The sequence below is a fragment of the Reyranella sp. genome, from assembly GCF_017305915.1.
Taxonomy (GTDB): Bacteria; Pseudomonadota; Alphaproteobacteria; order Reyranellales; family Reyranellaceae; genus Reyranella.
Genome location: NZ_JAFKJN010000035.1, coordinates 1 through 54176, shown reverse-complemented (window position 1 = coordinate 54176; position 54176 = coordinate 1). Strand labels below are relative to the sequence as shown.

Genomic DNA, 54176 nt, shown 5'->3' with positions numbered 1-54176 from the left:
GACGCTCGGCCTGCACGGCCGCAGCGTGGGCTTAAGCGAGCTCGAGGTCGGCGCCATATTCGCCTCCTCGGGCGTGCTGTTCTTCCTGACGTCGTCTCACTGGGGCCGGCTGTCCGACCGGATCGGCCGCGGCCCGGTGATGGCGGCGGGCCTCGCCGCGACGGCGCTGTCGCTGTTTCTGTTCGCGGGCCTCTACGCGGCCGGCGGGACGTTCCTCGCCCTGCTGCTGGCGCGCGCGATCTATGGGCTGCTGGCCGGCAGCCTCCAGCCCGCCGCGACCGCCTGCATGGCCGATACCGCCGTCGAGCGGCGGGCGTCCGCCGTGGCGCTGATTGGCGCATCGGTCGGCATCGCCAGCATCGCCGGGCCGCTGTTCGCCGCGTCGGTCGCAGGCTTGGGGCTCGCCGTGCCCGTGGCCGCGGGCGGCATCCTCACGGCCCTGGCGGCGGCTGCGACGCTCGCCGGCGTGCGGGAGGGGCCGCGGCAGCCGGTATGGGCGCGCACCGCGACGCCGCCGGTCGAGGGCCTCGCCCCGTACCTGGCGGTGGGCTTCACGATGATCTTGGGTTTCGGCGCGCTGCAGCCGACGACGGCCTTCTATGTCCAGGACCGTTTCGCCCTCGAAACGGCCGCCGCCGTGCGGCAGGCGAGCCTTGCCTCGGCGGGCTTCGCTGCCGGCTCGTTCGTGGTGCAGGGGTTCGTCATCCGGTTGCTGCCGCTGCGGCCGCAGCAGCTTCTGTCGTTCGGGCTCGCGGTCTGCCTGCTCGGCGCGGGCGGCGGCCTTGTGGCGCCCGAACCCGAAGCGCTGATCGCGGCGTTCGGCGTGATGGGTGCCGGCTACGGGCTGGCGCAATCCGGCCTGACCGCTTCGGTATCGATCCTGGGCGGCGAGCATCGACAGGGGCAGGTGGCCGGTCGACTGCAGGCCGTCCTGTCGGCCGCCTGGATCGTGGGCGCGCTGGGCGGCAGCGCCCTCTACCCGTTCGCGATCGCGGCGCCGCTGCTGATCGCGGCCGGCGCGATGACGATCGCCGTCATGCTGTCCTATGCCGGCGCGTCGCCGGCGACCGCCCAGATCCGCCGGTGAATCCGGTCCTGGTCCTCGGCGAGATAGACCACCTCCACCGCGCCCTCGCTGAGGATGGCGGCGGAAGTGCGGAACGATTCGCCCCACACGGGATCGTCGAATTCCGGCCGGGGCGTCGCCACGGTCCTCACGCCGCTCAGCACGAGAGCGCGGGCGCAGTCGGTGCAGGGAAAGTAGGTCGAGACCAGCAGGCCGCCGTCGGTCGGGAGCCCACGCTTCGCCGCCTCGAACAGCGCCGTGCGCTCGGCGTGCTCCAGCCAGATGAAGCGGTTCTCGCCGGCTGCGCGCTCCGGCAGCGCGCGGATGCCGGGTGGGAAGGTGTTGCAGGCAGCGATTTCCGAGCCGGCCGTGACCAGCACCGCGCCGACCCGACGGATGCGGTTCGGGCTCGCGGCCGCAGCGGCGACTGCGCGCTCGAGCAGGGCGTCGAGCCCGGTCACGTCGATCTCTCCCAGGCGATCGGATAGCGGTTGAAGCCGCGGAAGCGGGCGCGGCCGCCGCGCTCGCAGGCGCCGTCGCAGGCGAGGCCGTCGAGCCGGCTCACCAGCCGGCCGATGGCGATGGTGCCCTCCAGCCGTGCCAGCACCGCGCCCAGGCACATATGCACCCCCGAGCCGAAAGCGAAGTGCCGGTTGGGCTCACGGCTCACGTCGAAGCGGTCGGGCCCGGGGAACTGCGCCGGATCGCGGTTGGCCGCGCCGATGCCGATATGGATATAGGTGCCGGCCGCCAGCGTCTCGCCGCCGATCTCGGTATCGGCCGAGAGCCGCCGGTTGCCGAGCTGGTTGGAGCTCTCGAAGCGCAGGCCCTCCTCGACACCGCTCTTGAGCAGGCCGGGCTGGCCCTTGAGCCGCACCAGCTCGTCGGGGAAGCGCAGCAGCGCATCGACAGTGTTGCCGATCAGGTTGGTCGTGGTCTCGTGGCCGGCGTTCAGCAGGAAGATGCAGTTCTGCACCAGCTCGTCGTGGGTCAGCCGCTCGCCGTCGACCGCGCCGTGGATCAGCGTGCCCAGGATGTCCTTGTCGTCGGCCGGCCGCTTGGCGCGCTCGGCGATCAGCTCGTCGAGATAGGCCGAGAACTCGGCGACCGCTTGGTTGCCCGCCGCCTGCCGCTCGGCGCTGGCGACCGGCTCCAGCGCGCCCAGGATCGCCAGCGAATAGCGGCGGAAGGGGCTGCGGTCGCCCGCCGGCACGCCCAGCATGTCGCAGATCACCTCGACCGGCAGCCGGAAGGCGAAGTCCTCGACCAGGTCCATGCGGCGCGCCCCGGCATGGCGCTCGATCAACTCGTCGACCACGGCCTCGATGCGCGCCTGCATCGCCGCCAGGGCGCGCGGCGTGAAGGCGGCGGCCAGCAGCTTGCGCACCCGCGTGTGCAGCGGCGGATCGTTGAACACCAGGCTGGTCGTGTGGTGCTTGTAGAGCGGCGTGCCGGTCCCGAACTTCGGGCCGAACTCGGCCTTCTTGTCCGAGCGCATGCTGGGGTCGCGGTAGCAAACCGCGACGTCGGCGTAGCGCGACAGGAACACGCTGCCGTCCGGCAGCCGCTTCACCGGCGCGAAGCGGCGCAGCGCGTGATAGTAGGGGAAGGGATCGGCGAGGAAGGCCGGCTCGAGCGCGGCAAGGTCGAAGCGGTCGGCGAAGGCCCGGGCTTCGTCCGATGCCAGCTCGATCAGTCCGTTGCCCGTCACGATTTCTCCTCGAAGGCATCCAGCGACAGCAAGCGGGCGTAGTGCCGGACGCCGACCGGCCAGCCCGCAATCAGCGCATCGTAGCGCGCGCTGTCGCCGGCGAAGAGAGCCCTTGTCGCCTCCTCATAGCCCGGCTCGTTGCCCGCCAGCGCGGTCATGAAGCGGTAGGTCGCCTCGCGGGCGCGGCGAACCCGTTCGGCGACCGGATCGGCGTGGCGGGCCTGGTCGACCAGTCGCCGCAGGGCGACAGAGGCGCCGCCGGGCTGGTTGTTGAGCCAGTCCCAGTGGCGGGGCAGCAGCGTGACCTCGCGCGGCACGACGCCGAGCTTCGGCCTCCCCGGGGCGCGGGCCGGCGGTTTGAGGCCCTGGTCGGGGTCATCGTCGAGGCGCTGCACGATGGCGTCGTCGGTGCCGCGCAGATCGAGGTCGATCGGCCGGGCGGTTGCGTCCTCGAACACCAGCGGTGTGACAGTGGCGTCGCGGCGAAGCCGTTCCTTGAGGGCAAGGGCCACTTTTTCCAAAGGACCCGAGGAGACCATCTCGGTTCCGACGAAGGCGGTGCAGCGAAGGTTTCGTTTCGGCATGCCTCTTTTTATCCGGGTAAAATATTTCAGTCAATATTATCCGGATAAAATATGGTGAAGGGGTGGAGCGGATTCCCGGACGAATCGCCTAAAAGCCTTGTGCCATCGACATCGGAGCCGTCCGGGGGAATCCGGACGCCGAGCCGGACGTGCCCCTCAAATCTGCTCCTCGGTCAGGGCAAACACCGTGCGGCCGGCCGCCTTCAGCGGTCCGAGCTGGGCCAGCGCGGGGGGCAGGATGACCTCGGCATAGAAGCGGGCGGTGATCAGCTTGGCCTCCAGGAAGGCCGGATCGCCGTCGCGAGAGGCGAGCTTGCCCTGGGCCACCACGGCACTGCGGGCCAGCAGCCAGCCGCCCAGCGCCGTCCCGGCCAGCCGCAGGAACGGCACAGAGCCCGCCAGCGCGCTCACCAGCTCGCCTTTGACCGACTGGGCCACCCACCTGGTGGCGTCTTCCAGCGAGTCCGCCGCGGCCACGACGCCGGCGCGGATGGCCGCCAGGTCATCGCCGGGCGCCGATTTCAATTCCTCGGCGGTGGCCCGCATCTCGGCGATCAGGCCCAGCATGGTCTCGCCGCCGTCCTTGGCGATCTTTCGGCCGACCAGATCGCGTGCCTGGATGCCGTTGGTGCCTTCGTAGATCGGCAAGATGCGGGCATCGCGCAGGTGCTGCGCGGCGCCGGTCTCCTCGATGAAGCCCATGCCGCCGTGGATCTGCACGCCCGTGGAGGCGATCTCGTTGCCTAAATCGGTGAACCATGCTTTCACGATCGGAATGAGCAGGTCGACGCGGTCCTGGATCTTGCGCGCCGCCTCCTTGTCGGGATGGCGCAGCGCGCCGTCGATGCCGGCGGCGGTGTAGTAGCCCAGCGCCCGCATCGCCTCGACCTGGGCGCGCATGCTCATCAGCATGCGGCGGACGTCGGCGTGGTGGACGATCGACACCGGCTGCGGCTGGGCACTGCCGTCGTCCTTGGACTGCACGCGGGTCTTGGCGAAGGCGGCGGCCTGCTGGTAGGCGCGCTCGGCGATCGCCAGGCCCTGGATGCCGACCGACAGGCGGGCATTGTTCATCATGGTGAACATGTAGGAGAGGCCGCGGCCCTCCTCGCCGACCAGCCAGCCGACCGCGCCGCCGTCGTCGCCGAAGCTCATGACGCAGGTCGGGCTGGCATGGATGCCGAGCTTGTGCTCGAGCGACACGCAGCGCAGGTCGTTGCGCGCAGCAAGCTTGCCGTCGGCGGCGGGCAGGAACTTCGGCACGATGAACAGCGAGATGCCGCGCACGCCCGCCGGCGCATCGGGCGTGCGCGCCAGGACGAGATGCACGATGTTCTCGGTGAGGTCGTGCTCGCCGTAGGTGATGAAGATCTTCTGGCCGCTGATCAGGTAGTGGTCGTCCTTCTTCACCGCGCGGCTCTTGAGCTGGGCGAGGTCGGAGCCCGCCTGCGGCTCGGTCAGGTTCATCGTCCCGGTCCATTCGCCCGAGATCATCTTGGGCAGATAGGTCGCCTTCTGCTCGGCCGAGCCGTGGTGGTGGATGGCGTCGATCGCGCCCTGGTTCAGCAGCAGGACGAGGCCGAAGCCCATGTTGGCCGCCTGCCACATCTCCTGCACGGTGGTCGCAAGAAGCCACGGCATGCCCTGGCCGCCGAACTCCGGATCGAACGGCAGCGAGTTCCAGCCGCCGTCGACGAATTCCTTGTAGATGCCGGTGAAGCCCGGCGCGGTGCGGACCACGCCGTTCTCCAGCTTGGCGCCGACCTTGTCGCCGTCGCGGTTGAGCGGCGCCAGCCCGTTGCCGGCGAGCTTGGCGGCCTCTTCCAGCACCGCGTCGACCGTGTCGTCGGTCGCATGCTCGTAGCCCGGCAGCGCCGCGACCTTGCCGAGGCCGGCGATTTCGCGCAGCGCGAAACGCATGTCGGCGAGCGGGGCGGTATAAGTCATTTCATCCTCCGGACCGCACTATGCCGCGCCCGGTCGCGTTCGGCCACTCGCTGGAGTAATGTCCCGGCACCATGACCGACACCGTTCTGCTCGCCATCGACGGCCCGCGCGCCACCATCACCCTCAACGATCCGGCCAAGCATAACCGGCTGAACACCGAGGGGCTCGGCAAGCTGCGCGCCGCGATCGAGAAGGCCGATGCCGATCCCAATGTGCGCGTCACCGTGCTGACCGGCTCGGGCGAAAAGACCTTCTGCTCGGGCTATGACCTGGGCTCGATCCCGTCGGGCAAGGAGGCGAAGCCCTCATCCGAGGTTCATAAGGACAGCTTCGAGCCGGTGATGGACCGGCTGGAGGCAATGCGCATGCCGACCCTGTGCGCGTTGAACGGCGGCGTCTATGGCGGCGCGACCGACATGGCGCTGGCCTGCGATTTCCGGCTCGGCGTGAAGGGCATGAGGTTCTTCATGCCGGCCGCCCGCTTCGGGCTGCACTACTATCCGAGCGGGCTGCGCCGCTACACCCAGAAGGTCAGCCCGAGCTTCGCCAAGCGCGCCTTCCTGCTGTCGGAGGATTTCACCGACGAGGACCTGCTGCGGGTCGGCTATCTCGACTGGCTGGTCGACCGCGGCGAATTCAAGGCCAAGGTCGATGCGACCGCGGCCAAGCTCGCGGGCCTGGCGCCGCTCTCGATGTCCAACATGAAGCGCGCCATCGAGCAGTTCGCCCAGGCCGAGCCCGACATCCCGAAGATCCGCGACGGCATCCGCGAGTGCCAGACCTCGGACGATCTGCGCGAGGGCTTGTCCGCCCTGCGCGAGAAGCGGGCGCCGGCCTTCAAGGGCCGCTGACGGTTGCAGCGCCGACTCGCCGCCATCGTCCATGCCGATCTTGCGGGCTTCACCCGCATGATGGAGGGCGCGGAGACGCGCACCTTCCGTCACCTCAAGGCAGCGCAGAGCGACGTCTGGCGGCCGGCGATCGAGGCCGGCGGCGGCCGGCTGGTCGGCACCGCGGGCGATGCCATGCTGGCGGAGTTCGGCTCGGCGGTGTCGGCGGTCAATGCCTCGATCGACATCCAGGAGCGGATGGGCCGCTTCAATGCAGCGCTCGTCGAGACGCAGCGCATGCTGTTCCGCATCGGCGTGCATCTCGGCGAGGTGATCGTCGACCAGGAGGACCAGAACATCTTCGGCGACGGCGTGAACCTGGCCGCCCGCATCCAGGGCATCGCCGAGCCGGGCGGCATCGCCGTGTCGCGGGCGGTGCGCGATGTCACCGAGCTGCGCATCGACTATGCCTTCGTCGATGGCGGCGAGCTCAGCTTCAAGAATGTCAGCCGGCCGGTGCACGTCTTCCATGTCCGCCCGGCTGCGGTGCCGCGCGGCACGCTGCGCTTCGAGGGTGCGGATTCGCACGGCCAGCCGCATGGCTTCGAGATCGCCGTCGGCAAGCTCGGGTCGGGCGCGATCGTCGGCCGCGCGGCGGACCAGTGCACGCTGGTCGTTGCTCATCCGACGGTGTCGCGCCGGCACGCCCGGCTCAGCCTCGCGGGCGAGGCGCTGCAGATCGAGGACCTGGGCTCGACCAACGGCACCGCGGTCGACGGCCGGGCGGTGCGCGCCGGCCAGCCGACGGCCTTCCAACCCGGCTCGACGATCCGCCTGGGAGACGTCAAGCTGTCCGTTCAGCAGGTGTGAGGAGAGTGCGATGACGGTCAATGCGAAGGCGCGGGTGCTGCGCGACAAGCTCGCGAAGGGCGAGTTCATCCTGGCGCCCGGCATCTACGACGGCATTTCCGCCCGCGTGGCCGACAGGATGGGTTTCCCGGCGCTCTACATGACGGGCTACGGCGCAACCGCGTCGATGCTCGGCCTGCCGGATGCGGGGCTCGCGACCTACTCCGACATGGTCGGGCGCGCGGAGATGATCTGTTCGGTGATCGACACGCCGCTGATTGCCGACGCCGACACCGGCTATGGCGGGCTGCTGAACGTGCAGCGCACGGTGCGCGGCTACGAGGCCGCGGGCGTGGCCGCGATCCAGATCGAGGACCAGGAGATGCCCAAGAAGTGCGGCCACACGCCCGGCCGCCGCGTCGTCCCGATCGAGGACATGGTGCTGAAGATCAAGGTCGCGGCCGAGGCGCGGCGCGATCCGGCGACGCTGATCGTCGCCCGCACCGATGCGCGCACCGCGCATGGTCTCGACGAGGCGCTGCGCCGCGCCAAGGCCTACGAGGCCGCAGGGGCCGACATCCTCTTCGTCGAATCGCCGGAGAGCGAGGCCGAGCTCGAGCGGATCGGCAAGGAAGTCGAGAAGCCCCTGCTGGCCAACATGGTCGAGTTCGGCAAGACGCCGCGGGTCGAGGTCGACAGGCTGAAGAAATGGGGCTTCGACGTCGCGATCTATCCCGGCCTGGGCTTCAGCGTCGCCGCCGAGGCGATGCGGCAGTCCTGGGAGTTCCTGAAAGAGAAGGGCACCAGCAACGGGGTCGCCGTGCCGCAGTACCGCAACATGCACGAGCTGATGGGCTTCTCCGAGGTCTGGGACTTCGAGAAGAAGTGGGCGACATGAACGGCCGGCGCCCGGGCTTTTTCGAGTTCGTCTCGCGCTTGCCGCCGCGCATCTGGCTGCAGGCGGCGCTCGGCCTGATCGGCTTCGCGATCCTGGCCGTGCTTGGCTTTGCGGTGATCGCGGGCGGCGTGGCGATCGCCGTGGTGATCCTGCTGATCTACCGGCTGCGAGCATGGCTCGCCGCCCTGTTCACCGGCCGGTCGGTGTCGCAGCCTCCGGCCCGCACCGACGACCGCAACGTCACCGACGTCCCCTACGAGATCGTCGACCGCCGCGACGACAAGAGCTGATCAGCACGACCACTGGAAGCCGTCGATCACGAAGTGCTGGCCGGTGATGAAGCAGGGCTCGGAGGTGGCGAGGAAGGCCACGAGCTGCGCCACGTCGGCGGGTGTGCCGAGGCGGTTCAGCATGATGCCTTTCTTCATCTCCTCGCCGCGGCTTCTGGTCAGGCTGTTGCCGAGCTCGGTCTCGATCACGCCGGGGCAGATGGCGTTGATCATGATCCTGGGCCCGAGCTCCTTGGCCAGCGCGCGGGTGAGGCCGAGGATGCCGGCCTTGGCCGTCGCGTAGGAGTGCTTGCTGACGGCCGACGTTACGCCGCCTGACAGAGCGTTGAGCGACGACATGCTGGCGATGCGGCCGCCTCCCTCCTGCTTCAGCATGATCGGCGCGATCGCGTGGATGTAGTTGAAGCAGCTCTTGAGGTTGACAGCGATGGTGCGGTCGAACTCCTCCTCCTTGATCTCCAGGATGCCCTTGGCGTTGGAGGCGCCGGCATCGTTCAGCAGGAAATCGATGCGGCCCCATTGCTTGGCCACATCGTCGGCGATCTCGTGGGCGCGCGCGAACACGGCGACGTCGGCCTTGTAGACGAGGGCCTTGCGGCCCTTGGCCTCGATCTCGCCTTTGGTGCGCTGCATCTCCGGCTCGAGCTGGTCGACCAGCGCGATGTCGTAGCCCCGCGCGGCCAGCTCGAGCGCGCAGCCGCGGCCGATGCCGCGCGCTCCGCCCGTCACGACGGCAATCCGTCGAGCATTGGTGCTCACGCCGCGTTCGCCCTGGCGTAGGCGGCGACTTCGGCGTGGGTCGCGAACCACACGCCACCTTTCCCTTGGCCCTTGGACTTGGCGTGGCGGATCAGCTCGTCGACGATCCAGATGCGCGAGCGGTAGCCGATGATGTGCGGATGCATGGTGAGCTGGAAGATGCCGCCGTCCTCGTAAGCCGCATCGAGCTCGCGCCGGAAGATCTCGAGCACGTCGGTGGGCGGCGTGTAAGGCCTGAGCGACGAGAAGCGGTGCATGGAGAAATAGACCGCATCGTCGCGCACCCATTCGACCGGCAGCTCGATCACGCCGGTCTCCTCGCCGTGCATCAGCAGCTCGTAGCAATCCTCGTCTGCCATCAGCGAGCTGTCGTACATCAGGCCCAGCTCCTTCTCGAGCGCGAGCGTGTTGGGGCTGAAATCCCACGACGGCGTGCGCATGCCGACGCAGCGCTTGCCGGTGATCTTCTCCAGCGTGTCGGCTGACCGGTGCATCAGGTCGCGCTCGGCCTCGCGCGGCAGCACCGAGTTAAGCTCATGGATCCAGCCGTGGATGCCGATCTCGTGGCCCTCGGCGACCAGCGCCCGCTGCTCCTCGGGGTAGAGCATCGCGGTCACCGCAGGGACGTAGAACGTCGCCTTCACGCCGTGCCTGTCGAGCAGCTTGCGGATGCGCGGGATGCCGACCCGGTTGCCGGACGGGCCCCAGGCCATGCGGCCGATCGACTTGCCGCCGTCGCGCAGCTCGTTGGTCTCGTGGTCGGAATCGAAGGACAGGGCGACGGCGCAGCGCGCGCCGTCCTTCCACGCCTTCGGCCGGTAGCTGCGGCCGGCGCGGACCTGGTGGACCAGCTTCTGCCAGTGCGAATCGGCCCACTGCCAGGGCTCGAGCTGCGGGCTATGGGTGTCGGGCATGATGACCTCCTTGGGCGTCAGGCGAGAGGGGAGCCGGTCACCGGCAGCGTCTGGCCGGTGATCCACGAGGCTCGGTCGGAAGCGAGGAAGAGGACCGCATCGGCGATGTCCTCGGGCTTGCCCATGCGGCGCATGGCGATGCGATCGGCGAAGGAGTTGCGGAACTCCACGCTGTAGGAGTTCCACTGCCGCTCGTAGTCGGGGCTGGTCGCCATGAAGCCCGGCGCCACCGAGTTCACGGTGATGCCGAACGGCCCCAGCTCCTGCGCGAGCTGCTTCACCAGCCCGACCTGGCCGTGCTTGGCCGAGGCGTAGGCCTGGATGCCGGTCAGGCTGGTCGCCAGCCCGGCGCGGCTCGAGATGGTGACGATGCGGCCGCCGCCCGCCTGCTTCATGCCGGGCGCGACGGCCTTGGCGAACAGGAAGCAGCCCTTGAGGTTCACGTCGACGATGCCGGCGAACTCCTCGGGGCTGACCTGCTCCAGCGGCTTCGGCGACTGGCCGAGCACGCCGCCCGCGACATAGGCCAGCACGTCGACCCGGCCGCCGGCCGAGGCCACGACCTTGTCGATGCTGTTGGGATCGGTGACGTCGACGGGCAGCGCCTTGATGCGCTCGCCGGCTTCGATCTGATCGACCAGTCGATCGCAGGCGATGACGTCCGCTCCGTCTGCCGCGAAGGCGTGCGCGATCGCCCGGCCGATGCCGCGAGCGGCGCCAGCCACGATCACCGTCTTGCCGTCGAAGCGGATCTGCATCAGGCGAGCTCGTCGTGGGCGGTTTCCTTCAGGCTCCAGATCACGCCGAAGGAGATCACTGCGGCGGCGATCAGGTACCAGACCGGCGCGATCGGCGTGCCGAGCTTCGCGATCATCCAGATCGAGAGATACGGCGCCGAGCCGCCGAAGATCGCGACCGACAGCGCATAGCCGGTGGTCATCCAGGTCGAGCGGCTGCGGGTCGGGAAGATCTCGGCGATCGCCGCCGGCCCGGCGCCGGAATAGAGCGAGATCAAAATCGCAATCGCGATCTGGACCAGCACCAGCCCGATGTACGGCACCTTGCCCGAGGCGAGGAAGGTGAACAGCGGCCAGGGCAAAACGATGAAGGCCGCGCAGCAGATCAGCAGCAGCGGCCGCCGGCCGTGGCGGTCGGACAGGTGGCCCATGATCGGGATCGAGATCACCAGCACGACCAGGCCGATGCTGTTCGACCACAATGCGGCCGCCGGTGTGAGGTTCATGTACTTGGCCGTCCAGCTCGGCATGTAGGTCAGCAGGACATAGAAGCAGACCGTCCACACGATGGTGAAGCCGAAGGCGCGCGCGGCCAACGCAAAGCCGCTCTCGCTGCGGGCCGGCGGCGGGGCCGCCTTCGCCTTCTCGAAGTGCGGCGTCTCCTCGATGGTGCGGCGCATGTACAGGCCGATCGGGCCCAGCAGGCCGCCGACCAGGAAGGGAATGCGCCAGCCCCACTCCGCCATCTGCGCCGGGGTCAGCAGCGTGTTGAGCAGGGCGGCGAACGAGGAGCCGAGCAGCAGACCGGCGACGACACTCATCTGCTGGAAGCTGCCGAACAGCCCGCGCTTGTCGCGCGGCGCCCATTCGACGATGAAGGCGGTCGAGCCGCCCCATTCGCCGCCGGTCGAGAAGCCCTGCATCAGCCGGGCCAGCAGCAGCAGCGCCGGGGCGGCGACGCCGATCGTGGCGTAGGTCGGCAGGATGCCGATCAACACGGTGCCGGCCGCCATCAGGAAGATGGTGAGCATCAGCGCCGACTTGCGGCCGTGGGTGTCGCCCATGCGGCCGATCACGATGCCGCCGATCGGCCGGGCGACGAAACCGAGGCCGAAGGTCAGGAAGGCCTTCAAGAGCTCGGTGGTCTCGTCGGTGCCGGGAAAGAAGTTCTTGCCGATGATCGCCGCGACATAGCCGTAGACGGCGAAGTCGTACCATTCGAGCACGTTGCCGATCACCGCGGCGGTGACGGCGCGGCGACTCTGGGATGACGCGGGTACTCCAACCGAAGCTGCAGTCATTTGAGGCTCCCCCTCTATTGAATTTGGATCACCTTCCCTGGATTCATCAGATTCTGCGGATCGAGCGCGCGCTTCAGCGAACGCATGACGTCGAGCTCGATCTTGGTGCGGTAGTGCTCGAGCTCGTGGACCTTGATGCGGCCGATGCCGTGCTCGGCCGAGATCGAGCCGCCATAGGCGGTGACGAGGTCGTAGATCGCGCCGCTGATCGCGTCGCCGTGTTGCATGAACTGCGGCTTGGACCAGCCGGCCGGTGCCTGGCAGTTGAAATGGAGATTGCCGTCGCCGACATGGCCGAACACCAGCGGCCGGCAGCCGGGCAGGGCCTTGGTCATCGCCGCCAGCCCCTCGGGCACGAAGGGCGGGATCTTGCTCACCGCCACCGAGATGTCGTGCTTGATCGAGGGGCCTTCCTTCTTCGAGGCCTCAGTATGGTTCTCGCGCAGCGCCCACAGCGCCTTGGACTGCGCCTCGGTCTGGGCGATCACGGCGTCGAGCACCAGGCCCTTCTCCATCGCCTCGCCGAGATAGGCTTCCATCTTGTCGCGCAGACCAGCCGCGTTGTCGCCCACGCTCGCCGGCCGGGCCGACGACCATTCCATCAGCACGTACCAGTCGTGCTTGTCTGCCAGCGGATCGGACGTGCCGGCGATGTGCTGCAGCACCAGGTCGATGCCCTGCCGGCCCATCAGCTCGCAGGAGGTGACGTTGTCCTCGGAGGCGGCGTACGCGCTGCTCAGCAGCTCGACGGCGGCCTGCGGCGAGGGTACGGCCGACCACGAGGTCGCGTGGTCCTTGGGCTTGGGCCAGAGCTTGAGGATCGCCTTGGTGATGATGCCCAGCGTGCCCTCGGCGCCGAGATAGAGATCGCGCAGGTCGTAGCCGGTGTTGTCTTTCTTGAGCGCCCGCAGGCCGTTCCAGATCTCGCCGTCGGGCAGCACGACCTCGAGCCCGAGCACCAGATTGCGGGCGTTGCCGTAATGCAGCACCTGCACGCCGCCGGCGTTGGTCGAGAGGTTGCCGCCGATGGTGCAGCTTCCCTCGGCGCCGAGGCTGAGCGGGAACAGCCGGTCGGCATCGGCAGCCGCTTCCTGGATGGTCTTCAGCACCACGCCCGCCTCGACGGTCATGGTGTAGCCGACCTTGTCGATCTCCAGGATGCGGTTCATTCGCGTGAGCGACAGCACGATCTCGCGGCCTTCCTCGTGCGGCGTGCCGCCGCCCGACATGCCGGTGTTGCCGCCCTGGGGCACGATTGCGACCTTCTCGGCGGCACAGAGCTTCACCACCGCGGCGACTTCCTCGGTGGTTGCCGGCCGCACGATCGCCAGCGCCGTGCCGAGATAGTTCTCGCGCCAGTCGGTGAGGAAAGGGTGCTTGCCCTGATCGTCGGTGATCAAGCCCTTGTCGCCGACGATGGCATGCAATCGGGCGACGAAGTCCGTCATGAAAGCCTCAGCACCTTGCCCGGGTTCATGATGTTCTTCGGGTCCAGCGCGCGCTTGATGGTGCGCATGGTGTCGAGCTCGATCTTGCTGCGGTAGTGCTGGAGCTCGTCGAGCTTCTCGATGCCGATGCCGTGCTCGGCCGAGATCGAGCCCGCCATCGAGGTGATCAGGTCGTTGACCGCGCGCGTCACCGCCGGTGCGTATTGCTGCAGGGTCGGCCGGTCCATGCCCTTGGGCGCGCCGAAGCCGAAATGGACGTTGCCGTCGCCGATATGGCCCAGCGGATGCGGCCGCAGCGTCGGCAGGATCTCGAGCGCCGCCTTGATTCCCTTGTCGATGAACTCGGGGATCTTGGAGATCGAGACCGAGATGTCGTAGCTGAGGCCCGGGCCCTCGGCGCGGCCGGCTTCGGCGACGCCCTCGCGGATCTTCCACATGTTGCGCGACTGGCTCTCGTTCTGGGCGATCACCGCATCGAGCACGCGGCCGGCTTCCATCTGCTCGCCGAGGAACTGCTCCATCTTCTCCGCCATGCCCTCGGCGCCCTCGCTCCTGGGCCGCGAGGAGTTCCACTGCATCAGCAGGTACCAGGGCGTGTCGGCCTTCAGCGGATCCTGGACGCCCGGGATGTGGCGCAGCACCATGTCGGTCGCTTCGCGGCTCATCAGCTCGCAGGACTCGACGTTGTCCTCCGAAGCCGAATGCGCCTCGGACAGGATCTCGATAGCCGCCTGCGGATCGCGGATCGCGAGCCAGGCGGTCGCGCCGTCCTTGGCCGCGGGCCACAGCTTCAGCACCGCCTTGGTGATGACGCCCAGCGTGCCCTCGGCGCCCATGAACAGGTGCTTGAGGTCGTAGCCGGTATTGTCCTTCTTGAGCGCGCGCAGGCCGTTCCAGATGTCGCCGTTGGGCAGCACCACCTCGAGCCCGAGCGCCAGGTTGCGCGCATTGCCGTAGCGCAGCACTTGCACGCCGCCGGCATTGGTCGAGAGATTGCCGCCGATCTGGCAGGAGCCTTGCGCGCCCAGGCTGAGCGGGAAGAAGCGGTCGTGCGCCGCCGCGGTCTCCTGCAGCGTCTGCAGGATGCAGCCCGCTTCGACGGTCATCGAATAGCCGACCGGATCGACGCTCAGCACCTTGTTCATGCGGCCGACCGACAGGACGATGCCGCGATGGGTCGGCCACGGCGTGGCGCCGCCCATCAGGCCGGTGTTGCCGGCCTGCGGCACGATCGCGATGCCGTGCTCGTGGCAGAGCTTCACGACCTGCGAGGTCTCCTCGACCGATGCCGGCCGCACCACCACCGACGCGCTGCCCGAACGCGAGCCGCGCCAGTCGGTGACGAACGGCTTCTTGTCCTGCTCGTCGATCACCAGGCCCTTGTCGCCGACGATGGCGTGCAGCTTCTTCAGGATCTCGTCGGTGACCGGCGTGGTCGGAATCTGGGGCTGGATGACGGTATCGGGCATGTTTCCTCGCTTTGAATGGAGCTTAGCCCCGGCCAACCGACCCGTCATCCGCGGCCGCCCGGCGCAGCCGGTCGGCGATCGCCAGCCCCAATCCAGTGTGCGGAACAGGCATCACCGCGATGCGGGCGACATCGGGTCGATCCAGCGCGCGCAAATGGGCGAACAGGTTGGCCGCCGCCTCGCCGAGATCGCCGGCGACGCTGAGATTGAGCGTGTGCCTGGCGCCCTTCAGCGGATTGGGGCCGAAAGCGAGCAGCGCCTCGTCGGCGGCGACGGCCGACGCGTCGAGCCGCACCGGCCGCGACGGCGCGTAGTGGCTCTGCAACTGGCCCGGCGACTTGCGCGCGACATCGCCGGTCGGCAGCGCGTCGCTGAGCGCGATCGATCCGATCAAGGCCTCGATCGCCTCGCGCGTGGCGCCGCCGGGACGCAACAAGGTCGGCCGATCCGAGGTGAGATCGAGCACCGTCGATTCGACGCCGACCGTGCAGGGGCCGCCATCGAGGATCATCGCGACCTTGGTCCCGAGCGATTCGGCGACGTGCTCCGCGCGGGTCGGGCTGATGGCGCCGCTGCGATTGGCCGACGGTGCGGCGACCGGCACACCGGCGGCGCGGATCAGCTCCTGCGCCATCGGATGCGCCGGCGCACGGATGGCGACGGTGTCGAGGCCGGCGGTCGCGAGCAGCGCGACGGTCGAACCGGGCGCGCGCGGCAGCACCAGCGTGAGAGGACCGGGCCAGAACTTCGCAGCGAGCGTCTCTGCCGCATTGTTCCACTGCACGAAGCGCTTCGCCTCGCTCGAGTCGGGCACGTGGCTGATCAGCGGATTGAACTGCGGCCGGCCCTTGGCTTCGAAGATCTTGGCGACCGCGCGCTCGTTGGTGGCATCGCCGCCCAGCCCGTAGACGGTCTCGGTCGGGAAGGCGACCAACTCGCCCGCCCGGATCAGGCGTGCGGCCTCGGCGATCGCCGCGCAGTCTTCCGGCGCGGTCATCGCGCCGCCTTGCTGCGGGCGATGAAGTGCGGGTTGCCGAAACCCGGCTTGCCGTAGGCGAGGGGACGGTCGTCGGTGGTCACCACTTCGCCGCCGGCGGCCTCGAGCACACCCTGGCCGGCGGCGGTGTCCCATTCGTTGGTCGGGCCGAAGCGCGGATAGATGTCGGCGCGACCCTCGGCGATCAGGCAGAACTTCAGTGACGAGCCGGCCTGGATGCGTTCGGCCACGGTGAGGTCGTTGTTGCGGAACCAGACGTCGAGATCGCTGTAGATCGCGTGGCTGCGGCTGGCGCATGCCACCAGTCCGCTCGCCGGTGGCGTGCGCACGGCGATCGCGTGGAAGGCGCCGCCTTTCTCGCTCTTGTCGGCGCCGAGCTCGGCATCGCCGCGCCACAGCGTGTCGGGCACCGGCGCCAGCACGATGCCGAGCGTCGGCTTGCCCGCCTCGACCAGCGCGATGTTCACCGTGAACTCGCCGTTCTTCTTGATGAACTCCTTGGTGCCGTCGAGCGGGTCGACCAGCCAGAACGGCCGGCCGTCGAGCTTGGGCACATGGCCCGCCGCCATCTCCTCCTCGGCGACCACGACCAGGCCGGGCGTGAGCTGGCGCAGGCCCGCCACGATCACCGCCTCGGCGGCGTGGTCGGCGTCGGTCACCGGGCTGCGGTCGGCCTTGACGCGCTCGCCGAGATCGCCGGCATAGATGCGCAGGATCTCGCGCGCGGCGTCGCGGGCAAAGGCGGTGCAGGCGTCGCGCAGGGCGCGCCGGTCGGGGAGGATGGTGGACATGGAGGCGACGACCTTATAGCCCATTCGGGCATGGCAAGCAGGCTTCTGGGCGTCATATCGGCCTTGCCGGAGGAGTTCGCCCATCTCTCGGACCAGTCCGCTGCAGCGGACCAGTCCGCTGCCGCGGACCAGTCGGGCCCGGCGCACACGATCGGCGGCCACAGCTTCTGGCGCGGCCGGATCGCCGGCCGCGAGGCGGTATTCGTCGAGTCCGGCGCCGGCAAGGTGAATGCCGGCGTCGCCACCTCGCTGCTGCTCGACCGTTTCGAGTGCCGCGCGCTGATGCTGTGCGGCGTCGCGGGCGGGCTCGATCCGGCGCTGGGCGTCGGCGACGTCGTGATCGGCACCAGTCACGTCCAGCACGACTACGGCACCCATCGTGAGGGCTACTTCCTCACCATCCAGCCCGGCAGCCGGCCCTCGCGTGGGACGACCGACTGGAAGCCGGGCTATCCCGAGTCCGAACCGCTGGTCGCGCGGCTGCGCGAAGCCATCGACGGCTTCGCGCTGGAGCCGTTGCCGGCCGAGGTCGGCGTCGGGCCGCGCGTGCCCGGGGTCCATTTCGGCCCGATCCTGACGGGCGACAGCTTCATCAATGCCGAGGACCACCGGCGGCGCCTGCACGGCGAGTTCGCCGCCAAGGCGGTCGATATGGAAGGCGGCGCGGTCGCCCAGGTGGCGCGCCGCTGGGGCGGCGACATCCCGTTCGTCAATGTGCGCTGCCTGAGCGACCTCGCGGGCCGCCGCAGCCATCTCGACTTCCGGGCCTTCCTGCCGATCGCGGCAAAGTACGCTTCGCAGGTCGCCCACCGGCTCGCGCCGGCGATCTGAACGCGCCGTTTTCACGATTTTTCGCGCCTTCGCCAAAAACGGCGAAAACGGTCGAAAACCGTTGCGGTTGATCGTCCATCCGAGGTCTTGCAGCGTCATCATGCGGGTCATTAAGCACGATCGCCGCATCAACACCTATTATGGGCAATGGAACCGAGAATCAGAGGCTTTTTATGCGGGTTCGCACGCGTTCCATTGCCCATAATGAGGCGATCGCCGCGGAGTTTTGCACAGGCTTTCCGAGCCGTGCCTACGAAGCCTTGAGCATGCGTCCCGCGACCGCCTCGAGCTTCTTGATCATCGCGGGCGAGCGCGCTGCCGGCCCGGTGATCAGCGCGTGCTCGAGCGCGCGGTCGCAGCCGGCCGGGCAGGGGGTGGGCCGCGTCCTGGCGAGCCGCGGCGCCATCATCGAGACCAGCGTCTTGGCGCGCTCGGCATTGTCGAGCAGCACGCGGACGATGTCGGCGACCTGGACATGGTCATGGTCGGGGTGCCAGCAGTCGAAGTCGGTGACCATGGCGACGGTGACGTAACAAATCTCCGCCTCGCGGGCGAGCTTGGCCTCCGGCATGTTGGTCATGCCGATCACGTCGCAGCCCCAGCTGCGATAGAGCTTCGATTCGGCGAGGCTGGAGAATTGCGGCCCCTCCATCGCGATGTAGGTGCCGCCGAAGGTGATCGGGAAGCCGGCTTCCCGGGCGCACTCGTGCACCGCCTGTGCAAGCCGGTTGCAGGTCGGCTGGGCCATCGAGACGTGCGCCACCAGCCCCTTGCCGAAGAAGCTCTTCTCGCGCGCGAAGGTGCGGTCGATGAACTGGTCGACCACCACGAAATGACCCGGCGGCAGGTCCTCGCGCAACGAGCCGCAAGCCGACAGCGAGAGGATGTCGGTCACGCCGACCCGCTTCAGGGCGTCGATATTGGCGCGATAATTGATCGAGGTCGGCGAATGGAAATGGCCGCGGCCGTGGCGCGGCACGAACACCACCGGCTGGCCGCCCAGCACGCCGAACAGGAATTCGTCGGAGGTCTCGCCGAACGGCGATTGTATCCGCCGCCATTCGGCCTGCCCGAGGCCTGCGATATCGTATACGCCGCTGCCGCCCAGGATGCCCAGTACAGTCATCACGCCTCCCCGATCGTCGGTTGGTGTATCATCCCGGCGGCAGGAGCGGGGGAGAAAACATGGGCAAGCTCGACGGCAAGGTCACGATCGTCACCGGTGCGACCAGCGGCATCGGCCGACGCACGGTCGAGATCTTCGTGCAGGAAGGCGCCAAGGTGGTCGCGACCGGCCGCCGCGACGAGCTCGGGCGCAGCCTCGAAGCCAGCTTGGGCAAGGACAATTGCCTCTTCGTGAAGGCCGACGCCACGAAAGAGTCCGACGTCATCGCTATGTTCGAGGCGTGCCTGGCGAAGTGGGGCCGGCTCGACGCGCTGTTCAACAATGCCGGCGGGCCGGCGCCGGTGGGCGGCATCGAGACCATCCCGGTCGCGGGCTTCGACGCGGCGATGGCGACCCTGGTGCGCTCGGTGATGCTCGGTATGAAACATGCTGCGCCGATCATGATGAAGCAGGGCTCGGGCAGCATCATCAACAACGGTTCGATCGCCGGCCGTCGCGCCGGCTACTCGACCTCGATGATCTACGGTGCGGCCAAGGCGGCGGTGAACCATCTCACGGTGTGCGCGGCCATGCAGCTCGGCGAGAAGAACGTGCGCTGCAACGCGATCTCTCCCGGCGGCATCGCCACCGGCATCTTCGCCAAGGCGCTGGGCGTCGATCACGACAAGGCCGACGGCTTCGCCGAGGCGGCGGCCAGGAACATGGCGGCGATGCAGCCGATCCCGCGCGCCGGCCGCACCGACGACATCGCCAGGGCGGCGGTGTTCCTGGCCTCCGACGACTCGAGCTTCATCAACGGCCACGATCTGGTGGTCGATGGCGGCGTGACCGGCGGTCGGCTGTGGACGCCGCATCAGCAGGGCGTCCAGGCGATGCGGCAGGCGTTCGGTGTCGCGCAGGACTGACATCGCGGCGGTGCTCGGCGGCCTGCTGCTGTCAGGCTGCCTGCAGGCGCAGGGCGACCCGGCCTATCTGCCGGTGTCGCTGCAGCCGCCCTACGACACGCTGCCGGAGATGCCGCCGGACACGCCGATCGAGCCCGGCATGCCGGTCAAGCTCGATCCACGCCAGCAGGAGGCGGTGGTGGCGGGCGTTGCCAAGTGGATGAAGACGCCGGGCTCGGCGTCGTTCGGCGCGATGTCGGGCGTAAAGCTGCGCCAGGGCCAGATCGCCGTGTGCGGCGAGGTCGACGGCCGCAACTCGACCGGCGTCTATGCCGGCATGGCGCGCTATGTCGGCGTGATGATGGGGTCGCCCAAGGCTCCGGACTTCGTGGTGGTGGGCATCGCCCAGAACGGCAAGCCGCGCGCCGAGATCGAGGCGATCTGCCAGAAGAGCGGGATCTTTTAGGAGAGAGAGGGAGAAAGAAACCCTCCCCACATGAATGGAGAGGGGTTTCTCGTCTAGTCCTTCGAGTCGTCGTTGAGCAGCCAGGCGCGCGCATCGTCGAGCGAGGTGAACAGGCGCATCTGCCGGCGGGCGCCCGCGAAGTTCATGTAACGGCGCAGGCTGTTGCGCGCGTCCTCGGCCGTGGCGACGGCGGCCACGGCGCCGCGCGGATCGAAGGCGGCATAGGCGCTGACCCGCGCGCCCAGCACCATGACGTCGTCGTCGCTGAGTTGCGGCCCACCCTCGCGCGCATCGAACAGCTTGGAATAGGACGCCGCGTTTTGCACGACGACGGCGTCGAAATAGTCGAGGATTTCCTGGAGGACGACGCCGCCGTGAGTCCTGGCGTAGACAAAACGCTTCTGATGATCGATCTCGAACTCGACCGGCACGCTGCTCTCCCCCGCGCTCGCGGCGAGTGGCGGCGGCGTTATTCCGCCGCCTGCTTGCCCAGCCCCTTCGGCACCTGCGCGGCCGCCGCGGCGACGCGCGGGTTGCTGGTGACCTTGAGCGCTTCGGCGGCGTCCTTGTTCTCCATGATCTTGGCCATGATCGCCTGGCCCGCGCGGTCGAACACGGCGCGGTTCTCCTGCAGGTGCCGCTCGGACTCGCGCAGCTTGGCGACGTAGCCGTTGATCTCGGGGATGACGTAGCGGGCGACCATGTCCCACGAGCGGAAGGTGTTCTCCGGGTTGGCCCAGTCGTGCACGAAGCCGACCGCATGGCCGAAGCCGCCGCTGCTCTGGTAGACGCTCTTGATCATCTTCACGAGGTCGTCCGGCGTGCCGATGACGGCGGCCGAGCCCGGCCCGGTCATCTGCTCGATCGCATCGTCGGGCGACCTGAAGGCGACGGATCCCGGGCGCTGCAGGGTGGCGTGGATGTACTCGTTGTGCCAGCGCATCAGGCCGTGGCGCGCCTCCTCGATTGCCTTCTCCTTGGTCTCGGCGATGTGCCAGTTGAGCAGCACGCGCCAGTTCTTGCGGTCGACGGTGGTGCCGGCCTTCTTGGCGGCGCTTTCGGCGAAGCCCCACTGCGTCGGCAGCGCGGTCAGGCCCTCGGGCGCCATCGAGCCCAGCGAGATGATGCCGATGCCGTACTTGCCGGCGAGCGTCATGCCCGACGGCGAGATCTGCGAGGCGACGGCGAACGGCATGTCCTCTTGCAGCGGCAGGAGCTGCAGGGCGGCGTCGTTCAGGGTGAACCACTCGCTCTTGTGGGTGACGCGCTCGCCCTTCATCAGGCGGCGGATGACGCCGATCGCCTCGTCCTGGCGGTCGCGCTGGGTCATCGGGTCGATGTTGAGCGTGTAGGCGTCGGACGGCAGGGCGCCCGGGCCCGAGCCGAAGATCGCGCGGCCGCCGCACATCCAGTCGAGCTGGACCATGCGCTGCGCCACGTTGAACGGGTTGTGGTAGGGCAGCGAGATCACGCCGGTGGCGAGCTTGATACGCTTGGTGTGCTCGGCCGCGGCGGCGAGGAACATCTCGGGCGAGGCGATCATCTCCCAGCCCGAGGAATGGTGCTCGCCGCACCAGAACTCGTCGTAGCCGAGCTCGTCGAGGTGCTGCACGAACTTGATGTCGCGCCGGAACTGCAGCATCGGGTTTTCGCCGATGGGATGATGGGGAGCGAGAAACGCGCCGAAGCCGAGCCGGGCCATACGGGCCTCCTGTTGGATCCTGTGTGTTCGGAAGGCATGGTAAACGGTTGTTCAGGATTTAGGGAGCGGGGAATGACCGATTTGACCGGACGCGTTGCATTGGTGACCGGCGGTTCGCGCGGGATCGGTGAGGCGATCGCCGTTTCGCTGGCCGAAGCGGGCGCGGCCGTGGCCGTGAATTATCGTGAGAAACAGGCCGACGCCGAGGCGGTGGCCGAGAGCATCCGGGCCACCGGCAGCAAGGCGCACGCCGTGCGCGCCGATGTGTCCCAGGCGAGCGAGGTCGCGCGGATGATCGGCTGTATCGAGCGCGCGCTGGGGCCGGTCGACGTGCTGGTGAACAACGCGGGCATCGGCCTGGTGCGCACCGTCGACGATCTCACCGAGGCCGACTTCGACGTCACCATCGCGGTCAACCTGAAGTCGGTCTTCCTGTGCACCCAGGCGGTGATCCCCGGCATGCGCCGGCGCCAGTGGGGCCGCATCGTCAACATCTCGTCCGGCGCGGCGCGCGGGGCGGGCGGCGTCGGGCCGCACTACAACGCCTCGAAGGCCGGCATGGAAGGCATGACCCGCGGCTATGCCGCGCGGCTGGTGAAGGACGGCATCACCGTCAACGCCGTGGCGCCGTCGCTGATCGAGACCGACATGGTGAAGCAGGGGTTGGCCTCGGCGGCGTCGCGCATCCCGCTCGGCCGCTTCGGCACGCCGGACGAGTGCGCGCAGATCGTGCTGATGCTGGCCGGCAACGCCTACATGACCGGCCAGACCGTGGCGCTGTCCGGCGGCATGTCGTTCCTCTAGGCTTTCATGCGGACCGCGGCACCAGCTCGACCGGACCGGAATATTCCCGGTCGGGCAGGTAACGGGCGCGGCGGTTGCCGGCACGGAACCACCAGGCGAAGCCCGGGCAGAGGACGATCACCGGCACGACCACCGCCAGCGTCACCACCGTGGCGTCGATCAGGATCAGCCGCTGGGCCGCGCCGATCGGACCCTGCGGATCGAGCACGCCGCCCGTCAGGCGGGCCGCGGCCGCTTCGGCCGGCCCGCCTCCTTGGCCGGCGGTGCGGCGAGGCTCTCGCGCAGCATGTCCTTCAGGGTGACCGGCCGCTTGTGCTTCTTCAGCAGGTCGGCGATCGCCTGGTCGATCAGGTCCTGGAAAGTCTGGCCGGTCTCGCGCGCCAGCGTCAGCAGCGCGTCGTGGCTGGCGGTCGCGACGTGGATCATCTTGCGCATCGTTCCAGCACCTCCACTCGGCCAGGTTCCGCCACGATGACACACGACGCGATGCCGAGAAACAACCCTATCTCGATGACAGCCCCGTCATGCGTCCAGGATGTATTTGCGGATGGCTTCGGCGAACCCTTCGCGATCGTTCGATTCCGTAACGACCGCGGCATGGGCCTGCACGTCCGGCACGGCATTGCCCATGGCGATGCTGAGCCCGCCCTGGGCGAACATGCCGACGTCGTTGTGATTGTCGCCGATCACCGCGACCTCGGCCAGCGGCACGCCCATCAGCGCCGCGAGCCGCGCCACCGCCGTACCCTTGTTGGCCAGCGGATGCGTGACGTCGAGATAGAAGGGCTGCGACCGCGAGACCGACGCCTGCTCGCCGAGCGCCGCCTGCAGCTCGCGCTCGCAGCGCGCCAGCAGGTCGTGGTCCTCGCTGACGCCGACGACCTTGAAGGCCGAGGCGAGCGCCGGCTCGAGGTTGCGCACGAGGGTCGGCTTGAAGCGCACGACGCGGATCTCCGGGACGACGTGTGCATTGTCGGCGTCGATCAGCAGCCAATCCAGCCCGCTGAACACCCAGACATCGATACCCTTGGAGCGCAGCAGGTCGTGTGCGCGCTGCGCCGTCTCGGGCGCCAGCAGATGGTTCTCGATTGGCGTCAGGTCGGGGCCGGTGAAGGCACCGCCATTGAAGCCGGCGATCGGCATGGCGATCGACAAAGGCTCGACGAACATGGTCATGGCGCGCGGCGGGCGGGCGCTGATGATGGTAAAGCCGATGCCGCGCCTGTGCAGCTCGGCGACGGCCTGCTGGCTGCGCTCGGTCAGGATCTTGGCCGGCGTCACCAGCGTGCCGTCGACGTCGGAGATCAGGGCAGAGATCTTCATCGGATGATGCGCCGCCAGCGGCGGTGATCGCGCGCCAGCAGCTCGTCGGCCTCCTTCGGTCCCATGCCGCCAGCGTCGTAGATCGCCAGCGGAATGTCGCGATCGTTCTCCCACGCATCGAGGATGGGCTGGATCACGCCCCAGCCGGCCTCGATCGTCTCGGCGGGCTGGAACAGCGAGGCGTCGCCCATCATGCAGTCGTAGATCAGCGTCTCGTAGCCGGTGCTGGGCTTGGCCTCGAAGACGTCGCTGTAGTTGAACTTCATGTCGGCGCCGTCGATCCGCACCGTCGGTCCGGGGATCTTGACGCCGAAGCGCAACTGCACGCCTTCCTCGGGCTGGATGTGCAGGGTGAGGTCGTTGGGCGGCAGCCGCTCGACCGGCGTGTCGCGGAACAGGGCGAGCGGCGCCTGCCGGAACTGCACCGTGATCTCGGTACGTCGCCGCCCCAGCCGCTTGCCGGTGCGCAGGTAGAACGGCACGCCGACCCAGCGCCAGTTGTCGATGCCGAGCTTCATCGCGACATAGGTCTCGCTGCTCGAATCGGTCGGTACGTCGGGCTCCCCGCGATAGGCCGGGACGGCTGCGTCGCCGACCCGGCCGGCGCCGTACTGGGCGCGCACCACGTCGAGACGCGGGTCGAGATTGCGGACGGCGTGCAGCACCTTGGCCTTCTCGGCGCGCAGTGCGCCGGCGCTGAGATGGCTGGGCGGCTCCATGGCGATCAGGCTGAGGAGCTGGAAGAGGTGGTTCGGTACCATGTCGCGCAGCGCGCCGGTGCCGTTGTAGGACTTGCCGCGGCCCTCGACGCCGACTGTCTCGGCAACGGTGATCTGCACATGGTCGATGTGGTCGCGATTCCACAACGGCTCGACGAAGCCGTTGGCAAAGCGCAGCACCAGGATGTTCTGCACCGTCTCCTTGCCGAGGTAATGGTCGATGCGGAAGATCTGGTCCTCGTGCGCCACCCGCAGCAGCCGCTTGTCGAGCGCCGCTGCCGAGGGAAGGTCGTGGCCGAACGGCTTCTCGATCACCAGGCGCCGGAAGGTGTTTTCGCCCTCGCGCAGCAGGTCGGCCTTGCCCAGCCGGCGGGCGATCACCTGAAACTCGGTCGGCGGCGTGGCGAGATAGAACAGCGCGTTGCGCTCGGCCGGCAGGAGCGCAGCCACCGCCTTGTAGGGTTCCGGCCCCTCGAACTTGCCCGAGACATACCGGGTGCGCTGCAGGAACCAGTCGATGTCGTCGCGCGCCCCGCCGCCGAACTGCTCCATGCCCTTGCGCAGATGCTCGCGGAAGCCGTCGTCGCCGATGTCGCGCGAGGCGACGCCAATCAGCGCGAAATCGTCGGGCAGCAGGCCGTTGCGCCTGAGGTTGCGCAGCGCCGGCACCAGCAGGCGTCGCGTGAGGTCGCCGGTCGCGCCGAAGATCACCAGCGTGCAGGTTGGGGGCGGCGGTGCGCTATCGGGTGTCGTTTCGGCGGGATTTGCAGTAGGCAGGTTCATGGCTTTCGACACGATTCTCGTGGTGATGGGCGTATCGGGCTCAGGCAAGACCACGGTGGCCGAGAAGCTCGCCGCCGCGCTCGGCGTCGAGTTCCTCGAGGGCGACAAATTCCATCCTCCGTCCAACGTCGAGAAGATGAAAAGCGGCACGCCGCTCACCGATGAAGACCGCTGGCCCTGGCTCGGGGCCATCGCCGCCAAGATCGACGAATGGCGCGGCGAAGGGAAGGGCGGCGTCATCACCTGCTCGGCGCTGAAGCGTACGTACCGCGACATTTTGATCGGCAACCGGCCGCAGGTGCGCGTGGTCTATCTCAAAGGGTCGCATGACCTGATTCATCGGCGCATGGCCGCGCGACGCGGGCACTTCATGCCGGTCGGCCTGCTCGACAGCCAGTTCGCGACGCTGCAGGAGCCCGGTCCCGACGAGCGGCCGATCGTCACCGATATCGGCGGCACGCCGGAGGAGATCGTGGCCGATATCATCCGGCAGCTTGGCGGGCGTCCGCAGGCTTCGGCCTGAGCGCGGCCCTGATCCGCGTCGGCGACAGGGGCATGTCGCGCAGCCGCAGGCCGAGCGCATCGGCGACGGCGTTGGCGAGCGCGGCCGACGCCGGCCCCTGCGAGGCCTCGCCGGCGCCGAGGAAAGGCTGGCCCGGCCGGTCGATCACCTGCACCTCGATACGGCCGGGCACGGCGGGAAAGCGCAGGATCGGATAGGCGCTCCAGTCGAAGCTGGTGCGATGCGACTTGGCGAAGCCGACCGATTCCAGCGTCGTCCAGCTCAGCGACTGCACGATGCCGCCTTCGATCTGGTTGCGGATGCCGTCGGGATTGACCGCCTCGCCGCTGTCGACCGCGGCGACCACGCGCGGCACATGGATCTCGCCGGTGTCGCGGTCGACCCGCACCGCCATCGCGACGGCGCAGTAGCTCGCGAGGTTCTTGTAGCGGGCGAAGGCGAAGCCGGTGCCGCGGCCCTCGCCGCCGCCATTGTTTCTCATGCCGCGCTGCGCCCAGCCGAAGCGGTCTGCGGCGCGGCGCACGACCTCGCGCGCCCGCTCGTCCTGCAGCCAGGCGAGGCGGAAGGCGACCGGATCGGCGCCGGCCTCGGCCGCGATCTCGTCCATGAAGGACTCGATCGCGAACACGTTCATCTGCGCGCCGAGTCCGCGCAGCGCCGACACGCGCACTGGCATCTGCTCGACGAAGTGGAAGGTGCCGCGGGCGTTGGGCAGGGCGTAGATCGGGTTGCCGTTGCGTGCCCCGCCGCCCTCGGGCATCGGGATCGGGCGCGGTTTGGGCGGCGTGAACGGCGGTTCGACCTCGCGGCCGGCGAGCAGGCCGCCGGCGGTCGTCGGCCGCGTGCTGTGGGTGTTGCTCCAGACCTCGTGGCGCCAGCCGACGATGCGGTTGTCGGCGCCGAGCTCCGCCGTCATCTCGACCACCATCGCCGAGCCGAGCGGCTCCCAGCCATGCTCTTGCTCGCGCATCCATTGCAGGCGCACCGGATGGCCCGGCACCGCGCGCGCCGCGAGCGCCGCATCGGCCGCGACATCGTCGGCGCCGTTGTGGCCGTAGCAGCCCGAGCCCTCGACATGGACGCAGCGCACTTTCGCAGGCTCGAGCTTCAGCAGCTCGGCGAGCGCGCGGCGCAACGGATAGACGCCCTGGCTGTGCGTCCACACCGTGACGCCGTTGTCCTCCCACAGCGCCACGGCGCAGGACGGGCCGACCGAGCCGTGCATCAGGTGCGGCCGGCTGTAGCGGGCGCGCAGCACGCGCGCCTCGGCCGGCGTCGGCGGGCCGCCGTAGTCGAAGATCGCCATATCCTGTGCCGGCAGGCGGCGGATCGTCTCGCGCAGGTCGGCGGCTTCGATCGGCGCCGCCGTGCGTTCCCAGCCGCCGGCCTGCAGGCGATGCAGCGCCTTGACCGCGCGCCATTCCCGATCGGCGACCACGGCCAGGAAGCGGCCGGCGCGCACCACCTTCACGACGCCGGGCATCTTCTCGACGGCCGCGATGTCGGCGGCCTTCACCGTTGTGCCGTCGCTCGGACCGCGCACCACGCGCGCATGCAGCATGCCGGGCAGGCGCATGTCCTGCACGTAGGCCGCGCCGCCGGTCACCTTGGCGGGAATATCGACCCGCGGCAGGTCCTGGCCGAGCAGCCGCGGGCCGTCGGCGCGGCGCGGCATGCCGGGCTTGGCGTCGACCTGCAGCGACAGCGCCGCGGCGAGATCGCCGTAGGGGACGCTGCGGCCGTCGGGCGCATGCGCGGCGCCGTCGCGCAACGCAATCTTGTCGATGGCCATGGCGAACTGCCACGCCGCGGCTTCGGCGAGCAGCGCCCGGACGTTGGCGCAGGCGTTGACGATGGCGGTGCCGCTGTCCTGCATCGAATGGCTGCCGGCGGTCACGCCTTCGTCCGGCGTGCGGGCGGTGTCGGCGGTGACGAGATCGATGCTGGCGAACGGCGTCGCCAGCTCGTGCGCGGCGACCTGCATCAGCGCGGTCTTGATGCCCTGGCCGAGCTCGGCCTTGCCGGTGAAGACGGTGATGCGCCCGTCGCTGCCGACCCGGATCCACGAATCGAGCTCAGGCGTCTTGGCGAGCGACGGCGGCAGCTTCTTGCCCTGCGCAAGGCCGCGGCCGCCGAGCGCGAACGAGACGACCAGCGCGTTGGCGATGAAGGCGCGGCGGCCGAGCGTCATGGTGTTTGCTCCGCAACGTCGCGCACGCCGCCGCCCATCGCCTCGGCGGCGCGGCGCACGGCGCGCAGGATGCGCATGTGGGTGCCGCAGCGGCAGAGGCTGGGCGCGAGATGGGCCCGTACTTCTTGTTCGGTCGGGCGCGGATTGCGCTCGAGCAGCGCCTGGGCGCGCACGATCATGCCGGCGATGCAGTAGCCGCATTGCGCTGCCTGCTCGGTCTCGAAGGCGGCGGGCAGCGCAGCCGGCAAGCCTTCGATCGTGCGGATCTTGCGCGTGCCGAGCGCGGCCGCCGGCACCAGGCAGGAGAAGACCGGCTTGTCGTCCAGCAGCACGGTGCAGGCGCCGCATTGCCCCAGGCCGCAGCCGAACTTGGCGCCGTTGAGCTCGAGGTCGTTGCGCAGCACGTAGAGCAGGGGCGTGTCGGGATCGACCTCGACCTCGTGCATCTGGCCGTTGACGGTGAGCGTGATCACTTCGGCTCCCCTTGCCGTACCTCGGTTACCGCAGCCTGCACATCGGACCACGGCGGCTTGTCGGTGAAGCGCGTCCGCAGATAGGCGGCGAGCTCCTGCACCTGGCGGTCGTCGAGCATGTCGGCATAGGCGGGCATCGTCGGACCGGTGGCGCCGGCCGGCGAGGCCAGCCCCTTCATGATAATGGCGACGGTGTTGCGCGCATTGTCCGTGTGCAGCGGCGTGCCCCAGGCGAGGTGCGGGCGGCCCTGCTGCATCATCGGCGCGCCTTGCTCGTGGCAGGTGGCGCAGGCGCCGGCGAACAGCGTCGCGCCCTCGGGATGGGCGCGTGCGGCGTCGGCCAGGCGATCGATCGGTTCTGGCGAGTCCTGGAGTGCCGCCGGCGCCGCGGCCATCAGCGACGCGACATAGACGGCGATGGCGCGCACATCGTCCTCGGGCACCTGCGCCAGGGCGCGCGTGACGCCGCCCATCGGGCCGGCCGCCGCCGCGTGCCGGGGGCCGAGGCCGGTGCGCAGGTAGGTGTAGAGCTCGTCGACCGTCCACGGTCGCACGGCCGGCGAGCTCGCATTGAGCGGCGGTGCGTACCAGCCTTCGATCTCGGCGCCGTCGAAGCGGCGCGAGCGATCCTCGGCACCGAAGCGGTCGCGCGGCGTGTGGCAGCTGCTGCAATGCGCCAGCCCGGCGACCAGCGCGCGGCCGCGATTCCATTGCGGCGTCTGCGACGGATCGTCGGCGATCGCGCCCTCGCGCAGGAAGACCAGGTTCCAGCCGGCCATCGCCGGCCGCCAGCCCGCCACGCCGTCGAGCTTCGTCTGCGGTGCGCTCCCCGCGATCGGCCGCCGCGTCATCAGCCAGGCATAGAGCGCGTCGAGCTGCTGGTCGGTGGTGCGCGTGAAGTGATCGTAGGGGAAGGCGGGATAGAGGTGCGTGCCGTCGCGCGCGACGCCGCGGCGCATGGCGCGGCCGAAGGCTTCGCGCGACCACGCGCCGATGCCGTCGTCGGGATGCGGCGTGATGTTGGTGGCGAACACCGTGCCGAACGGCGTCGGCAGGGCGCGGCCGCCGGCCAAGGGCCGCGACGGGTCGGACGTGTGGCAGCCGGCGCAGTTGCCCAGTCTCGCAAGGTCCTCGCCCTCGGCGACGCGGTAACGATCGAAGGAGTCGGGGGCGGGCGGCGTGACCTTCTCGATCTCCGGCGGCCACGCGAACACGATCGCAGCCGCGATCGCTGCGGCGCACACGAGCGCAATCCCCACCGCGAACCGCGTTCGGGCCAATCCAACTCCTCCGTCTCGCGACTATAACGCTGCCTGCGGCCGATGGGTTCGACGCTTTTTCGTCACGAACGGGCGAGAGGGCCGCGCTTCCTGTCGCAGCTGATCGAAAGTGCAGTCACGCGGCGACTTGTCGGGGCGCCAGCGCAGGAACCGCGTGCCGTGACGGAAGCGCTCGCCGGTGATGTGGTCGTACCGCACCTCGGCCACCAGCCCAAGCTTCAGCGGCACCCATTGGCCGCGGCGCCCGGTCGACCGGCGGCTCGGCCCGCCCGATGCATCGCCGGTGAATCCAGGGCCGCCCTGAAGCCGACATGGTCGAGCGTCCCTGAGTCGTTGAACAGGCCGAGCGGCAGCGAGCCCACCGGCCTGCTTCCGGTGGCGTAGCGGAAGCCGCCGATCACCCAGTCGGGATCGCGAGGCATGCGTCAGTCCCGGCCGCTCCGGTTGCTGTAGAACATCAGCGCCATCAGCCCGGCGCCCAGCGCCACCGTGGCGACGATGCCGAGGGTCATCGCGATCCAGCCGGCGCTGGACATCTTCTCACCGCCCTCCGGGACGTCCCAGCCGATTGCCATGAAGACGATGGCGAGCAGCAGGAAGCCGACGAGGAGGACCAGCGTGAGGATCGTGCCTGGAGAGGTGCCACTCTTGCCGCGCATTCCGAGACAATGCCCGTTTGCGGCGCGGGTTGCCAACGCCGGGTCGGTGGCGTCCCTGCCGCAAAGCGTGTAGGTTCTGCGGGTTGTTCTACTGGAGTAGAGGAACGAACAGCATGCGCCGGTTCCTGGCGGCCGCTTTGGCGGCCTTGCTGATCGCGGGCACGAGTCCCGCTGGGGCGGTTGAGGTCACCATCGTGGGGGCGGGCGGCGCGGCTGGTCACAGCCTGGCGATAGGCACCAACGATGCGCAGTTCGACTGGTCGATCGTCGTGCGTCGCAACGACAAGGGCGATCCCAAAGAGGACAAGGATCCAACCATCTGCCTCGATGCCACACCGCTGGTGGCGACGCAGGGCGGTGCGGTCGTGACCGGCGCCAGGCTGTCGGTCGACGGCAAGGAAAGCACGGACGAGGTCTGCGCGCCGCTGCGCCCTTATGAGCAGAAGACCTTCAAGTTCGCCGGCAGCCTGCCGGCCGACGGCGAGTTCAAGCTCCAGCTCGGGCTGATCGTCAAAGGCGAGGGACGGCAGCCCTACGATGCGACGATCACCCGAAAGAACCCAACGACGCGACTGGGCTTCGTCGGCGTCGGCAGCGACGGCAAGATGGCGATGAATTCGGACCGCGCTGCGTTCGCCTGGCCGCTGATGATCCGGCGCAACGACCGCGAGGCGCCGCCCGAGCTCCCGGTCACGCTCCGCGCCTCGACCTTCACGGGCCCCGGCGGCAGGATCATCGCGCCGCGGCTCATGCGCGACGGCCAGCCGGTGAAGCCGGACGAGCCGCTGAAGCTTGGGCCCTTCGGCGAGGCCCTTGTCATGCTGGTTCCCGGCGACGACGCCGCCAATCTCGCCGACGTCGAAGGCGCCTATGTCGGCGAGATTCTCTACGAAGTGCAGGGGGCGCGCGCAAGCGTGACCCTCACCTTGAACCGGCAGCTCCCCGACCTCGACTTCAAGGCAGAGCCCATCAGCAAGCTGCGGGGGGTGGTGGGCGGATCGCCCGTCGGGTTCCATCTCTACCTGCAGAACACGACCGGCGCGCCACGGCCCCTCTATGCGCCGAAGATCTTCCATCTCGACCGGATCGATGCAGTCGCCTCGCCTTCGGTCGAGGTTGCGCCGAGGGACTATGCGGTGACCGTCACCGGCCCGGCGGCCTTTCCGCAGACGGTGGAGGCCAACCAGCCGGTCGATCTGATGGTGACGCTTGCCGGCCTGAACGAGGCCGGGTCCTACAAGGGCGTGGTGCGCCTGGCGGCACCCGATCGCAAGCCGCTCGACGTTGCCTTCGAGCTCAGCCTGCGCCTGTGCTGGTGGTATGCCGCTGCCGCCATCCTGCTCGGAGTCGTGCTGGCCGCGCTCGCTCGCTTCCTGCAGCAGTACCTCCAGCCACGCCTGTTGCTGCAGCAGGAGGCGCTGGAGGTTCGCGGCAAGCTCGACGAGCTGCGCCAGGCGCAAGACTACGACCTGACCGCAGGCGAGCGCGATGTGATCGGCGCGTTGGCGACGGAGATCGATCGGATCGGCGCGAGACTGCGCAGTCCCTTCGTCTCGATCGACGACGTCTCGACGCGGATCGCCGCCGTGCGCGTGCGCCTGCCGCTGCTGCCGGCGTGGATCACCGCCCGCCGGCGGCGCGCCGCCGTGCGGCCGCTGACGATCGGCGATGTCGTCGATGCCGATCTCGACACCGCGCAGGCCGCGCTGACCAAACTCGCCGCGCCGGCCACCGACGTAACGGCAGCCCTGACGCTGATGAACGGCGTGGAGGGACGACTGAGGACCCGGCTGCTCCAGGTCATCAAGCAGGCGGCCGACGACATGAGGGCGGAGATCGCGGCGTTGCCCATCCTCAGCCAGCTTGCGGCCGACAGCGTGCGCGCGGATCTCGGCGCGGTCGACGCCGCGGTAACCGCGACCCGGGTGGACGAGGCACGGGCCGCCCTCGACCGCGCGCGCACGAGCTACGTCATCGCACGCAGCGGCGCCTTGCGCATCGCCATCGCCGTGCCGAATCCGCCCTTCGGCTTCGACGCGGCGCAGTGGACCACCTACCGCGCCGATATCCTCCGGCAGCTCGATGAGGTGCTGGCGGAGCCAAGTCCGGAGAGTCGCGTTGGGCGCTGGAACACATTGATCTTCGCGTATCTGCGGGACGTCGTGCAGCACGCGGTCGATGCGGTCGACGGCAAGCTGCAGCAGGCGCCGCTCGCCGATGCCGTAAAGGCGGCCTGGCAGGCGGCCCGGGGCAAGCTGGAGGAGGCCGCGATTGCCGCGCGCGATCGCCACTTCACCACGGCCCAGCGCGCTTACGACGATGCCCTGCGGTTGGCGCGCGACGCCTTGACGACGCAGGCCGGCGTCGCCGCGGCGCCGGCTATGCCTGCCGCAATGGCTGCCGTGGCCGCGTTCGCCGCGGCGCCGGCCGCCGGTGGCGCCGCGCCGCCGGCAACATCCTGGGGCGATGTCGCGGTCGCCGTCCTGCTGCCGTTGCCGCTCGGCCCGCGCGCGACCACAGCGGGAGTGCAGAGCGCCCTCCTGTGGTCGACGGGGCTGCTCCTCGTGTTCGGCCTGTTCGTGGCGACCGTGTCGGGAGTGCAGGTGCTTTACGAGCCGAATCCGACCTTCGGCTGGAAGGACCTGGTGGCGGCCTTCCTGTGGGGCGCCGGCATCCAGGCGGCGGCCGGTCAGGCCTTCCAGGGGCTGTCGACGCTGTTTCGCAGCTAACAGTTTGGGCTAATAGCCCGCGCCTCGGTCGACCACTTCCTTCAGCGGCGCGCCGTCGAGGAAGCGGCCGAGATTGTCGACGAACAGCCGGGCGACGAAGCGGTCGCGTTGCGGATGCGGGCCGCCGATATGGGGCAGCACCAGGATGCCGTCGGTCTGCCAGAACGGATGCTCCGCGGGCAGCGGCTCCTGGCGGAAGACGTCGAGCACGGCGCCGGCGATGGTCTTGTTCTTCACCGCCGCGATCAGGTCGTCGTCCTTGATCAGGTGGCCGCGGCCGAAGTTCAGCAGCCACGCCATCGGCTTCATCTTTGCGAGCCGCTCGGCATTGATGAAGTTGTCGGTGGCGGGCGTTGCGGGAAGCAGGAGCAGGAGGTAATCGGCCTTGGCCAGCACCTCGTCGGTGCGCTCGGGCGGCAGCACCTCGTCGACGTTCGCCGTCACCTCCGGCCGGCGCTTGGTGCCGATCACTTTCATGCCGAAGGCCTTGGCCATGCGCGCCACTTCGCCGCCGACGGCGCCGAGGCCCAGGATGCCGAGCGTCTTGCCGGTCAGCGGCTGCGCCACGGTGTGGACCCACTTGCCGGCCTTGTCGTTGGCGGCGGCGATCGCCAGCGGCTTCGCGACATAGAACAGCGACGCCATGATGTTCTCGGGCATCGATTCGGTGTGCGTGCCGCGGGCGCAGGTGAGGGCGAGCGTCTTCGGCAGGTCGGGCAGCGCCAGCCAGCCCTCGACGCCCGCGGTCATCGCCTGCGCCCAGCGCAGCTTGGGCATCGCCGGCAGCAGGCCGGGCGGCACCACCGGCGCCATCAGCGCCTCGGTGCGGGCGAGCTGCTCGGCCGAGGGCTTGTCCTTGCGCGGCAGCGTGGAAAGGACGACGCGATCGGCGAGGCCCGCCGCCGTGATGGCGTCGAGATAGGCGGCGGTGTTGTCGGTCCACAGCAGGACGTGCGCGCGGTTGGTCGTCATGGGAGCTCCTGTCGATCGGAACCCTAGCACGTCATTCGTGGACCGCGGACCCTTCCAGCGACAAAGCCGCGTCGATCGCGGGCTTGTCTTCCAACAGGCGAGCGCAGCCGGCATTGAGGCCGTCGCCCGGCAGTTTTTCGGTGGGCGCGATGAACAGCGCCGTAATCCGAATATCGCCGACCTTGAGCCGCGCCTCGCTCAGCCAGCGCGTGGCGCGGATCGAGGCGCCGCCCTTGTCGAGCCGCAGCCAGCCGCAGAGGATGGCGCGCTCGCCCGACGGATCGATGCGGACGTAGGCGGTGTCGGTGCCCTTGGTGGTGCCGCTCTGGCTGTAGTTCACCGTCCATTCGAAGGTAACAGCCCGGTAGAGCCTGGCGTCGTCGGCCGCGACGTCGATGGTGCCGACATAGTCGGATTTGGCGACGCTGGGATCGCGGATCCAGCCCTGCGATACCGCGAGCCCGAACAGCAGCAGGCCCACGCCGAAGGCGAGGATCACCCAGCGCGGCAGACCGAAAGTGCTCACACCAAAACCTCAGGCAAGGATCGTCGTCATGCCGCCGTCGACCACCAGCGTGTGGCCGGTGATGTAGGCGCCGGCGTCCGACGCCAGCAGCAGCAGGGCGCCGCGCAGGTCGGCCGGCGTGCCCCAGCGGCTCGCGGCCGTGCGCTGCTCGAGCATGGCGCAGAACTTCTTGTCCTGCTGCAAGGGCACGTTGAGCTCGGTGCGGATGTAGCCCGGCGCGATCGCGTTGGCCGTGACGTGCGGGCCGAATTCGGCGGCGAGGTTCTTGGTCAGGCCGGTCATGCCGTGCTTGGCCGAGACGTAGCCCGCGACCGAGCCGCGGCCCAGCACTGCCATGATCGAGGAGATGTTGACGATGCGGCCATACTCGCGCGCCAGCATGTGGCGGCCGACCTCGCGGGCCAGGGCGAACGGCCCGATCAGGTCGGTTTCGATCACCTTGCGGTAGTCGGGCGTGGCGGTGTCGACGATGTTCGAGCGGTGGATGACGCCGGCGTTGTTCACCAGCACGTCGATGCGGCGGTGCCTGCGCAGCAGGGCGCGCACGCCGGACTGGATGCTGGCCTCGTCGGTGACGTCGAGGATCACCGCCTCGGCCTTGCCCTTCTTGCGCTTGATCGCCTTGACGGTGGCGTCGAGGTCCTTGGCGACGCGGCCGGCGCACAGCACGGTGGCGCCGGCCCCGGCGAGGCACGCGGCCATATCGCGGCCGAGGCCGCGCGAGGCGCCGGTTACCAGCGCGATGCGGTTCTTGAGCGAAAACAGGTCTGCCATGGGGCGCGATCCTAGCCTATGAATCCGTCCGCACCATACGGGGAGGAAAGCATGGCCAAGGTGGCAATCGTGACGGGGTCGGCGACGGGGCTGGGCGCTGCCTGTGCGGTCGATCTGGCGGGCCGCGGCTGGAACGTCGCGATCAACTACACCAAGAGCAAGAAGGAAGCCGACGAGACCTATGCGAAGGTCAAGGCCAAGGGCGCCGAAGCGATCCTGGTGCAGGCCGACATGGGCCGAGACGCCGACTGCCGCAAGCTCGCGGCCGAGACGCTGAAGGCGTGGGGCCGCATCGACGGGCTGATCAACAACGCCGGCACCACCAAATTCCAGGGCCAGGGCGACCTCGAGGGCGTCACGGCCGAGGACTTCGACCGCATCCTGCGGGTCAACGTCACCGGCCCCTACATGATGAGCCGCGCGGTCTATCCGACCATGAAGAAGCAGTGGGACGACAAGCAGGAGCGCGGCTCGATCGTCAACATCTCGTCGATCGCGGGCGTGATGGGCGTCGGCACGTCGATCCCCTACGCCGCGTCGAAGGGTGCGCTGAACACGCTGACGCTCTCGCTGGCGCGCTGGTTCGGCCCGGCGGTGCGGGTCAACACGGTATGCCCGGGCTTCATCCAGACCCGCTGGCTGCTCGGCGCGCTGGGCCAGGACGACTACGAGAAGCTCAAGACCGCGCAGGAGCAGACCACGCCGCTGCGCCAGGCCGGCACGCCGGAGCAGATGGCGGAGGCGGCGATCTTCTTCCTGACCAGCGCCAGCAACATCACCGGCGAGTTCCTGATCGTCGACGCCGGCACGCACCTGGGAGGGCTGCCGATGAAAGGCCGCTAGCTTTTGACGAGGCCATCGGAGCATCGAATGATTCTGAACATTGTCGACCACCGTAAGCGGCCGTACCGGTGGAACGCCATAAATGCGATCATTGAGCCGACATCTCACGACAATAGCGTGAAGGATTCGGACGAGGCGGAGGAGGAGGACTCGGCACCGGCATACGACGCTCTTGAGGGTATTTCGCTCGCGGATGCGGTGCAGTGGGCATCCGCGATGCGCTACGGCGTTACGCTCTACCTCTACGATCTCGGCAGCGGGACTTAAGCGGCTCGCTGCCAAGGCGGCGGCCGGTTAGGCTGCCGCCTTCTTCATCGATTCGGCGAACGCCATCGCGGCATTCTGAACGTGGCGGGTGGCGAGCAGGGCGGCGAGCTCGGCATCGCCCGCGATCACCGCGGCGAGGACGCCGGCGTGCTCCTGCCAGTCCTCTCGGGCGCGCACACGGCCATTGATCGCGAAGGCAATCGAGGTGCGCTCGCGCAGGCCGCGCATGACGTCGGACAGCACCGAGTTGCGGCTCGCCTCGGCCAGCCGCTCGTGGAACTCGGCATTGAGGCGGGCGAGCTCCTCGGCGGTGCCGCTCTTCGCCGCCGCGTTGCCGCGAGCCAGTGTTTCTTCGAGCGCGGCGACGATCTCCGGATCGTGCCGTTGCGCCGCCAGCTTGGCGTTGAGGCCTTCGAGCAGGGCGCGGACCTCGACCAGCTCGGCGACGGTCTCGGGCGTGATCTCGACGACGGTGGCGCCGCGGCGGGGCAGGAGGGTCACCAGCCCCTCGACCGACAGGCCGCGCAGCGCTTCGCGCACCGGCACGCGCGACACGCCGAGCTCGGCCGACAGCCGGTCCTCGACCAGCCGCTCGCCGGGCTTCAGCGTGCCGTCGAGGATGCGGCCGCGGATCTGCTCGCTGACGACGCGGGAGAGGGGGCGGTCGCTCATGTCTTCAGCGTCGCCATGAAGGCGGCGATGCCGGCCTCGCAGCAGGCGATGTCCTGCTCGCCGTTGCCGCCCGAGGCGGCGATGCCGCCGACGCACTGGCCGTCGACGAAGATCGGGAAGCCGCCGACGAACACCGTGAAGCGGCCGCCATGCTGGGTCCAGATGCCGAACGCCTCCTCGCCGGGCAGCGAGTTCTTGTAGTTGTCGGTGCGCTTGCGATGGCCGGCCGCGGTGAACGCCTTGTTCATGGCGATCTGCACGCTGGTCACCTTGCCGCCGTCGAGGCGGCGCAGCGCGATCGGATAGCCCGCGTTGTCCGCCACGCAGAGGACCTCGGGCACGCCGAGCTCCTCCGCCTTCTTCTGCGCCGCGTCGAGCATGAGGTGCGCCTCGGCGAGGGTGAGGGTTTTGTAGGTGTGCATGGGAATCTTTCTTTTTCCTCCTTGCGCGTAGCGCGGGGAGGTGTCGCGGTAATCCGCGACGGAGGGGTCATGAGTCCGAGACTGCGGCCTATGACCCCTCCGTCGGCGTAAGACGCCGACACCTCCCCGCGCTGCGCGCAGGGAGGAATGGGTTACGCCGCGAGCTTCTGGCCGGCCTTCTTCTCGACGAAGGTGCGCCACACGCCGTCGAGATAGAGCCGGCGCATCATCGTCGCCTCGCGCACGTTGCGCACGCAGGCGGCGCGCTGCTCGTCGGTCGTGGCGTACTTCTCGACGATCTCGTAGCCCTTCTCGCCGTGCTCGATGTCGGCGGCAATATGGATAGTGAAGAAGGTGACCTCTTCCTCGCTGAAGCCGTACTTCTCGAGCAGCGGCGGCGTGGTCTTGCTGTAGATGCGCGGCACCTGGCTCTCCAGGCCGATCAGCAGGCCGGACAAGGCCTCGACGAACGGCTTGCGCGACTGCACCGTGCACCAGCTTTGCAGGCCGAGCGTCTCGGCCAGCAGCTCGCCGTTGACCTGCGCGTTCAGGATCTCCGTGCGGCTCTTGCCGCAGACCTCGCCGAACTCCAGCAGCAGGTCGGAGTGGCGCACCGGTGCCGCGCCATGCATGCCGACCAGGCCTTCCTCCTCGGTGACGTTCTCCAGCAGGAAGTGCTGCACCTCGGGATGCGGGCAGTTGGCGTAGACCGCCGCGACCCACTCAGCGAAGTGGCTGACGTAGTGGAAATGCTGCTTCACCCATTCGCCGAGCTGGCGGCGATCGAGCTTGCCCGAGGTCCAGGCCTCGCTCCACGGATGCACCGCCGAATGGCGCTGCTCGATGGCGTCTTCGAGAGCCTGACGGAATGCACTCTTGGCCATGGTGACTTCCTCCAAGTGTCTGGTGGAGAAAATTGTATACAAGAATAACCGATTTCGTCAAATTGACATGGTTTCAGGGAGAGTTCGTATACAAACGACCGACTACACCCAAGGTGACACCTTCCAGGCCGAGAAACGCACCTTGTTCAGCCGGGCCTGGCTGCCGCTCTGCGCCGAAGGCCAGATCGCCAGAACAGGCGATTTCCTGGCCCAGTCGGTAGGCGGCTGGAGCGTGCTCGGCGTGCGCGACAAGGAAGGGGCGGTGCGCGTCCTGCGCAACGCCTGCCGGCACCAGAATATGCCGGTGGCAGGCCAGCCGACGGGCAGTTGCGCGAGCTTCCGATGCCGCTTCCACGGCTGGACCTACGACCTGCAGGGCAAGTTCCTGAGCGCGCCGCCGCCGGTCGCGCCGGCCGACAGCTCGCCCGGCGCCAACGATCTGCAGGCGCTGCCGGTGCGGCAGGCGGCCGGGCTGGTGTTCTTCGCGATGGACGAGGGCGTGCCGGGCGTCTTCCCGACCGATCCGGAGCAGCCCTACAGCGGCACGGCCGTCACCGACATCGCCTGCAACTGGAAGGTCTGCGTCGAGCATCTGCTCGGCAGCGAGCCGGGCTGGTTCTCGCCGCTGCTCGCGGTGCGCCGCTCAGGGCCGGCGGTGCTGGTCGATCAGGTGGTGCCGCACACCTTCCTGCGCACCAAGCTGTTCACCCATGTCTACGGCGGCGCGGCCGAAGCGCAGACGGCCATCAAGGAGGCCTGCGAGCGCCTGCAGACCGAACGGGCCAGCGGCACGCCGGCACAAGGCGGCGCGCTGGTGGCCGCGTTCCACAAGCAGCTCGACGAGGCCTACGCCGGCAGCTCGTGACCGCGGCCGATGTTGCGGATGACGTCGCGCAAATGCGGCTTGGCCGCGATCATGGCGCGGCGATAGGCCATCAACCCGTTCATCAACGCGCCATCGCGCTTCAGCAGCGTGTCGGCGAACTCGACCATGCGGGTGTTGGGCCAGCCATGCTGGCGCAACTTCAGCAGGCGCAGGAACGCCTCTTCCTCGCGGCCGGGCGCGTGCTGGCACATCAGGATGGCGGCCGCCGCCTGCGAGCGCGAGATGCCGGCGTGGCAATGGACGAGGATATGGCTGTCGCTGTGAGCGTGGGCGCGCTCGCCGAACGCCAGCAGGCGCTCGACATGCCTGGGCGTGCAGGCCTCGAAGCCGGGATATTCTGCGACGACGTCGTCGAAGCGGATCAGCTCATGGTCGATGTCGAGGAACTCCCCGAGCGCCGGCGGCACGGGCTCGTGGGTGTCGATGATCGACAGCACGTGGCTGACGCCGAGCATGGAATGCTGCGGCAGCTCGGGGATGCCGCAGATGATCAGGCGGTGGTTGGGCAGAGGCATGGTTCGTTCTACAGCAAGGCGCGGGCGAGATGCAGGCCCACCGCCATCATGCCGAAGATGAAGATCTTGCGGAACGTCTCGGCCGACAGCCGCCGGCGGGCATGCTGGCCCAGCCACACGCCGATCATGGTCGGCGCCACGGCGGCGACGCCGGCGATGCTGTTGGTCAGGTGATAGGCGCCGTGCAGGGCGAGCGACACCGCCAGCATGCCGGTGATGAACAGGAACATGATGCCCAGCGCCTGCACCAACTCGTGCCGGTCCATGTCGAGCGACTGCATGTAGGGCAGGAACGGCACCGCCGCGACGCCGGTGCTGCCGGCCACCGCGCCGCTGGCCAGGCCGATCACCGGATTGGCCCACCATTCGGCAGAGCGCGGCACGCGCGGCCGGTAGGGCGTCAGCGCGATGATCGAATAGAGCACCAGCAGCACGCCGACCCAGCCCGCGGTGCCGGGCGAGCCGAGGTCGCTCAGCAGCAGGCCGACCGCCAGGATGCCGATCATCGCCGTGGCCGCCATGGTGCCAAACCGGCGCATCAAGGGCTTGAAGCCGCCGCCATAGATCGCCTGCCAGACGTTGGTGACCATGGTCGGCACGATCATGATGGCGATCGAGCTTTCCAGCGGCACGGCGAAGCTCATCAACCCGATGGCGATCGGCGGCATGCCCATGCCGATCGCGCCCTTGGCGATGCCGGCGACGACGAACGCCACCGCGATCACCGCGATTTGGAGAAGCGACATTCAGTTAAACTCAGGAGAGGAGGGGGGCGATGAAGCCGTCGAACTCGGTCCAGAAGCGGGCGCGGATATCGTCGGTCTCCATCATGATCTCGTGCATTGCCGTGTCGAAAGTGACCAGCCGGCAGTGCTTCATCCGCATCGCGACGGTCATGTGCACGGTGGGATCGACGACGGTGTCCTGGCCGGCGCTGAACATCAGGGCCGGCAGCGCGATGCGCTCGAGGTAGCCTGACAGGCGGGTGAGGTGCATGGAGCGGACCGCCTGGCGAGCCCAGCCCAGGGTCGGGCCGCCGAGCGACAGCCGCGGGTCGGCCTCGAACCAGGCGGCGTTCCAGTGGAAGCGGCGCGCGTCGTGGGTGACGTTGTTGGCCTTGCCGTCGCCGGCGACCCAGGAGAAGGGCGGGGTGCCGTAGAGATCGCGCGTATCGAACGTCCCGGGGACCAGGGTCAGGGCCGTGTTCAGCACGCCTTCCCTGGGCAGCGCCATCATCGGTGAGCAGACCACCGCCGCGGTGAACGGCCCGCCCTGCTCGGCGAGGTAGCGCAGCGCGATGTGGCCGCCCATCGAATGGCAGAGCACGATGACCGGACCCTGCGTATTCGGCCCGACGATGGTATCGATGAAAAGCCGCAGGTCGGCGATGTAGGTCTCGAACCGGTCGATGTGGCCGGCCTCGTGCCGGTCCGGAAGCGGACGATCGCTCAGACCCTGGCCGCGCCAGTCGAGCGACATCACGGCAAAGCCGCGCAGCAACAGTTCGCCCATCGCCTCGGTCGCGTACTTCTCGATGAATTCGCCACGCCCGCCCAAAACGATCACAGTCGCGCGGGCTGTTCCGCTGGCGTTCCAACAGGCATAGCGCAACCGCGCACCCGTGCCCGCCAGCCATCCGTAGCGATCGGCCGGACGATGGGTATCGGCAACCTCCGGCGGAACCGAGGCGGGAACGGGCGATGCGGGATCGAGTGCGGCGGCCATGGCCGGGGATTTTGACATTTCGGCCACGATTGCGCGCTCACTCTTTACCGACCGACGGGGCACCGGCTATAGATCGCCCCGGCCGCCGCGTGGTTTTCGGCTCGCCGCTTTTTGAGCCGATCCGGCATGGGTCTTGCGTCGAGGGTGTCGACCGCAAGAGACAGGCGACCGTGATCTCAAGGAGCGCGAGCGATGATCGTCGGCGGTATGCCGGAGCGATCGCCGTTTAAATGTTCCGAGTCGGGCTGGTTCTGATTCTTGCCGGGATGGCGACCATCGCGGGGTGGCGGTGGCTCGACCGAACGGTCGCTGCCGCCGACGTCGAGCTGCCGTTGCAGGGCGTCACCTACGCCCCCTGGGCCAGGGACCAGGATCCGATCGCCGGCAAGTCGAGCGGCGTCGTGAGCTTCCTGCGCACCGCCTTCACCGATGAGCCGCCGCCGCCGGTCCGGCCGCGCCGCGAGCAGATCGAGCGCGACTTCGCGATGCTGGCGGGCAAGGTCCAGTATGTCCGTACCTACCGCACCACCGACGGCGGCGACTACATGCCCGAGATCGCGGCCAGGGTCGGGCTGAAGCTGGTGCCCGGCGCATGGATCTACTCGGCCAACGAGGCCAAGCTGCAGTTCGGCCGTGAGGCGGGCGAGGTCAATGCGGAGGAGACGCGGGCGCTGATCCGCATGGCCAACCAGAATCCCAACATCGAGCGGGTGCTGGTCGGCAACGAGAACATCCTGCGCTGGGACGGCCAGAAGAACCTGCGCGATCCCAACGCTACCAGCCCGGCCCAGCTCATCCGCGAGATCAGGAACGTCAAGCGCAACGTCAAGGTGCCGGTCAGCACCGCCGAGCCCTGGCACATCTGGCTGAACTATCCCGAGCTCGCGCGTGAGGTCGACTATCTCGCCGTCCATATCCTGCCCTACTGGGACGAGCAGTCGAGCCAGACGCCGCTCGAGTACCTGCAGGACAAGGTTGGCCAGCTGCGCAAGGCCTATCCGAACAAGAACATCATCGTCACCGAGGTCGGCTGGCCGTCGAACGGCGCCACCCGCCGCAGCCCAGGGACCGGCTTTCTGAAGCGCGCGACACCGGCCGAGCAGGCCAGGACCGTCCGCGACATGGTCGCGTGGCTGAAGGCGCAGAACATCCAGTACTTCGTGGTCGAGGCGGTCGACCAGCCGTGGAAGTCCTACGACCTCGAGGGCAAGGCGGGCGGCTACTGGGGCCTGTGGAACGCCGACCGGCAGCAGAAGTTCGAATGGACCGGGCCGATCCAGACCTTCCCGCAATGGTCGGTCTATGCCGCCTGGTCGCTGGCCGGCGCGCTGCCGCTGATGCTGGTCTTCCTGTGGTACTGGCGCAACCTGCGCATCGCCGGGCAGCTCGCCTTCTGCGGCCTGGCGGCGCTGTCGACCAGCGCGGTGGCGTACGGCGCCTCGGTGGCGGCCGGCACCTACATGGTGACTGGCGAGATCGTCGGCTGGGGCGCGCTCGCCTTCTTCCTGGTGCTGAGCCTCGGCATGGCGCTGGTGCAGGCGCTCGAGCTCTGCGAGACGATCTGGCGCAATCGCTGGACGCGCGAGGCGCTGCCCGCGGCCGAGATGATCGCCCGGCAGCCGGCCGACCGGCACTGGCCCAAGGTTTCGCTGCATCTCGCGATCTGCAACGAGCCGCCGGCGATGGTGATCCAGACCATCGAGTCCCTGGCCGCGCTCGACTATCCCAACTTCGAAGTCATCGTCATCGACAACAACACCAAGGACCCCGCGGTGTGGCGGCCGGTGCAGGATTACTGCGCCCAGCTCGGCGAGCGCTTCAAGTTCTTCCACTTCGACGTCATGAAGGGCTTCAAGGCCGGCGCGCTGAACTACGTGCTGAGCCAGACCGCGCCCGACGCCGAGGTGATCGGCGTGATCGACAGCGACTACATGGTGCGGCCCGACTGGCTGAAGGGCGTGGTGCCGTACTTCGACGACGCCAAGATCGCCTACGTGCAGTGCCCGCAGGACCATCGCGACTGGACCGGCGACCGCTTCAAGGAAATGCTCAACTGGGAATATGCCGGCTTCTTCGACATCGGCATGTGCCTGCGCAACGAGTACGACGCCATCATCCAGCACGGCACCATGACGCTGGTCCGCCGCACCGCCATGGAGGAGATGAACGGCTGGGCGACCTGGTGCATCACCGAGGACACCGAGCTTGGCCTCCGCCTGATGGAGACCGGCTACGGCGCGATGTACAGCCGCGAGCGCTTCGGCCACGGGCTGACGCCCGATCACTTCGCCGGCTACAAGAAGCAGCGCTTCCGCTGGGCCTACGGCGCCATGCAGATCATGAAGGCGCATGCCGGCAAGGTGTTCTCCAACACCACCAAGCTCACCTTCTGGCAGAAGTACCACTTCGTCGCCGGCTGGCTGCCGTGGTTCGCCGATGCGCTCAACCTGGTCTTCACCTGGGCGGGGCTGGCCTGGGTGCTGGCCGTTCTGGTGCCGCCGCTGTTCGGCATCAAGCCGGTCGGCCTGCCGCCGTCGGAGTTCATCATCCCGACCATCGGCATCTTCGTCTTCAAGCTGGTCTATTCCTTCGGCCTCTACGCCGACCGCGTGAGATGCAGCTTCCGCCAGAGCCTCGGCGCGTCGCTGGCGGGCCTGGCGCTGACCTACACGGTGGGCCGTGCGGTGCTGTACGGGCTCGCGACCAGCCGGCTGCCCTTCATGCGTACGCCCAAGATGGACGAGCGCGCCACCCTCGCCATGGCGCTCGGCATGGCGCGCGGCGAGGCGGTGCTGACGGCACTGCTGTGGCTGGCCTCGGCGGCGCTGTGGATGAGCTCGGGCGCGATCGATCCCGAAGCGCGGCTGTGGTCGATGTTCATGCTGGTGCAGTCGCTGCCGTTCGCGGCGGCGGTCGTGATCTCCGTCGTCAATGCGATGGAGCAGATGCGGCACGCCCGTGCGATCTACGAAACCGCGCCGGCCCCGGTGGTTGCCACACCGGCGATGCAGCCCGCACAATAGGCCATGCCAACCGCGGAGCCCGCGGGCACAGCCCTGTTCCTGAAACGCTGGTTGCGCCGGCCGCTCACCATGGGCGCGGTGGTGCCGAGCGGCCGGCTGCTCGCCGAGGCGCTGGCGCGGACGGCGGTCTCCGAGATCGAGGGCCGCGACGGCCATGTCATCGAGCTCGGCGCCGGGACGGGCGAGGTCACCAAGGCGATGCTCGCCACCGGCATCCCGGCGGAGCGGATGGCGCTGGTCGAGCGCGATCCGGAGCTCGCCGCTTTCCTGCGCCGCCACTTCGACGGGCCGGCGATCATCGAGGGCGATGCGGCGCGGCTGGCGCGGCTCCTACAGATGCACGAGGTCGACAAGGTGGCGGCGGTGGTTTCGGGCTTGCCGCTGCTGTCGCTGCCGGCCGAGGTGGTGACCGGCATCGTGCACGGCGTGTTCGAGGCGCTGCCGCGCGGCGCGGCGCTGGTGCAGTTCACCTACGGCCCCGCGCCGCCGGTGCCGAAAGCGCTGCGCGAAAGCCTGCATCTGGTCGGCGCGCACGGCCGGCGGATCTGGCGTAACGTGCCGCCCGCCGTGGTATGGACGTTCAGAAGGCCCCAGTGAACGCTAGCGTGACCGAGTTTCCGTTCAACGAGTCCCTACGCACGACGATCAAGGGTCATCTCGACCGGTTCGAGGTGCGCCGCAAGAGCGATCCCGGCAGCCTGCGCCATGCCGCCGTCGCGATCGCGGTGATCGAGGGCGACGTGCCGGGGCAGGCGGCGTTCCTGCTGACCAAGCGCACGCCCAGGCTGCGCGCGCACGGCGGGCAGTGGGCGTTGCCCGGCGGCCGCGTCGATCCCGGGGAGACCATCCGGCACACCGCGCTGCGCGAATTGCACGAGGAGCTGGGCGTGCTCGCCTCGATCGACGACGTGCTGGGCACGCTCGACGACTATCCGACGCGCTCGGGCTACCTGATCGCGCCGGTCGTGGTGTGGCTTGGCGGCGCGATCGAGCTCAAGCCCAGCCCGAGCGAGGTCGCCGCGGCCTATCGCATCCGCTGCGCCGAGCTGTTCCGTTCCGATTCGCCGGAGATCGTGCCGATCCCGGAGTCCGACCGGCCGATCATCCGCCTGCCGCTGCCGGTGGCGACGGTGAACGCGCCGACCGCGGCGGTGCTCTACCAATTCAAGGAAGTGGCGCTGGCCGGCCGCGACACCCGCGTCGACCATTTCGAGCAGCCGGTCTTCGCTTGGCGCTAGTTCATGTTCCCTCCCCCGAAGGGGGAGGGCTAGGGAGGGGGATCGCCGCTTCCATGAGGCCACCATCAGAAGCGAAGGCGTCAGCAGCGTGACCTCCTCCCCAACCCTCCCCCTTCGGGGGAGGGAGAGCAGAGTTAGCGCGCCGCGGCGATCGTCACCGGGCGGCGCTTCAGGAAGACCGTCGTCTCCTGTTCCATCACATGCTCGCCGCGCTGGTTGATCGTGACCTGGCGCAGGCGGCAGATGCCGCGGTCGGGCTTGGAGGCCGAGGCGCGCAGCTCGACGATGTCGGTGACCACGCGCAGCGTGTCGCCGGGGCGCACCGGCCGCGGGAACTGCGTCTCGCCGAGGCCCGGCGAGCCCAGGCTGCAGGCTTTCAGCACGCCCAGCTCGAGCCACAGCTTGAGCGTCACGCACATCGTGTGGAGGCCTGAGGCGATCAGGCCGCCGTACTGCCACTTCTTCGCGAACTCGGTGTCGATGTGGAACGGCTGCGGGTCCCACTGGCGTGCGAACTCGATGATGCCGGCCTCGGTCAAGGTCATGCCACCGCTGACGAAGCGCTCGCCGAGCTTGAAGTCCTCGAAATAGCGGTCGGTCACAAAACCAGCTCCAAGTAGGCGGTGTCGGGGATGGGGCTCGCGTAGTAGGGCGGAATCTCGACGAAGCCCATCGAGCGATAAAGCGTCAAGGCCTGACGCATTTTGCCGGTGATTGTGTCCAGCCTGAGACGCTGATAGCCACGTTCCCGCCCGATGGCGACGATGTCCTCGGCGAGCGCGCGGCCGATCGAGCGGCCATCGATCGTGCGCCAGCCGCGGAAGGCCGGTTTCACGTACAGCCGCTTCATCTCGCAGACGCCGGCATCGAGCCTGCGCAGCGCGACCGTGCCGGCGGCCTCGCCGCCGGCGGTCGCCAGCAGCAGCGCGCCCTCGGGGGCGGCGTACTTGCCGGGGAAGTCGGCGAGCTCCTTCTCGAAATCCTGATAGGCCAGCGAGAAGCCGAGCGACTCGGCATACTCGCGGAACAGCATCTTGATTGCCTCGAGGTCGGCGTCGTTCCGTGGCGCGGCGATTTCTACGGGCGTCGTCATGGCCGTAGTGTAGCCTGTCGGCGGCAAACATCGGGGAGGAAACAATGACCGTCGCAACGCGCCGCGCCGTCCTGGCGCTCGGCCTCGCCGCACCGCTGGTCGCGCGGACGCAACGGGTCGCGCGGGCGCAAGGCCCGTGGCCAACCAAGACCGTGCGCTTCATCGTGCCGTTCCCGCCCGGGCAGGCGGCCGACATCTTCGCCCGCCTGATGGCGGAGAAACTGACCGAGAAGTGGAAGCAGCAGGTCGTGGTCGACAACAAGGGCGGTGGCGGCGGCATCCCCGGCGTCGAGGCCGGCAAGGCCGCGGCGCCCGACGGCTACACTTTCCTGATCGCGACCAGCGGCACCTTCGGGGTCAATCCCAGCCTCTATCCCGACCTGCCCTACAAGCCGCTGGTCGACTTCAAGCCGGTCACCAACATCATCAAGGGGCCGCTGGTGATCACGGCCCATCCGAGCTTCCCGGCGAACACGATCGCCGAGCTGATCGAGCTGGCGCGCCAGTCGCCGGGCACGCACTCCTACGCTTCGGCCGGTCCCGGCACGGCGCAGCATCTCAGCATGGAGCTGTTCAAGCTGATGACCAGGATCGACATCGTGCACGTCCCCTACAAGGGCTCGGGTCCGGCGATGGCCGACCTGCTGGGTGGGCACGTGAAGCTGATGATGGACTCGACCGCCTCGGCGCTGAGCGCGATCAACGACGGCCGCATCAAGGCGCTGGGCGTGACGACGGCGCGCCGCGCGCCGGGCCTCGAGAAGGTGCCGCCGATCGGCGACACCGTACCCGGCTACGATTCGGCCGGCTGGTCCGGCCTGGTGGCGCCGCTCAAGACGCCCGACGAGATCGTCAACAAGGTCAACGCCGACCTGGTGGCGCTGATGCGCGATCCTGCGATCCTGAAGCAGTTCGAGGACCGCGCGACCCTCGCCGATCCGCTGACGCCGGCGGAGTTCGCGGCCTTCATGGCCAAGGACATGGCGACCTGGGCCGAGGTGGTGAAGGCCACCAGCACCAAGCCCGGCACCTGATGCCGGCAGCGCTTCATGCTCTTCCGGACCGCGAGCGCCTCGCTCGCCCTTGCTCGTGAGCGCGCAGGATGCACGCGGTCCGGATGAGGAAGAGCATGACGCCCTAAGCTAGCCGCAGCAGCGGCACCGCCGCCGCGGAGAGCAGGATCGCGAGCAGGCGCAGCATGGTGAAGGGCTCGCGCAGGAAGACCACCGCGATGACGATGGCAAAGATCGAGCTGGTGTCGCGCAGCGCCGAGGCCGGCGCGACGGGCGCATGCGCCCAGACCCACAGGATCAGCAGGTACGAGACGGTCGAGGCCACCGCGATCGGCACGGCGATGCCGGCGTGGGTGACGACGCTGCGCCAGCCGCGGGCGGCGAGGCCCTGGACGACGAACATCGCCAGCGCGTTGGTGGCCGACACCACGAAGCCGTAGGCGAGCGGCGAGCCGGCGCGGCGGACGCCCTGCGCGTCGCACAGCACGTAGCCCGCGGTCGCGAGGCCGGCGAGCGCCATCCACTGCAGGGCGGCGCGCGGCACGGCCGCGGGACCGGTGTTGCCGATAGCCAGCAGCAGCAGCGAGGCCACGATCAGGCCGATGCCCAGCAGGCCCCACAGGCTCAGCAGCTCGCCCGACAGCAGGATCGCGGCCGGCGTCACCAGCATCACCGACAGCGCCCGCACCACCGGATAGGCGGTGCCGAAGCCGATCAGGCCGTAGGCGCGCAACAGCGCCGTCACGATCACCAGGTTGATGCTGGTCGAGCCGACGATCCACGGCCACGCCGCGGCGTCGGGCAGGCCGGTCCACAACAGCGCCGGCAAACCGATGAGGGCGCTCATGACCATCTGCGCGGTCATGACTTCGGCCGGCTTGGGATGCGCCTTGACCGCCGCGTTCCATCCGGCGTGCAGGACGGCGCTGAGCAGCGCCGCGGCGACGTGCCAGAGGGTCAGGCGATCACGCCCTGCAGGCCGTAGATCAGGCCGGCGACCAGCAGCCCGATGAAGATCGTCTGGACGATCAGCAGCATCACCGGGCCCATGCCGATGCGGACCAGCGCCAGCAACGACGTCTTGATGCCGAGCGCGGCGATCGCCGTGATGATCAGGAACGACGAGACCTGCGCCAGCGCCACCCGGACCTCCGGCGGCACCAGTCCGACCGAGTTGACCAGCGCCAGCAGCAGGAAGCCGAACAGGAACACCGGCGGCGCCGGCCGGGCGTCGCCGGCCTTCTCGCCGCCGCGGGCGACCCACCAGGCGATCACGGTCACCGCCGGCAGCAGGCAGGCGACGCGCAGCAGCTTGGTGATGAGGGCGACGGCCAGCACGTCCTTGCCCAGCGTCTCGCCGGCGCCCGCGACCTGCGCCACGTCATGGATGGCGCCGCCCAGGAACACGCCCATCTCGAAGTTCGAATAGCCGAGCGCGGTGTGCAGCGTCGGATAGATCACCATCGTGATGGTGCTGATGAAGTTGACGCCCATCACCGCGAAGGCGAGGTCGCGGTCGGAATTGGCGTGGCGCGGCAGCACCGCCGACGTGGCCATCGCCGCGGCGGCGCCGCAGACGCCGGTGGCGCAGCCGGTCAGGAAGCCGAAGTCGCGGGTCAACCCGAACGCGCGGGCAACGACCGCGCCGAACACGATGGTGCAGCCGACCGCAGCGATCGCGATCACCACCGGCAGCGCGCCGCCATCGACGAGCTGCCCCAGGGTGAGCTGCGCGCCGTAGAGCGCGACGCCGATGCGCAACAGGGTGCGGCCGGCGAACTCGAGGCCGGGCTTCAGGACCGCCTTGGCCGACAGGGGCTGCAGGCACATGCCGATGACCAGGGTGACGATCAGCGGCGGGATCATGACCCGGCCGAACTTCATCCAGCCGTTGGCGTTGGCCACGAAGGCGATCGCGGCGATGGCGCAGCAGAGCAGGATGCCCGGCGCCGATTTCCTCAGGTTGTCGGGCGCCCAGAGGCGGGCGACCTCGACGGCGACGTTGCTAGCCATCGATCACGGCGACGAGCTGGCCCTCGGCGATCGCCTCGCCCTCGTTGACCCTGATTTCCTTGATGGTGCCGGCCTTGGGCGACAGAACCGGAATCTCCATCTTCATCGATTCCAGGATCATGATCTCGCCTTCAGCCTCGACCTTGTCGCCGGGCTTGAGCTGGATCTTCCAGACATTGCCGGCGATCTCCGACTTTACGTTGACGACGGCCATGCCTCGACTCTCTCCCGCGCGTGACTAGGGAGCCTTTTCGGCCACCCTACGGGCCAATTCAAGGGCTGGGTCGTCCACACGCGCGCCCAGCCCGGAGGCGGGGCGATTGACCGCAGAGATCGTTCCGTCCTGCAAAGTCGAGCGGCCGTCGCCGATGCGGGCTGAGCGCGCCGCCACGGCGACGGCGGCAACGCCGGCCTGCTCCAGCACGGCGAGGCCCTGGATGCCGGCGCGCTCGATGCCGGGGCCGGCGTCGTTGAACAGGATCAGCCGCGGCCGCATCGGCGCCGTCGTGGTGCCGGCGATCAGCGCGCCGTGGCTGCCGGTGGCGGCGACGCGGTCGTGGTCGTCCGGTCCCAGCATCGAGGCTGAATCGAGACACAGGATGCCGTCGACCTCGTAGCGGCCCTCGGCTTGCGGCGGCGGTGCGCTGTGCGGCCACGGGGCCTGCTTCAATCGTTCGACCGCCTCGCGGCACGTCATGCCGGCCACGATTCCGCACGTCGCGGCCGGGACATTGGCGCGGCTGATCACGCCGCGCGCGAGGAGATCGGCCGCATCGCCGATGCGCGCGCTCTCGGTGGCGATCGCGGCCATGGCGAGGCCGAGCGTCTCGGCATAGGCGAGCCCGCCGACGCCTGCTTCCTGCAAGCCAATCCCGGCATCGTGATGGATGGCGCCGCGCACGCCGGCCTTGGCCGACAGATAGGCGGCGTAGACCGCGCCATGGCTGCCGGTGACGACGACCGCGCCATCGGCCTCGGGCGGCAGCTTGGTGGCGCTGTCGATGGTGAGGACGGCGACGGGCACGGCGGCGACCCTACCCGCCGTCTCGACCGAAGGCGAGCGGAGAGACCTTGTCTTTGTCAGACGAGGTCTCTCCACTTCGCCCCGCTGCGCGGGGCTTCGGTCGAGACGACGGACGGGCTATACGGTCCTCATGTCCGTCGACAACAAAGTCGCCGTGCTGATCCTGCAGCACCCGCAGGAGCAGGATCGCGTGCTGGGCACCGCGAAGCTCATCTGTGCGACCTTGGATCACGCCAAGCTCACGGTCGGCCTGTCGTGGCGCAATCTCGGCCATGCCTTGGGCGAGCCGGCCGAGGCGAAGGACTGGGGCGTCCTTTATCTCGGCTCGGCGCATGCGGTGAAGGAGAAGGGCGCGCTGGTCGCGCTCGACCGCAAGGGCGAGCCGCTGGCCGACCAGATGGGCGCGCGTACGGGAGTGAAGGGCATCGTGGCGCTCGACGGCAACTGGGCGCAGGCCAAGGCGCTGTGGTGGCGCAACGCCTGGCTGACCAGGCTGCGCCGTTTCGTGGTCGTGCCCGACGGCCCGTCGCTCTACGGCGACCTGCGCCGCGAGGCGCGGCCGGACGCCGTCTCGACCCTGGAGGCGGTGGGCCTCGCATTGGCCGCGCTGGAGGGCGATGGTGCGGTGCGGGAGGCGCTGCTGGCGCCGTTCCGAGAGCTGCTCGCCAAGGCCCGCGCGGCCGGCATCCGGGACAGCAAACGGGACTATCGCAGACGGCGTTAGCCGTCTTCCCCTTTGCGGAGTCCGCAAAGGGGAAGTGCCCGCGTTTTACGCGGGCGATGGGGTCATGAGCGTCGCGACTGGTGCTCATGACCCCTCCGCCCGCTATGAGCGGGCACCTCCCCTTCGCGGACACCGCGAAGGGGAGGAAGGGCTTCCTTCTTCTGCTATATAGTCCCGCCATGCTCGACCAGCCGCAGGTCCCTGTCGCCCAGCGCACCAATCCCGAACGCTCGTTCAAGGAGGAGGTTCGGGCGTTGCGTCTCGGCGACGGCGAGGTGTTCCGCGGCGAGGGCATCCTGGCGGTCACCAAGGCGATCCTGCAGTCGGGCGTGGCTTATGTCGGCGGCTACCAGGGCGCGCCGGTCTCGCATCTGGTCGATGTGCTGGTCGAAAGCCAGGACCTGCTCGACGAGCTCGGCGTCCATCTCGAGACCTGCACCAACGAGGCCTCTGCGGCGGCGCTGCTCGGCGCCTCGATCAACTACCCGATGCGCGGCTGCGTCACCTGGAAGTCGATCGTCGGCACCAACGTGGCGGCCGATGCACTCTCCAACCTGGCCTCGCCCGGCGTGATCGGCGGCGCGCTGATCGTGGTCGGCGAGGATTACGGCGAAGGCGCCTCGGTCATCCAGGAGCGGACGCAAGCCTATGCGCTGAAGTCGTCGGTCTGGCTGATGGACCCGCGGCCCTCGCTGCCGACCATCGTGCGCTGCACCGAGAAGGCGTTCGAGCTCTCCGAGGCGACCAACACCCCGGTGATGATGGAGCTGCGCATCCGCGCCTGCCACGTCACCGGCGAGTTCGTCGCCAAGGACAACCAGGCGCCGGCGGTGTCGCGGAACCGGCGCCTCGCCGACCCGGCGCTGCACAACTACGACCGCATCTCCCATCCGCCCTCGACCTACGCGCATGAGAAGATCAAAGTCGAGGTCCGCCAGCCTGCCGCCGAGCGCTTCATCGTCGAGCATGGCCTGAACGAGCATCTGCCCGGCGAGCGCACCGACCTCGGCATCATCGTACAGGGCGGCATCACCAACGTGCTGATGCGCGGCCTCGACCGGCTCGAAGTCGAGGGCAAGGTGCCGATGCTGGTCCTCAACGTGACGCACCCGCTGGTGCCCGACCAGATCGCCGATTTCTGCAAGGGCAAGCGTGCCGTGCTGATCGTCGAGGAGGGCGCGCCCGATTATATCGAGCAGGCGATCCACGCTCTTTTGCGCAAGCGCGACATCGACACCAAGATCTACGGCAAGGACGTCCTGCCGATGGCGGGCGAGTACACCGCCGAGGCGGTGACCGACGGCCTGCTGAAGTTCTTCGCCCGCGCCGCCAACGACATCGATCTCGACGGCCCGCGCCAGCGCTTCGAGGCCGCGAAGGCCGGCCGCGCCGAGGCGCAGAAGATCCTGGGCGGGCCGTTGCCGCTGCGGCCGCCGGGCTTCTGTGTCGGATGCCCCGAACGGCCTGTCTTCTCGGCGATCAAGCTGCTCGAGCGCGAGGTCGGCAAGGTCCATGTCTCGAGCGACATCGGCTGCCATTCCTTCGCGACGCTCGCGCCGTTCAACCTGGGCAACTCGATCCTGGGCTTCGGCATGTCGCTCGCCGCGGCGGGCGCGGTGGCCCCGGTGATGCAGAAGCGCACCATCTCGGTGATGGGCGACGGCGGCTTCTGGCACAACGGCCTGCTGTCGGGCGTGGCCTCGTCGATGTTCAATCGTGGCGACCGCGTGCTGGTCATCATGCAGAACGGCTACACCTCGGCGACCGGCGCGCAGTTCATCCCCAACACCGCGGGCAACCGCCGCGACGGCCAGACGACCTCCGACATCGCCGCGACACTGAAGGCGATGGGCGTGGGCTGGCTGCGCACCATCCGCACCTACAATGTCGGCACCATGCTCAAGACCCTGCGCGAGGCGATGCGCACGGACGAGCCGGGGCTGAAGGTGATCGTCGCCGACGGCGAATGCCAGCTCGCGCGGCAGCGCCGTGTAAGACCGCAGATCGCCGCCGACCTCAAGGCCGGCAAGCGCGTGGTGCGCACGCGCTTCGGCGTCGACGACGAGGTCTGCACCGGCGACCACTCCTGCATCCGGCTGTCGGGCTGCCCGTCGCTGGTGGTCAAGCCCAGCCCCGATCCGTTGCGCAGCGATCCGGTGGCGCACGTCAACAACGGCTGCGTCGGTTGCGGCCTGTGCGGCGAGGTGGCGGACGCCGCCGTGCTCTGCCCGTCCTTCTACAAGGCCGACATCGTCCAGAACGCGACCCGGTGGGACCGGCTGGTCTGGCGCCTGAGGTCGAAGGTGATCGGGGTGCTGGCGTCATGAACCCCTCCCCATTCATATGGCTCTCGGATTCACACATCGTTGTGTGGGAGGGAATGGCCGTATCTGATGGCGCGGAAGTCGGCGAGGCCGATGCGCATGACCTTTGGTCCTGGTTTGCCATAGTAGCCGGTCCATCCGCCGAGGCGGGCGA

The 54176-nt window shown here is 68.9% G+C and carries 58 protein-coding genes and 1 pseudogene (1 of these 59 running past the window's edge); 20 read left to right on the top strand and 39 right to left on the bottom strand.

Features of this window, described 5'->3' with window-relative positions; all coding sequences use genetic code 11:
• On the top strand, window positions 1-1087 hold the 3' portion of the coding sequence (locus tag J0J01_RS28615) for an MFS transporter (protein WP_296387034.1). It extends 65 nt beyond the left edge of the window; the window shows 1087 of its 1152 coding nt (coding positions 66-1152); the start codon falls outside the window, past its left edge; its stop codon occupies window positions 1085-1087.
• Here J0J01_RS28615 and J0J01_RS28610 read toward each other — a convergent pair.
• The 4 genes from J0J01_RS28610 to J0J01_RS28595 form a co-directional block, all read right to left on the bottom strand.
• Window positions 1045-1527, bottom strand: a complete 483-nt coding sequence (locus J0J01_RS28610) for a deaminase (protein ID WP_296387033.1) — start codon at window positions 1525-1527, stop codon at window positions 1045-1047. The genes J0J01_RS28615 and J0J01_RS28610 overlap by 43 nt on opposite strands.
• Entirely contained in the window at window positions 1524-2777 is a 1254-nt protein-coding gene (locus J0J01_RS28605) for a cytochrome P450 (RefSeq protein ID WP_296387032.1), read from the bottom strand. Before J0J01_RS28605 ends, J0J01_RS28610 begins: the two co-directional genes overlap by 4 nt.
• Window positions 2774-3361, bottom strand: coding sequence for a DUF2239 family protein (locus J0J01_RS28600; RefSeq protein WP_296387031.1), 588 nt, complete (start codon window positions 3359-3361; stop codon window positions 2774-2776). Before J0J01_RS28600 ends, J0J01_RS28605 begins: the two co-directional genes overlap by 4 nt.
• Window positions 3362-3517: 156 nt before the next feature.
• A complete protein-coding gene (locus tag J0J01_RS28595) occupies window positions 3518-5308 on the bottom strand; it encodes an acyl-CoA dehydrogenase (protein WP_296387030.1) in 1791 nt (596 codons plus the stop codon).
• 71 nt (window positions 5309-5379) lie between these two features.
• On the opposite strand from J0J01_RS28595, the gene J0J01_RS28590 reads away from it, so the two are divergent.
• The 4 genes from J0J01_RS28590 to J0J01_RS28575 are packed head-to-tail and all read left to right on the top strand — an operon-like array spanning window position 5380 to window position 8175.
• On the top strand, window positions 5380-6159 hold the full coding sequence (locus J0J01_RS28590) for an enoyl-CoA hydratase-related protein (RefSeq protein WP_296387029.1): 780 nt from the start codon (window positions 5380-5382) through the stop codon (window positions 6157-6159).
• A 3-nt stretch (window positions 6160-6162) separates the two neighbouring features.
• Window positions 6163-7008: an adenylate/guanylate cyclase domain-containing protein gene (locus tag J0J01_RS28585; protein ID WP_296387028.1), complete on the top strand. Its 846-nt coding sequence runs from the start codon at window positions 6163-6165 to the stop codon at window positions 7006-7008.
• Window positions 7009-7018: 10 nt separating this feature from the next.
• Window positions 7019-7885 (top strand): isocitrate lyase/PEP mutase family protein, encoded by an 867-nt coding sequence (locus J0J01_RS28580; protein WP_296387027.1) that lies wholly within the window; start codon window positions 7019-7021, stop codon window positions 7883-7885.
• Entirely contained in the window at window positions 7882-8175 is a 294-nt protein-coding gene (locus J0J01_RS28575) for a hypothetical protein (protein WP_296387026.1), read from the top strand. Before J0J01_RS28580 ends, J0J01_RS28575 begins: the two co-directional genes overlap by 4 nt.
• Here J0J01_RS28575 and J0J01_RS28570 read toward each other — a convergent pair whose 3' ends face one another.
• From J0J01_RS28570 to cysQ, 8 genes are read right to left on the bottom strand one after another with little or no spacing between them, the layout of a single operon-like run.
• On the bottom strand, window positions 8176-8934 hold the full coding sequence (locus tag J0J01_RS28570) for an SDR family NAD(P)-dependent oxidoreductase (RefSeq protein ID WP_296387025.1): 759 nt from the start codon (window positions 8932-8934) through the stop codon (window positions 8176-8178).
• A complete protein-coding gene (locus J0J01_RS28565) occupies window positions 8931-9848 on the bottom strand; it encodes a polysaccharide deacetylase (protein ID WP_296387024.1) in 918 nt (305 codons plus the stop codon). Before J0J01_RS28565 ends, J0J01_RS28570 begins: the two co-directional genes overlap by 4 nt.
• Window positions 9849-9865: 17 nt before the next feature.
• Window positions 9866-10606 carry an SDR family NAD(P)-dependent oxidoreductase gene (locus tag J0J01_RS28560; RefSeq protein ID WP_296387023.1) on the bottom strand — a complete coding sequence of 247 codons (741 nt, stop codon included), beginning with the start codon at window positions 10604-10606 and terminating at the stop codon, window positions 9866-9868.
• Complete coding sequence (locus tag J0J01_RS28555) at window positions 10606-11886, bottom strand: MFS transporter (protein WP_296387022.1); 1281 nt, start codon at window positions 11884-11886, stop codon at window positions 10606-10608. Before J0J01_RS28555 ends, J0J01_RS28560 begins: the two co-directional genes overlap by 1 nt.
• A 14-nt stretch (window positions 11887-11900) precedes the next feature.
• Window positions 11901-13334 carry an FAD-binding oxidoreductase gene (locus tag J0J01_RS28550; protein WP_296387021.1) on the bottom strand — a complete coding sequence of 478 codons (1434 nt, stop codon included), beginning with the start codon at window positions 13332-13334 and terminating at the stop codon, window positions 11901-11903.
• The gene (locus J0J01_RS28545) at window positions 13331-14803 is read right to left on the bottom strand and encodes an FAD-binding oxidoreductase (RefSeq protein WP_296387020.1); all 1473 of its coding nucleotides are present in this window, start codon (window positions 14801-14803) and stop codon (window positions 13331-13333) included. Before J0J01_RS28545 ends, J0J01_RS28550 begins: the two co-directional genes overlap by 4 nt.
• Before the next feature lie 22 nt (window positions 14804-14825).
• Complete coding sequence (locus J0J01_RS28540; RefSeq protein WP_296387019.1) at window positions 14826-15800, bottom strand: L-threonylcarbamoyladenylate synthase; 975 nt, start codon at window positions 15798-15800, stop codon at window positions 14826-14828.
• Window positions 15797-16591 (bottom strand): 3'(2'),5'-bisphosphate nucleotidase CysQ, encoded by a 795-nt coding sequence (gene cysQ, locus J0J01_RS28535; RefSeq protein ID WP_296387018.1) that lies wholly within the window; start codon window positions 16589-16591, stop codon window positions 15797-15799. The genes J0J01_RS28540 and cysQ overlap by 4 nt, the downstream gene beginning before the upstream one ends.
• 30 nt (window positions 16592-16621) lie before the next feature.
• On the opposite strand from cysQ, the gene J0J01_RS28530 reads away from it, so the two are divergent.
• A complete protein-coding gene (locus J0J01_RS28530) occupies window positions 16622-17422 on the top strand; it encodes a 5'-methylthioadenosine/S-adenosylhomocysteine nucleosidase (RefSeq protein WP_296387017.1) in 801 nt (266 codons plus the stop codon).
• A gap of 250 nt (window positions 17423-17672) precedes the next feature.
• Here J0J01_RS28530 and J0J01_RS28525 read toward each other — a convergent pair whose 3' ends face one another.
• Entirely contained in the window at window positions 17673-18548 is an 876-nt protein-coding gene (locus J0J01_RS28525; RefSeq protein ID WP_296387016.1) for an S-methyl-5'-thioadenosine phosphorylase, read from the bottom strand.
• 59 nt (window positions 18549-18607) lie between these two features.
• Here J0J01_RS28525 and J0J01_RS28520 point away from each other — a divergent pair, with 59 nt between their 5' ends.
• Both J0J01_RS28520 and J0J01_RS28515 read left to right on the top strand, forming a co-directional pair.
• Window positions 18608-19453 carry an SDR family oxidoreductase gene (locus J0J01_RS28520; protein ID WP_296387015.1) on the top strand — a complete coding sequence of 282 codons (846 nt, stop codon included), beginning with the start codon at window positions 18608-18610 and terminating at the stop codon, window positions 19451-19453.
• Window positions 19437-19898, top strand: a complete 462-nt coding sequence (locus tag J0J01_RS28515) for a hypothetical protein (RefSeq protein ID WP_296387014.1) — start codon at window positions 19437-19439, stop codon at window positions 19896-19898. Before J0J01_RS28520 ends, J0J01_RS28515 begins: the two co-directional genes overlap by 17 nt.
• Window positions 19899-19951: 53 nt before the next feature.
• Here the strand turns inward: J0J01_RS28515 and J0J01_RS28510 are convergent, their stop codons facing one another.
• Entirely contained in the window at window positions 19952-20329 is a 378-nt protein-coding gene (locus J0J01_RS28510) for a hypothetical protein (protein ID WP_296387013.1), read from the bottom strand.
• A 38-nt stretch (window positions 20330-20367) separates the two neighbouring features.
• Window positions 20368-21600 (bottom strand): LLM class flavin-dependent oxidoreductase, encoded by a 1233-nt coding sequence (locus tag J0J01_RS28505; RefSeq protein WP_296387012.1) that lies wholly within the window; start codon window positions 21598-21600, stop codon window positions 20368-20370.
• 72 nt (window positions 21601-21672) lie between these two features.
• Here J0J01_RS28505 and J0J01_RS28500 point away from each other — a divergent pair, with 72 nt between their 5' ends.
• A complete protein-coding gene (locus tag J0J01_RS28500; protein ID WP_296387011.1) occupies window positions 21673-22404 on the top strand; it encodes a 3-oxoacyl-ACP reductase family protein in 732 nt (243 codons plus the stop codon).
• A gap of 4 nt (window positions 22405-22408) precedes the next feature.
• Here the strand turns inward: J0J01_RS28500 and J0J01_RS28495 are convergent, their stop codons facing one another.
• The 4 genes from J0J01_RS28495 to zwf all read right to left on the bottom strand — a co-directional run bounded on the left by J0J01_RS28495 (window position 22409) and on the right by zwf (window position 25229).
• Window positions 22409-22612: a hypothetical protein gene (locus J0J01_RS28495; RefSeq protein ID WP_296387010.1), complete on the bottom strand. Its 204-nt coding sequence runs from the start codon at window positions 22610-22612 to the stop codon at window positions 22409-22411.
• Between the two features lie 8 nt (window positions 22613-22620).
• Window positions 22621-22839: a hypothetical protein gene (locus J0J01_RS28490; protein ID WP_296387009.1), complete on the bottom strand. Its 219-nt coding sequence runs from the start codon at window positions 22837-22839 to the stop codon at window positions 22621-22623.
• Window positions 22840-22926: 87 nt separating this feature from the next.
• A complete protein-coding gene (locus J0J01_RS28485) occupies window positions 22927-23727 on the bottom strand; it encodes a Cof-type HAD-IIB family hydrolase (RefSeq protein WP_296387008.1) in 801 nt (266 codons plus the stop codon).
• On the bottom strand, window positions 23724-25229 hold the full coding sequence (gene zwf, locus J0J01_RS28480) for a glucose-6-phosphate dehydrogenase (protein ID WP_296387007.1): 1506 nt from the start codon (window positions 25227-25229) through the stop codon (window positions 23724-23726). The genes J0J01_RS28485 and zwf overlap by 4 nt, the downstream gene beginning before the upstream one ends.
• On the opposite strand from zwf, the gene J0J01_RS28475 reads away from it, so the two are divergent.
• Window positions 25228-25752, top strand: a complete 525-nt coding sequence (locus J0J01_RS28475) for a gluconokinase (protein WP_296387006.1) — start codon at window positions 25228-25230, stop codon at window positions 25750-25752. The two genes, zwf and J0J01_RS28475, sit on opposite strands and share 2 nt — an antisense overlap.
• Here the strand turns inward: J0J01_RS28475 and J0J01_RS28470 are convergent.
• The 5 genes and pseudogenes from J0J01_RS28470 to J0J01_RS28450 all read right to left on the bottom strand — a co-directional run bounded on the left by J0J01_RS28470 (window position 25712) and on the right by J0J01_RS28450 (window position 30355).
• On the bottom strand, window positions 25712-27943 hold the full coding sequence (locus J0J01_RS28470) for a molybdopterin cofactor-binding domain-containing protein (RefSeq protein WP_296387005.1): 2232 nt from the start codon (window positions 27941-27943) through the stop codon (window positions 25712-25714). The two genes, J0J01_RS28475 and J0J01_RS28470, sit on opposite strands and share 41 nt — an antisense overlap.
• Window positions 27940-28413 (bottom strand): (2Fe-2S)-binding protein, encoded by a 474-nt coding sequence (locus J0J01_RS28465; RefSeq protein ID WP_296387063.1) that lies wholly within the window; start codon window positions 28411-28413, stop codon window positions 27940-27942. The genes J0J01_RS28470 and J0J01_RS28465 overlap by 4 nt, the downstream gene beginning before the upstream one ends.
• Window positions 28413-29696: a c-type cytochrome gene (locus tag J0J01_RS28460; protein ID WP_296387004.1), complete on the bottom strand. Its 1284-nt coding sequence runs from the start codon at window positions 29694-29696 to the stop codon at window positions 28413-28415. The genes J0J01_RS28465 and J0J01_RS28460 overlap by 1 nt, the downstream gene beginning before the upstream one ends.
• A gap of 21 nt (window positions 29697-29717) precedes the next feature.
• Window positions 29718-30103, bottom strand: a pseudogene (locus J0J01_RS28455) (ATP-dependent DNA ligase); the annotation flags it as partial.
• Between the two features lie 18 nt (window positions 30104-30121).
• Entirely contained in the window at window positions 30122-30355 is a 234-nt protein-coding gene (locus J0J01_RS28450) for a hypothetical protein (protein WP_296387003.1), read from the bottom strand.
• Window positions 30356-30468: 113 nt separating this feature from the next.
• On the opposite strand from J0J01_RS28450, the gene J0J01_RS28445 reads away from it, so the two are divergent.
• Complete coding sequence (locus J0J01_RS28445; protein WP_296387002.1) at window positions 30469-33084, top strand: hypothetical protein; 2616 nt, start codon at window positions 30469-30471, stop codon at window positions 33082-33084.
• Between the two features lie 9 nt (window positions 33085-33093).
• Here the strand turns inward: J0J01_RS28445 and J0J01_RS28440 are convergent, their stop codons facing one another.
• From J0J01_RS28440 to J0J01_RS28430, 3 genes are read right to left on the bottom strand one after another with little or no spacing between them, the layout of a single operon-like run.
• Window positions 33094-34056, bottom strand: a complete 963-nt coding sequence (locus J0J01_RS28440) for a D-2-hydroxyacid dehydrogenase (protein ID WP_296387001.1) — start codon at window positions 34054-34056, stop codon at window positions 33094-33096.
• Between the two features lie 31 nt (window positions 34057-34087).
• On the bottom strand, window positions 34088-34582 hold the full coding sequence (locus J0J01_RS28435; protein ID WP_296387000.1) for a hypothetical protein: 495 nt from the start codon (window positions 34580-34582) through the stop codon (window positions 34088-34090).
• A gap of 9 nt (window positions 34583-34591) precedes the next feature.
• Window positions 34592-35356, bottom strand: a complete 765-nt coding sequence (locus J0J01_RS28430; RefSeq protein WP_296386999.1) for an SDR family oxidoreductase — start codon at window positions 35354-35356, stop codon at window positions 34592-34594.
• A 51-nt stretch (window positions 35357-35407) separates the two neighbouring features.
• On the opposite strand from J0J01_RS28430, the gene J0J01_RS28425 reads away from it, so the two are divergent.
• Together J0J01_RS28425 and J0J01_RS28420 are read left to right on the top strand one after the other, a co-directional pair.
• Window positions 35408-36199 (top strand): SDR family oxidoreductase, encoded by a 792-nt coding sequence (locus J0J01_RS28425; RefSeq protein WP_296386998.1) that lies wholly within the window; start codon window positions 35408-35410, stop codon window positions 36197-36199.
• 27 nt (window positions 36200-36226) lie between these two features.
• Entirely contained in the window at window positions 36227-36466 is a 240-nt protein-coding gene (locus tag J0J01_RS28420) for a hypothetical protein (RefSeq protein WP_296386997.1), read from the top strand.
• Between the two features lie 27 nt (window positions 36467-36493).
• On the opposite strand, the gene J0J01_RS28415 is transcribed toward J0J01_RS28420, so the two are convergent.
• The 3 genes from J0J01_RS28415 to J0J01_RS28405 all read right to left on the bottom strand — a co-directional run bounded on the left by J0J01_RS28415 (window position 36494) and on the right by J0J01_RS28405 (window position 38444).
• Entirely contained in the window at window positions 36494-37138 is a 645-nt protein-coding gene (locus J0J01_RS28415) for a GntR family transcriptional regulator (RefSeq protein ID WP_296386996.1), read from the bottom strand.
• Window positions 37135-37560 (bottom strand): heme-binding protein, encoded by a 426-nt coding sequence (locus tag J0J01_RS28410; protein ID WP_296386995.1) that lies wholly within the window; start codon window positions 37558-37560, stop codon window positions 37135-37137. Before J0J01_RS28410 ends, J0J01_RS28415 begins: the two co-directional genes overlap by 4 nt.
• Window positions 37561-37712: 152 nt before the next feature.
• On the bottom strand, window positions 37713-38444 hold the full coding sequence (locus J0J01_RS28405; protein WP_296386994.1) for an iron-containing redox enzyme family protein: 732 nt from the start codon (window positions 38442-38444) through the stop codon (window positions 37713-37715).
• 142 nt (window positions 38445-38586) lie between these two features.
• On the opposite strand from J0J01_RS28405, the gene J0J01_RS28400 reads away from it, so the two are divergent.
• Window positions 38587-39309: a Rieske (2Fe-2S) protein gene (locus tag J0J01_RS28400; protein WP_296386993.1), complete on the top strand. Its 723-nt coding sequence runs from the start codon at window positions 38587-38589 to the stop codon at window positions 39307-39309.
• On the opposite strand, the gene J0J01_RS28395 is transcribed toward J0J01_RS28400, so the two are convergent.
• The 3 genes from J0J01_RS28395 to J0J01_RS28385 are packed head-to-tail and all read right to left on the bottom strand — an operon-like array spanning window position 39291 to window position 41570.
• Window positions 39291-39845, bottom strand: coding sequence for a protein-tyrosine phosphatase family protein (locus J0J01_RS28395; RefSeq protein WP_296386992.1), 555 nt, complete (start codon window positions 39843-39845; stop codon window positions 39291-39293). The two genes, J0J01_RS28400 and J0J01_RS28395, sit on opposite strands and share 19 nt — an antisense overlap.
• An 8-nt stretch (window positions 39846-39853) precedes the next feature.
• On the bottom strand, window positions 39854-40591 hold the full coding sequence (locus tag J0J01_RS28390; protein ID WP_296386991.1) for a sulfite exporter TauE/SafE family protein: 738 nt from the start codon (window positions 40589-40591) through the stop codon (window positions 39854-39856).
• Between the two features lie 10 nt (window positions 40592-40601).
• Window positions 40602-41570 carry an alpha/beta hydrolase gene (locus J0J01_RS28385; protein ID WP_296386990.1) on the bottom strand — a complete coding sequence of 323 codons (969 nt, stop codon included), beginning with the start codon at window positions 41568-41570 and terminating at the stop codon, window positions 40602-40604.
• Window positions 41571-41836: 266 nt separating this feature from the next.
• Here J0J01_RS28385 and J0J01_RS28380 point away from each other — a divergent pair, with 266 nt between their 5' ends.
• The 3 genes from J0J01_RS28380 to J0J01_RS28370 are packed head-to-tail and all read left to right on the top strand — an operon-like array spanning window position 41837 to window position 45831.
• Window positions 41837-44593: a glycosyltransferase gene (locus tag J0J01_RS28380; RefSeq protein WP_296386989.1), complete on the top strand. Its 2757-nt coding sequence runs from the start codon at window positions 41837-41839 to the stop codon at window positions 44591-44593.
• Window positions 44594-44596: 3 nt separating this feature from the next.
• Entirely contained in the window at window positions 44597-45190 is a 594-nt protein-coding gene (locus tag J0J01_RS28375; protein WP_296386988.1) for a phospholipid methyltransferase, read from the top strand.
• Window positions 45187-45831 (top strand): CoA pyrophosphatase, encoded by a 645-nt coding sequence (locus tag J0J01_RS28370; protein WP_296386987.1) that lies wholly within the window; start codon window positions 45187-45189, stop codon window positions 45829-45831. The genes J0J01_RS28375 and J0J01_RS28370 overlap by 4 nt, the downstream gene beginning before the upstream one ends.
• A gap of 134 nt (window positions 45832-45965) precedes the next feature.
• Here the strand turns inward: J0J01_RS28370 and J0J01_RS28365 are convergent, their stop codons facing one another.
• A complete protein-coding gene (locus tag J0J01_RS28365) occupies window positions 45966-46433 on the bottom strand; it encodes a MaoC family dehydratase (RefSeq protein WP_296386986.1) in 468 nt (155 codons plus the stop codon).
• Entirely contained in the window at window positions 46430-46924 is a 495-nt protein-coding gene (locus J0J01_RS28360) for a GNAT family N-acetyltransferase (RefSeq protein ID WP_296386985.1), read from the bottom strand. Before J0J01_RS28360 ends, J0J01_RS28365 begins: the two co-directional genes overlap by 4 nt.
• A gap of 44 nt (window positions 46925-46968) precedes the next feature.
• Here J0J01_RS28360 and J0J01_RS28355 point away from each other — a divergent pair, with 44 nt between their 5' ends.
• Complete coding sequence (locus tag J0J01_RS28355; protein ID WP_296386984.1) at window positions 46969-47958, top strand: tripartite tricarboxylate transporter substrate binding protein; 990 nt, start codon at window positions 46969-46971, stop codon at window positions 47956-47958.
• Between the two features lie 103 nt (window positions 47959-48061).
• On the opposite strand, the gene J0J01_RS28350 is transcribed toward J0J01_RS28355, so the two are convergent.
• The 4 genes from J0J01_RS28350 to J0J01_RS28335 form a co-directional block, all read right to left on the bottom strand.
• A complete protein-coding gene (locus J0J01_RS28350; protein ID WP_296386983.1) occupies window positions 48062-48784 on the bottom strand; it encodes a DMT family transporter in 723 nt (240 codons plus the stop codon).
• A 110-nt stretch (window positions 48785-48894) separates the two neighbouring features.
• Window positions 48895-49950: a putative sulfate exporter family transporter gene (locus tag J0J01_RS28345; protein ID WP_296386982.1), complete on the bottom strand. Its 1056-nt coding sequence runs from the start codon at window positions 49948-49950 to the stop codon at window positions 48895-48897.
• A complete protein-coding gene (locus J0J01_RS28340; protein ID WP_296386981.1) occupies window positions 49943-50164 on the bottom strand; it encodes a biotin/lipoyl-binding carrier protein in 222 nt (73 codons plus the stop codon). Before J0J01_RS28340 ends, J0J01_RS28345 begins: the two co-directional genes overlap by 8 nt.
• Before the next feature lie 24 nt (window positions 50165-50188).
• Window positions 50189-50974: a hypothetical protein gene (locus J0J01_RS28335; RefSeq protein WP_296386980.1), complete on the bottom strand. Its 786-nt coding sequence runs from the start codon at window positions 50972-50974 to the stop codon at window positions 50189-50191.
• 130 nt (window positions 50975-51104) lie between these two features.
• Here J0J01_RS28335 and J0J01_RS28330 point away from each other — a divergent pair, with 130 nt between their 5' ends.
• Window positions 51105-51698 (top strand): tRNA-uridine aminocarboxypropyltransferase, encoded by a 594-nt coding sequence (locus J0J01_RS28330; RefSeq protein ID WP_296386978.1) that lies wholly within the window; start codon window positions 51105-51107, stop codon window positions 51696-51698.
• 179 nt (window positions 51699-51877) lie between these two features.
• A complete protein-coding gene (locus tag J0J01_RS28325; protein ID WP_296386976.1) occupies window positions 51878-54025 on the top strand; it encodes an indolepyruvate ferredoxin oxidoreductase subunit alpha in 2148 nt (715 codons plus the stop codon).
• Window positions 54026-54176 lie beyond the last annotated feature (151 nt).

Coding starts and splice junctions, on each gene's coding strand:
- J0J01_RS28600 (WP_296387031.1), bottom strand. CDS start 3,361: ATGCCGAAACGAAACCTTCGCTGCACCGCCTTCGTCGGAACCGAGATG.
- J0J01_RS28595 (WP_296387030.1), bottom strand. CDS start 5,308: ATGACTTATACCGCCCCGCTCGCCGACATGCGTTTCGCGCTGCGCGAA.
- J0J01_RS28590 (WP_296387029.1), top strand. CDS start 5,380: ATGACCGACACCGTTCTGCTCGCCATCGACGGCCCGCGCGCCACCATC.
- J0J01_RS28580 (WP_296387027.1), top strand. CDS start 7,019: ATGACGGTCAATGCGAAGGCGCGGGTGCTGCGCGACAAGCTCGCGAAG.
- J0J01_RS28575 (WP_296387026.1), top strand. CDS start 7,882: ATGAACGGCCGGCGCCCGGGCTTTTTCGAGTTCGTCTCGCGCTTGCCG.
- J0J01_RS28565 (WP_296387024.1), bottom strand. CDS start 9,848: ATGCCCGACACCCATAGCCCGCAGCTCGAGCCCTGGCAGTGGGCCGAT.
- J0J01_RS28560 (WP_296387023.1), bottom strand. CDS start 10,606: ATGCAGATCCGCTTCGACGGCAAGACGGTGATCGTGGCTGGCGCCGCT.
- J0J01_RS28555 (WP_296387022.1), bottom strand. CDS start 11,886: ATGACTGCAGCTTCGGTTGGAGTACCCGCGTCATCCCAGAGTCGCCGC.
- J0J01_RS28550 (WP_296387021.1), bottom strand. CDS start 13,334: ATGACGGACTTCGTCGCCCGATTGCATGCCATCGTCGGCGACAAGGGC.
- J0J01_RS28545 (WP_296387020.1), bottom strand. CDS start 14,803: ATGCCCGATACCGTCATCCAGCCCCAGATTCCGACCACGCCGGTCACC.
- J0J01_RS28540 (WP_296387019.1), bottom strand. CDS start 15,800: ATGACCGCGCCGGAAGACTGCGCGGCGATCGCCGAGGCCGCACGCCTG.
- cysQ (WP_296387018.1), bottom strand. CDS start 16,591: ATGTCCACCATCCTCCCCGACCGGCGCGCCCTGCGCGACGCCTGCACC.
- J0J01_RS28530 (WP_296387017.1), top strand. CDS start 16,622: ATGGCAAGCAGGCTTCTGGGCGTCATATCGGCCTTGCCGGAGGAGTTC.
- J0J01_RS28525 (WP_296387016.1), bottom strand. CDS start 18,548: ATGACTGTACTGGGCATCCTGGGCGGCAGCGGCGTATACGATATCGCA.
- J0J01_RS28520 (WP_296387015.1), top strand. CDS start 18,608: ATGGGCAAGCTCGACGGCAAGGTCACGATCGTCACCGGTGCGACCAGC.
- J0J01_RS28505 (WP_296387012.1), bottom strand. CDS start 21,600: ATGGCCCGGCTCGGCTTCGGCGCGTTTCTCGCTCCCCATCATCCCATC.
- J0J01_RS28500 (WP_296387011.1), top strand. CDS start 21,673: ATGACCGATTTGACCGGACGCGTTGCATTGGTGACCGGCGGTTCGCGC.
- J0J01_RS28490 (WP_296387009.1), bottom strand. CDS start 22,839: ATGCGCAAGATGATCCACGTCGCGACCGCCAGCCACGACGCGCTGCTG.
- J0J01_RS28485 (WP_296387008.1), bottom strand. CDS start 23,727: ATGAAGATCTCTGCCCTGATCTCCGACGTCGACGGCACGCTGGTGACG.
- J0J01_RS28475 (WP_296387006.1), top strand. CDS start 25,228: ATGGCTTTCGACACGATTCTCGTGGTGATGGGCGTATCGGGCTCAGGC.
- zwf (WP_296387007.1), bottom strand. CDS start 25,229: ATGAACCTGCCTACTGCAAATCCCGCCGAAACGACACCCGATAGCGCA.
- J0J01_RS28470 (WP_296387005.1), bottom strand. CDS start 27,943: ATGACGCTCGGCCGCCGCGCCTTCATCGCCAACGCGCTGGTCGTCTCG.
- J0J01_RS28450 (WP_296387003.1), bottom strand. CDS start 30,355: ATGCGCGGCAAGAGTGGCACCTCTCCAGGCACGATCCTCACGCTGGTC.
- J0J01_RS28445 (WP_296387002.1), top strand. CDS start 30,469: ATGCGCCGGTTCCTGGCGGCCGCTTTGGCGGCCTTGCTGATCGCGGGC.
- J0J01_RS28440 (WP_296387001.1), bottom strand. CDS start 34,056: ATGACGACCAACCGCGCGCACGTCCTGCTGTGGACCGACAACACCGCC.
- J0J01_RS28430 (WP_296386999.1), bottom strand. CDS start 35,356: ATGGCAGACCTGTTTTCGCTCAAGAACCGCATCGCGCTGGTAACCGGC.
- J0J01_RS28425 (WP_296386998.1), top strand. CDS start 35,408: ATGGCCAAGGTGGCAATCGTGACGGGGTCGGCGACGGGGCTGGGCGCT.
- J0J01_RS28420 (WP_296386997.1), top strand. CDS start 36,227: ATGATTCTGAACATTGTCGACCACCGTAAGCGGCCGTACCGGTGGAAC.
- J0J01_RS28415 (WP_296386996.1), bottom strand. CDS start 37,138: ATGAGCGACCGCCCCCTCTCCCGCGTCGTCAGCGAGCAGATCCGCGGC.
- J0J01_RS28410 (WP_296386995.1), bottom strand. CDS start 37,560: ATGCACACCTACAAAACCCTCACCCTCGCCGAGGCGCACCTCATGCTC.
- J0J01_RS28405 (WP_296386994.1), bottom strand. CDS start 38,444: ATGGCCAAGAGTGCATTCCGTCAGGCTCTCGAAGACGCCATCGAGCAG.
- J0J01_RS28395 (WP_296386992.1), bottom strand. CDS start 39,845: ATGCCTCTGCCCAACCACCGCCTGATCATCTGCGGCATCCCCGAGCTG.
- J0J01_RS28390 (WP_296386991.1), bottom strand. CDS start 40,591: ATGTCGCTTCTCCAAATCGCGGTGATCGCGGTGGCGTTCGTCGTCGCC.
- J0J01_RS28385 (WP_296386990.1), bottom strand. CDS start 41,570: ATGGCCGCCGCACTCGATCCCGCATCGCCCGTTCCCGCCTCGGTTCCG.
- J0J01_RS28380 (WP_296386989.1), top strand. CDS start 41,837: ATGGCGACCATCGCGGGGTGGCGGTGGCTCGACCGAACGGTCGCTGCC.
- J0J01_RS28375 (WP_296386988.1), top strand. CDS start 44,597: ATGCCAACCGCGGAGCCCGCGGGCACAGCCCTGTTCCTGAAACGCTGG.
- J0J01_RS28360 (WP_296386985.1), bottom strand. CDS start 46,924: ATGACGACGCCCGTAGAAATCGCCGCGCCACGGAACGACGCCGACCTC.
- J0J01_RS28355 (WP_296386984.1), top strand. CDS start 46,969: ATGACCGTCGCAACGCGCCGCGCCGTCCTGGCGCTCGGCCTCGCCGCA.
- J0J01_RS28350 (WP_296386983.1), bottom strand. CDS start 48,784: ATGAGCGCCCTCATCGGTTTGCCGGCGCTGTTGTGGACCGGCCTGCCC.
- J0J01_RS28345 (WP_296386982.1), bottom strand. CDS start 49,950: ATGGCTAGCAACGTCGCCGTCGAGGTCGCCCGCCTCTGGGCGCCCGAC.
- J0J01_RS28340 (WP_296386981.1), bottom strand. CDS start 50,164: ATGGCCGTCGTCAACGTAAAGTCGGAGATCGCCGGCAATGTCTGGAAG.
- J0J01_RS28330 (WP_296386978.1), top strand. CDS start 51,105: ATGTCCGTCGACAACAAAGTCGCCGTGCTGATCCTGCAGCACCCGCAG.
- J0J01_RS28325 (WP_296386976.1), top strand. CDS start 51,878: ATGCTCGACCAGCCGCAGGTCCCTGTCGCCCAGCGCACCAATCCCGAA.